Origin of the sequence: Klebsiella sp. GG_Kp146, from assembly GCF_040061975.1 — a bacterium.
GTDB lineage: Bacteria > Pseudomonadota > Gammaproteobacteria > Enterobacterales > Enterobacteriaceae > Klebsiella > Klebsiella quasipneumoniae.
Window position 1 is genome coordinate 1 of record NZ_JBEAHA010000046.1, and the last position, 57671, is coordinate 57671.

General features: G+C 57.7%; 52 protein-coding genes and 2 pseudogenes (1 of these 54 running past the window's edge). 33 read left to right on the top strand and 21 right to left on the bottom strand.

The genetic code is table 11. The features are described 5' to 3' along the window. From ABLU95_RS25800 to ABLU95_RS25880, 17 genes are all read left to right on the top strand, one after another. On the top strand, positions 1-122 hold a 122-nt coding region (locus tag ABLU95_RS25800), incomplete at its 5' end, for a hypothetical protein (protein ID WP_348880523.1). Positions 123-131: 9 nt separating this feature from the next. Beyond that, a complete protein-coding gene (gene tssK, locus ABLU95_RS25805; protein WP_072420330.1) occupies positions 132-1475 on the top strand; it encodes a type VI secretion system baseplate subunit TssK in 1344 nt (447 codons plus the stop codon). Beyond that, complete coding sequence (tssL, locus tag ABLU95_RS25810) at positions 1472-2161, top strand: type VI secretion system protein TssL, short form (RefSeq protein WP_023289391.1); 690 nt, start codon at positions 1472-1474, stop codon at positions 2159-2161. Before tssK ends, tssL begins: the two co-directional genes overlap by 4 nt. Then, on the top strand, positions 2158-3864 hold the full coding sequence (locus ABLU95_RS25815) for an OmpA family protein (RefSeq protein WP_348880507.1): 1707 nt from the start codon (positions 2158-2160) through the stop codon (positions 3862-3864). The genes tssL and ABLU95_RS25815 overlap by 4 nt, the downstream gene beginning before the upstream one ends. Before the next feature lie 4 nt (positions 3865-3868). After that, positions 3869-4360, top strand: coding sequence for a type VI secretion system effector Hcp (gene hcp / locus ABLU95_RS25820; RefSeq protein ID WP_023289393.1), 492 nt, complete (start codon positions 3869-3871; stop codon positions 4358-4360). Positions 4361-4625: 265 nt separating this feature from the next. Then, positions 4626-7280, top strand: coding sequence for a type VI secretion system ATPase TssH (tssH, locus tag ABLU95_RS25825; protein ID WP_348880508.1), 2655 nt, complete (start codon positions 4626-4628; stop codon positions 7278-7280). A 1-nt stretch (position 7281) separates the two neighbouring features. Beyond that, on the top strand, positions 7282-9768 hold the full coding sequence (gene vgrG, locus ABLU95_RS25830) for a type VI secretion system tip protein VgrG (RefSeq protein ID WP_348880524.1): 2487 nt from the start codon (positions 7282-7284) through the stop codon (positions 9766-9768). Position 9769: 1 nt separating this feature from the next. Next, entirely contained in the window at positions 9770-10819 is a 1050-nt protein-coding gene (locus ABLU95_RS25835; protein WP_064157526.1) for a hypothetical protein, read from the top strand. Further along, on the top strand, positions 10809-12743 hold the full coding sequence (locus ABLU95_RS25840; RefSeq protein WP_023289397.1) for a hypothetical protein: 1935 nt from the start codon (positions 10809-10811) through the stop codon (positions 12741-12743). Before ABLU95_RS25835 ends, ABLU95_RS25840 begins: the two co-directional genes overlap by 11 nt. An 89-nt stretch (positions 12744-12832) precedes the next feature. Then, on the top strand, positions 12833-13096 hold the full coding sequence (locus tag ABLU95_RS25845) for a PAAR domain-containing protein (protein WP_044522532.1): 264 nt from the start codon (positions 12833-12835) through the stop codon (positions 13094-13096). Beyond that, entirely contained in the window at positions 13096-14535 is a 1440-nt protein-coding gene (locus ABLU95_RS25850; RefSeq protein ID WP_241515684.1) for a hypothetical protein, read from the top strand. Before ABLU95_RS25845 ends, ABLU95_RS25850 begins: the two co-directional genes overlap by 1 nt. After that, entirely contained in the window at positions 14532-17927 is a 3396-nt protein-coding gene (locus ABLU95_RS25855; RefSeq protein ID WP_348880509.1) for an ImcF-related family protein, read from the top strand. Before ABLU95_RS25850 ends, ABLU95_RS25855 begins: the two co-directional genes overlap by 4 nt. Then, positions 17924-19516, top strand: a complete 1593-nt coding sequence (tssA, locus tag ABLU95_RS25860) for a type VI secretion system protein TssA (RefSeq protein WP_348880510.1) — start codon at positions 17924-17926, stop codon at positions 19514-19516. Before ABLU95_RS25855 ends, tssA begins: the two co-directional genes overlap by 4 nt. Before the next feature lie 79 nt (positions 19517-19595). Next, entirely contained in the window at positions 19596-21350 is a 1755-nt protein-coding gene (tssF, locus tag ABLU95_RS25865) for a type VI secretion system baseplate subunit TssF (protein WP_243805608.1), read from the top strand. Next, on the top strand, positions 21314-22399 hold the full coding sequence (gene tssG / locus ABLU95_RS25870; protein ID WP_348880511.1) for a type VI secretion system baseplate subunit TssG: 1086 nt from the start codon (positions 21314-21316) through the stop codon (positions 22397-22399). The genes tssF and tssG overlap by 37 nt, the downstream gene beginning before the upstream one ends. Then, the gene (tssJ, locus tag ABLU95_RS25875; protein ID WP_065882168.1) at positions 22377-22919 is read left to right on the top strand and encodes a type VI secretion system lipoprotein TssJ; all 543 of its coding nucleotides are present in this window, start codon (positions 22377-22379) and stop codon (positions 22917-22919) included. Before tssG ends, tssJ begins: the two co-directional genes overlap by 23 nt. 126 nt (positions 22920-23045) lie before the next feature. Continuing rightward, positions 23046-23540: a hypothetical protein gene (locus ABLU95_RS25880; protein ID WP_065805945.1), complete on the top strand. Its 495-nt coding sequence runs from the start codon at positions 23046-23048 to the stop codon at positions 23538-23540. A gap of 4 nt (positions 23541-23544) precedes the next feature. Here ABLU95_RS25880 and ABLU95_RS25885 read toward each other — a convergent pair whose 3' ends face one another. Beyond that, complete coding sequence (locus tag ABLU95_RS25885; RefSeq protein ID WP_032452600.1) at positions 23545-24300, bottom strand: SDR family oxidoreductase; 756 nt, start codon at positions 24298-24300, stop codon at positions 23545-23547. A 158-nt stretch (positions 24301-24458) separates the two neighbouring features. Between ABLU95_RS25885 and ABLU95_RS25890 the strand changes: the two genes are divergently transcribed. Next, positions 24459-25337 (top strand): AraC family transcriptional regulator, encoded by an 879-nt coding sequence (locus ABLU95_RS25890; protein ID WP_064154719.1) that lies wholly within the window; start codon positions 24459-24461, stop codon positions 25335-25337. Positions 25338-25387: 50 nt separating this feature from the next. Here the strand turns inward: ABLU95_RS25890 and ABLU95_RS25895 are convergent, their stop codons facing one another. Together ABLU95_RS25895 and ABLU95_RS25900 are read right to left on the bottom strand one after the other, a co-directional pair. Then, a complete protein-coding gene (locus tag ABLU95_RS25895) occupies positions 25388-25594 on the bottom strand; it encodes a DUF1471 domain-containing protein (RefSeq protein ID WP_032452602.1) in 207 nt (68 codons plus the stop codon). A 25-nt stretch (positions 25595-25619) separates the two neighbouring features. Continuing rightward, positions 25620-26549, bottom strand: coding sequence for an aromatic alcohol reductase (locus ABLU95_RS25900; protein ID WP_243805613.1), 930 nt, complete (start codon positions 26547-26549; stop codon positions 25620-25622). A 138-nt stretch (positions 26550-26687) separates the two neighbouring features. Between ABLU95_RS25900 and ABLU95_RS25905 the strand changes: the two genes are divergently transcribed. Further along, complete coding sequence (locus ABLU95_RS25905) at positions 26688-27593, top strand: LysR family transcriptional regulator (protein WP_065882180.1); 906 nt, start codon at positions 26688-26690, stop codon at positions 27591-27593. 21 nt (positions 27594-27614) lie between these two features. On the opposite strand, the gene ABLU95_RS25910 is transcribed toward ABLU95_RS25905, so the two are convergent. Next, a complete protein-coding gene (locus ABLU95_RS25910) occupies positions 27615-28538 on the bottom strand; it encodes a LysR family transcriptional regulator (RefSeq protein WP_087827675.1) in 924 nt (307 codons plus the stop codon). A gap of 87 nt (positions 28539-28625) precedes the next feature. On the opposite strand from ABLU95_RS25910, the gene ABLU95_RS25915 reads away from it, so the two are divergent. The 3 genes from ABLU95_RS25915 to ABLU95_RS25925 all read left to right on the top strand — a co-directional run bounded on the left by ABLU95_RS25915 (position 28626) and on the right by ABLU95_RS25925 (position 30965). Further along, the gene (locus tag ABLU95_RS25915; RefSeq protein WP_348880512.1) at positions 28626-29489 is read left to right on the top strand and encodes an MBL fold metallo-hydrolase; all 864 of its coding nucleotides are present in this window, start codon (positions 28626-28628) and stop codon (positions 29487-29489) included. Further along, entirely contained in the window at positions 29489-30400 is a 912-nt protein-coding gene (locus ABLU95_RS25920; RefSeq protein ID WP_348880513.1) for an NmrA/HSCARG family protein, read from the top strand. Before ABLU95_RS25915 ends, ABLU95_RS25920 begins: the two co-directional genes overlap by 1 nt. Positions 30401-30575: 175 nt before the next feature. Then, positions 30576-30965: a hypothetical protein gene (locus tag ABLU95_RS25925; RefSeq protein WP_348880514.1), complete on the top strand. Its 390-nt coding sequence runs from the start codon at positions 30576-30578 to the stop codon at positions 30963-30965. A 19-nt stretch (positions 30966-30984) separates the two neighbouring features. Here ABLU95_RS25925 and ABLU95_RS25930 read toward each other — a convergent pair whose 3' ends face one another. Further along, the gene (locus ABLU95_RS25930; RefSeq protein ID WP_348880515.1) at positions 30985-32160 is read right to left on the bottom strand and encodes an aminotransferase class I/II-fold pyridoxal phosphate-dependent enzyme; all 1176 of its coding nucleotides are present in this window, start codon (positions 32158-32160) and stop codon (positions 30985-30987) included. Between the two features lie 220 nt (positions 32161-32380). Between ABLU95_RS25930 and ABLU95_RS25935 the strand changes: the two genes are divergently transcribed. The 3 genes from ABLU95_RS25935 to ABLU95_RS25945 are packed head-to-tail and all read left to right on the top strand — an operon-like array spanning position 32381 to position 34867. Further along, positions 32381-33184, top strand: a complete 804-nt coding sequence (locus ABLU95_RS25935; protein WP_048334944.1) for a MetQ/NlpA family ABC transporter substrate-binding protein — start codon at positions 32381-32383, stop codon at positions 33182-33184. Positions 33185-33192: 8 nt separating this feature from the next. Beyond that, the gene (locus ABLU95_RS25940) at positions 33193-34206 is read left to right on the top strand and encodes an ATP-binding cassette domain-containing protein (RefSeq protein WP_243805617.1); all 1014 of its coding nucleotides are present in this window, start codon (positions 33193-33195) and stop codon (positions 34204-34206) included. Beyond that, positions 34199-34867 carry a methionine ABC transporter permease gene (locus ABLU95_RS25945; protein WP_044522560.1) on the top strand — a complete coding sequence of 223 codons (669 nt, stop codon included), beginning with the start codon at positions 34199-34201 and terminating at the stop codon, positions 34865-34867. The genes ABLU95_RS25940 and ABLU95_RS25945 overlap by 8 nt, the downstream gene beginning before the upstream one ends. A 44-nt stretch (positions 34868-34911) precedes the next feature. On the opposite strand, the gene ABLU95_RS25950 is transcribed toward ABLU95_RS25945, so the two are convergent. The 3 genes from ABLU95_RS25950 to ABLU95_RS25960 all read right to left on the bottom strand — a co-directional run bounded on the left by ABLU95_RS25950 (position 34912) and on the right by ABLU95_RS25960 (position 37495). Next, the gene (locus ABLU95_RS25950; protein WP_065882194.1) at positions 34912-36111 is read right to left on the bottom strand and encodes an amino acid aminotransferase; all 1200 of its coding nucleotides are present in this window, start codon (positions 36109-36111) and stop codon (positions 34912-34914) included. A 38-nt stretch (positions 36112-36149) separates the two neighbouring features. Beyond that, entirely contained in the window at positions 36150-36764 is a 615-nt protein-coding gene (locus tag ABLU95_RS25955) for a YitT family protein (protein WP_004176405.1), read from the bottom strand. Positions 36765-37015: 251 nt separating this feature from the next. Further along, positions 37016-37495, bottom strand: coding sequence for an Lrp/AsnC family transcriptional regulator (locus tag ABLU95_RS25960; protein ID WP_023289419.1), 480 nt, complete (start codon positions 37493-37495; stop codon positions 37016-37018). Positions 37496-37829: 334 nt separating this feature from the next. Here ABLU95_RS25960 and ABLU95_RS25965 point away from each other — a divergent pair, with 334 nt between their 5' ends. Next, positions 37830-39209, top strand: coding sequence for an amino acid permease (locus ABLU95_RS25965; RefSeq protein WP_348880516.1), 1380 nt, complete (start codon positions 37830-37832; stop codon positions 39207-39209). 273 nt (positions 39210-39482) lie between these two features. Here ABLU95_RS25965 and ABLU95_RS25970 read toward each other — a convergent pair whose 3' ends face one another. From ABLU95_RS25970 to ABLU95_RS25980, 3 genes are all read right to left on the bottom strand, one after another. Then, positions 39483-39677, bottom strand: coding sequence for a hypothetical protein (locus ABLU95_RS25970; RefSeq protein WP_004203980.1), 195 nt, complete (start codon positions 39675-39677; stop codon positions 39483-39485). Between the two features lie 236 nt (positions 39678-39913). Beyond that, entirely contained in the window at positions 39914-41032 is a 1119-nt protein-coding gene (locus ABLU95_RS25975; protein ID WP_348880517.1) for an oxidoreductase, read from the bottom strand. Beyond that, entirely contained in the window at positions 40995-41738 is a 744-nt protein-coding gene (locus ABLU95_RS25980; protein WP_348880518.1) for a DeoR/GlpR family DNA-binding transcription regulator, read from the bottom strand. The genes ABLU95_RS25975 and ABLU95_RS25980 overlap by 38 nt, the downstream gene beginning before the upstream one ends. 278 nt (positions 41739-42016) lie before the next feature. On the opposite strand from ABLU95_RS25980, the gene zntB reads away from it, so the two are divergent. The 3 genes from zntB to dbpA all read left to right on the top strand — a co-directional run bounded on the left by zntB (position 42017) and on the right by dbpA (position 44900). Beyond that, positions 42017-43000: a zinc transporter ZntB gene (gene zntB, locus ABLU95_RS25985; protein WP_032436262.1), complete on the top strand. Its 984-nt coding sequence runs from the start codon at positions 42017-42019 to the stop codon at positions 42998-43000. A 317-nt stretch (positions 43001-43317) separates the two neighbouring features. After that, a complete protein-coding gene (locus ABLU95_RS25990; protein ID WP_071592553.1) occupies positions 43318-43512 on the top strand; it encodes a hypothetical protein in 195 nt (64 codons plus the stop codon). A 14-nt stretch (positions 43513-43526) separates the two neighbouring features. Next, positions 43527-44900, top strand: coding sequence for an ATP-dependent RNA helicase DbpA (gene dbpA / locus ABLU95_RS25995; RefSeq protein ID WP_348880519.1), 1374 nt, complete (start codon positions 43527-43529; stop codon positions 44898-44900). Positions 44901-44945: 45 nt separating this feature from the next. Here dbpA and ttcA read toward each other — a convergent pair whose 3' ends face one another. Further along, on the bottom strand, positions 44946-45881 hold the full coding sequence (gene ttcA, locus ABLU95_RS26000) for a tRNA 2-thiocytidine(32) synthetase TtcA (RefSeq protein ID WP_348880520.1): 936 nt from the start codon (positions 45879-45881) through the stop codon (positions 44946-44948). A 48-nt stretch (positions 45882-45929) separates the two neighbouring features. Beyond that, positions 45930-46364: pseudogene (locus ABLU95_RS26005) on the bottom strand (tyrosine-type recombinase/integrase); the annotation flags it as partial. 446 nt (positions 46365-46810) lie between these two features. Here ABLU95_RS26005 and ABLU95_RS26010 point away from each other — a divergent pair. Next, positions 46811-47131, top strand: a complete 321-nt coding sequence (locus tag ABLU95_RS26010) for a TonB family protein (protein ID WP_139620395.1) — start codon at positions 46811-46813, stop codon at positions 47129-47131. 498 nt (positions 47132-47629) lie between these two features. Beyond that, on the top strand, positions 47630-47887 hold the full coding sequence (locus ABLU95_RS26015; protein ID WP_032429143.1) for a bacteriocin immunity protein: 258 nt from the start codon (positions 47630-47632) through the stop codon (positions 47885-47887). Between the two features lie 291 nt (positions 47888-48178). Here ABLU95_RS26015 and ABLU95_RS26020 read toward each other — a convergent pair. From ABLU95_RS26020 to nifJ, 5 genes and pseudogenes are all read right to left on the bottom strand, one after another. Further along, positions 48179-48346 (bottom strand): annotated as a pseudogene (locus ABLU95_RS26020) (SOS response-associated peptidase); the annotation flags it as partial. A 327-nt stretch (positions 48347-48673) separates the two neighbouring features. Next, positions 48674-49108: a universal stress protein UspF gene (gene uspF / locus ABLU95_RS26025; protein WP_065882201.1), complete on the bottom strand. Its 435-nt coding sequence runs from the start codon at positions 49106-49108 to the stop codon at positions 48674-48676. 81 nt (positions 49109-49189) lie between these two features. Beyond that, a complete protein-coding gene (locus ABLU95_RS26030) occupies positions 49190-49402 on the bottom strand; it encodes a KTSC domain-containing protein (protein ID WP_023289427.1) in 213 nt (70 codons plus the stop codon). A 144-nt stretch (positions 49403-49546) separates the two neighbouring features. Continuing rightward, complete coding sequence (gene ompK37 / locus ABLU95_RS26035; protein WP_044522574.1) at positions 49547-50671, bottom strand: porin OmpK37; 1125 nt, start codon at positions 50669-50671, stop codon at positions 49547-49549. Between the two features lie 357 nt (positions 50672-51028). Beyond that, on the bottom strand, positions 51029-54556 hold the full coding sequence (gene nifJ, locus ABLU95_RS26040) for a pyruvate:ferredoxin (flavodoxin) oxidoreductase (RefSeq protein ID WP_348880521.1): 3528 nt from the start codon (positions 54554-54556) through the stop codon (positions 51029-51031). Positions 54557-54917: 361 nt separating this feature from the next. Between nifJ and ABLU95_RS26045 the strand changes: the two genes are divergently transcribed. Next, on the top strand, positions 54918-55181 hold the full coding sequence (locus ABLU95_RS26045) for a DUF333 domain-containing protein (RefSeq protein ID WP_008805145.1): 264 nt from the start codon (positions 54918-54920) through the stop codon (positions 55179-55181). A 31-nt stretch (positions 55182-55212) separates the two neighbouring features. Here the strand turns inward: ABLU95_RS26045 and hslJ are convergent, their stop codons facing one another. The 3 genes from hslJ to ABLU95_RS26060 form a co-directional block, all read right to left on the bottom strand. Further along, a complete protein-coding gene (hslJ, locus tag ABLU95_RS26050) occupies positions 55213-55653 on the bottom strand; it encodes a heat shock protein HslJ (RefSeq protein WP_023289430.1) in 441 nt (146 codons plus the stop codon). Between the two features lie 122 nt (positions 55654-55775). Beyond that, complete coding sequence (locus ABLU95_RS26055) at positions 55776-56765, bottom strand: 2-hydroxyacid dehydrogenase (protein WP_032452619.1); 990 nt, start codon at positions 56763-56765, stop codon at positions 55776-55778. 147 nt (positions 56766-56912) lie between these two features. Beyond that, positions 56913-57413, bottom strand: a complete 501-nt coding sequence (locus ABLU95_RS26060) for a DedA family protein (RefSeq protein WP_023289432.1) — start codon at positions 57411-57413, stop codon at positions 56913-56915. A gap of 206 nt (positions 57414-57619) precedes the next feature. Between ABLU95_RS26060 and ABLU95_RS26065 the strand changes: the two genes are divergently transcribed. After that, positions 57620-57671, top strand: partial view of a YdbH family protein gene (locus ABLU95_RS26065; RefSeq protein WP_065882209.1) — the 5' end (the start) only. Its footprint extends 2588 nt past the window's final position; only the first 52 of its 2640 coding nucleotides appear in the window; its start codon is at positions 57620-57622; its stop codon lies beyond the right edge, outside the window.

A 57671-nucleotide genomic window follows, 5' to 3' on the forward strand; every position in this document is an offset into this window, starting at 1 on the left:
AAGATATCGAGGACAACCCGGGCTTCTTCCGCGTGAAGCTGTACGCCGTGCCGCATTTCCAGGTCGAGGGGCTGGACGTCAATCTGTCGCTGGTCAGCCAGATGCCGAAGGCGAAGGCGTAGGGTCGGACGATGATGAAAACCGAACGTCCGTTATGGGGCCGGGGCATTATGGTGTCGCCCCAGCATTTTCAACAGCAGGCTGCGTATGCCGCCTGGGCTGCGGAAGCGATTGCCCGGATGGGCCTCAACCACCCCTGGGGAGTGGTTGAGGCGACCTTCGAACCAGAGATGCTCAAACTGGGCCGCCTGCAGGCTCACAGGCTGCAGGTCCGGTTCCAGGATGGCACGATGATTGATACGGACAATGCCGATGCGCTGCCGCCGGCTTTGTCGCTGGAGGGCGAATCCCGCACGGGAGTGGTGATGCTGGCGCTGCCTCTGATGAAGGCCAATGGCGGCAACTGCCTGAAGCCTGACGATGTGGCCGACAGGCCGGTGCGCTTCCGGCAGCGCTGGCGCGATGTCCGCAACCAGTTCGGGGATGATACCCGGCAGATTGCCGTCATGCAGCCGGAGCTGTCCCTCCGTTTCGCCCATCAGGATAACAGCGATTACCTGACCTGTCCGGTGGTACGCCTGCTGCGGGATTCGCAGGGGGCCTGGCTCATCGACGAGACGTTTCTCCCGCCTCTGCTGCAGATTCAGGGCAGCCGCTGGCTGGCGACGCAGCTTGAACTGCTGCTTACTCAGCTCCGGGCTCGTCTGACGCGCCTGATGGCCATGCGTCGCGAGAGCAATGAACGGATGGCTGATTTTGCCGTGGCCGATGTCTCTCTGTTCTGGTTGCTGAACGCGCTGAACAGCGCTGAGCCGGTGCTGGGTTATTTTCTGCGTTACCGGCAAAGCCCGCCGGAACGCCTCTATCCGGAGCTGGCGCGCCTGGCTGGCAGCCTGCTGACCTTTTCGCTGACCCATCAGGCGAATGCCGTCCCTATCTATCAACATGACCAGCTGAACGCGGTTTTTCCGCCGCTGTTTGATTTACTCAGCGACCTGCTGGAGGCGAGCCTGCCGTCGCGGGTGGTAGCGATTGCCCTGGAGCATGATGCCCGGCTGCACTTCTGGCAGGCGCGTCTGCACGATGCCCGGCTGCGGGAAGGGGCGGATTACTATCTGTCGGTTCGTTCGTCGGTACCGGTCGCTCAGCTGCAGGAACAGTTTCCGCGGCAGTGCAAAGTGGGCAGTCCGGATCATGTCAAAGCCATCGTCAACTCCTCGCGGACAGGGGTGCCCCTGACGCCATTGCGTCATGTGCCGGCGGCGATCCCGCTGCGTCTGGAAAACCAGTATTTCAGCCTCGATGTGTCCCATCCTCTGGCGACGGAAATGCTGCAGAGCGGTACCTGTATGTTCTACGTCCCGGGGATGCTTGGCGAGCCAGAACTTGAACTTTTTGCGGTGCTACGAACGTGAATGAACGTCAACGCGGCAACGCCGCGTCCATTGATATCGATGCGCTGCTGCAAAACACCTGGCTGCAGGTTATCAGCCTGCGTCATGGCCCGCAGTTCCGCGATGAGGAGGGGTACACGCTTTGGCAGCGCTGTATTGCTGATGTCGAGCGCGTGCAAACTGAGCTGAAGGCGAGCGGGCTTGATGACGTCAGCTGTCAGCATATTCTCACCGCCCAGTGCGCGCTGCTCGATGAAGTCGTGAAAGGGCGCGGCGTGGAGGATGATGCCTGCCTGCAGTGGTATGACATTCCGTTGCAGGGGCATTTTCTCGGCACCATGGACGCCGGCGACACCCTGTGCGAGCGGATGCGCGAGGTTCTGCATGATCCGACGCCCGACCTGGCTGTGGTCACCTGTTTTCAGCGGGTGATGCTGCTGGGTTTTGTTGGCAGCTTTCGCTCCCTCCACGACCCGGAGCGCCTGAAGCTGGTCAACGCGCTCAGTGAACATGTCCCGCCTTTCCGTTGTCCGCAGGGCGCTCCGGTGCTGATAGAGAGCCGCGCCGGACTGGGGATAAGCGGCTGGCTGGCCTCCTGGCCGGTACGTGCAGGGCTGAGCGTGGCGGTGGTCGTGGCCCTGTGGTGGGGATTGAACCACTGGCTCGATCATCTGCTGCTGACCCTGCTGCCGGGGGAGGTGAAATGAGCCCCGCCCAGCAGCGCGGGCTGGCGCTGTGGGCAGGCTTGCTGAGCGTGCTGGTGTGCCTGCTATTTTTGCCGGTTCCCCGCTGGGGGGCGTGGCTCATTCTGCTGGTCACGCTGGCCCTGATTATCGCGATCTGGCGTATTGCCCGTCGTGGTGCCGAACGTCACGTCTCGTCAACCCTGCACGAACTTCCGGCGATCGCTTATCGCCAGCCGGTAGTCCTCGTTTGCGGCGATCTGCCGTGTGTCTGGCCGCAGCCGTCCCCGGTGCGGGTCGTCAAACAGGGCTGCTGGATCCGGGTGGAAAAGACGGAGGAGCTGCCGCAGGTTGCGCGCCAGATATTAAGCCAGCGACCGGAGTGGGGGCCTCAGCTGTCGGTGCTGTTCTGCGTCTGCCCGCAGCGGCACGCGCAAAGCGATGCGCTGACCAGCGCCCTGCTGGCCCTGCGCTGGCAAATCAGCCAGCTGCGTCAGCAGACGGGGTATGCCGTACCGCTGGCGCTGCAGGGGCAGGTGGGCAGCGCGATGAGCCCCAGTCTGCTCTGGCAGGCGGCGATCCCGGGTGAGGCGGTGAAAGTCTGGCAGCCCTCCTGCGCCCCCTGTTCCGTGTCGACCTGGTTGAGCGTCGGCGGCGCGGCGGCGCTGCAGCAGCAGGTGTATATGAACAGCCTGATGGGCTGGTTCGCACGGCACGTCCTTGCCGTGTTAACGGAGAAGAATGCCGACCTGCCACCCCTGACCCCAGCGGCCGTACTTTGGGGGATCGGACCCACCCATGCCGGGAGCCTGGCGTCGTCGGCATGGACGAGGTGGTTATCCCGGCATACCGGCCTGACGCGGGTAGCTGGCTGGCAGCCAGGCGAGACCGACACCCCGGATGCGTCATCCTTGCCGGATTTCATCCTGTCGCAGTTACCGGCGGGACGGGGGCTCACGCCATGGGGCAGGGCCGGGCGCGCGGCGCTCGCTATTTTCACTCTTGCGGCTGTCGCCGCGCTGCTCAGCAGTGGCTGGAACAATCGACAACTGCTGCAGCGCGTGGGCGTTGATATTGCCCGTTATGAGCGGATCGCGATGAATGATTATGGGGCAAAAGCCAGCGCCGTTAGGGTGCTGCGTGAAGATGCCGCGCTGCTGGATAGCTGGGCGCGTAACGGCGTCCCGCTGCGCCTGAGTCTTGGCTTATATCGCGGGGAGCGGATTCGCCTGCCGTTGCTGGAGGCTATTCGCCGCTACGTGCCGCCGCCACCGCCCCCCAGGCCGGTGCAGCGCGTCGCGCAGCACGTCATCCGCCTTGACAGCATGTCGCTGTTCGATACCGGGAAATGGGTACTGAAACCCGGTTCGACAAAGCGGCTTGTCCACTCGCTGGTGGACATTAAGGCCAGGCCCGGGTGGCTGATCGTGGTGGCGGGCCACACCGACAGCGTCGGTGAGGAAAAAGCCAACCAGTTATTGTCGCTGAAACGCGCGGAATCGGTCCGCGACTGGATGCGCGATACCGGCGACGTGCCGGACAGCTGCTTTGCCGTTCAGGGCTATGGCGAAAGCCGCCCAATTGCAACAAACGACACGCCGGAAGGCCGGGCGCTGAACCGACGTGTCGAAATCAGTCTGGTGCCGCAGGTCGACGCCTGCCGGTTACCGGACAAACCCTCTGCGTCATCCCAGGATGATGGCGCTTCACTACACAATGGAGAGTAATTCCATGGCAATTCCTGTTTATCTTTGGCTGAAAGACGACGGCGGCGCGGACATTAAAGGGTCTGTCGACGTTCAGGATCGTGAAGGCAGTATCGAAGTGGTGGCCCAGGAGCATAACCTGTACATCCCGACCGATAACAACACCGGCAAACTGACCGGCACGCGGATCCATACGCCTTTCCTGTTCACCAAGGAGATCGACTCCTCCAGCCCCTACCTGTACAAGGCGGTGACCACCGGTCAGACCCTGAAATCCGCCGAGTTCAAGTGGTATCGGATCAACGATGCTGGCCAGGAAGTGGAGTATTTCAACACCACGCTTGAGAACGTCAAGGTGGTGAAAGTGAATCCCCTGATGCACGACATCAAAGACCCTGCCTACGAGAAGCACAACCATCTGGAACAGATCGAGCTGCGCTACGAGAAGATCATCTGGACCTATAAAGACGGCAACATCATTCATTCCGATAGCTGGAACGAACGCGCTACCGCGTAATTGCCCGTCATTCTTCGCGCCGGAGGTGCGTTGGCGGCGTTCGCTCACCCCGGTCGCATCGTTATCTATGCGACCGGGGAGTAAGGAGGGGCATCGCCTGATGCGGACAGCGTTTCTCTGTCCGCCGTTTTTTGCTGAATGCCTGAGATGCGGGTACTCAGCAAAGAAAAACACAATCTGCCTGCCTGACCCTGTGCGCTATGGGTTCCTGTTGGGGAACAGCGACGGGCGGTAGCGTGTCCGGAACCAATAAAGAGAGGATCTCATGGAAAATCCAGCCAGCCTGTTACGCCGTCTTAATCCCTGCTGTGCCCGCGCGATGGAGGGGGCGGCCTCGCTGTGCCAGTCCCGGGCGCACGCTGAGATCCTGCCCGAGCACTGGCTGCTCAAGCTGCTGGAACAGGGGGAAGGCGATCTGACGGTGCTGGCGCGGCGCTATGAATGGGATATGAATGCGCTATGGCAGGATCTGCTTAGCTGGCTGGATAAACAGCCGCGCTCGGTACGTCATCGTCCTCAGCTATCTGGCGCTATCCTGAAGCTGATGCAGGAGGCCTGGCTGATTGCCTCGCTCAGCGGCGAAGCGCAGATCCGCAGTGTTCACCTGTTGATGGCGCTGGTAGCAAAACAGAATCTGATCCAGTGCGATGGCCTGTGGCCGCTGTTAACCCTGGGCCAGAGCCAGCTGGAACGCCTGCGCCCCCTGCTGGATACCCAGTCCGACGAACGTCCGCAAGCGCAGCAGGAGGCGGCGCTGGCGCAACGTCATGGCGGGGACGTGGAGTTTGTGGGGCGTCCTGCGGACGGGGTACCGAACGCGGATGGGCCCAACCCGGCGCTGCAGAATGCCCTCGACAAATTTACTCTCGACGTCACTGCCAAAGCCAGAGACGGGCAGATTGACCCGGTGTTCGGACGTGATACGGAAATCCGCCAGATGGTGGATATTCTCTCCCGGCGTCGTAAAAACAACCCGATCCTCGTCGGTGAGCCGGGCGTGGGCAAGACCGCCCTGGTGGAAGGCCTGGCGCTGCGCATTGCTGAAGGCAACGTCCCCGACGCGCTGAAGCCGGTGTCGGTGCGTACCCTGGACCTCGGATTGCTGCAGGCCGGCGCCGGGGTCAAAGGCGAGTTCGAGCAGCGGCTGAAAAATATCATTGAGGCGGTGCAGCAGTCGCCTGGGCCGGTGCTGCTGTTTATCGACGAGGCGCACACGATTATCGGCGCGGGCAATCAGGCCGGCGGGGCGGATGCCGCCAACCTGTTGAAGCCGGCGCTGGCCCGGGGGGAACTACGGACCATCGCCGCCACCACCTGGCGTGAATACAAGCAGTACTTCGAGCGCGATGCCGCGCTGGAGCGCCGTTTTCAGATGGTCAAGGTGGATGAGCCGGACGACGACACCGCCTGCCTGATGCTGCGCGGCCTGAAGCCCCGGTATGCCCACCACCACGGGGTGCATATCACGGATGACGCGGTGCGTGCCGCCGTGACGCTGTCACGACGCTATCTCACCGGCCGCCAGCTGCCGGACAAGGCGGTGGATTTACTCGACACCGCCTCCGCCCGCCTGCGCATGAGCCTTGATACCGTGCCAGAGCCGCTGACCCGCCTGAAGGCGCAGCTCACCGCGCTGGCGATGGAGAAGCAGGCGCTGCTGGAGGATATCGCGCTGGGCAACAGCGCCCGCGGCGAACGGCTGGCGTTCATTGAGCAGGAGGAGAACCGCCTTATCCTGGCGCTGGATACCCTCGAAACCCAATATGGTCAGGAGCTGCAGCTGACGGAGGCGCTGCGGGCTTGTCGTCGCGATATCTCCCGCCAGGGGGAAATCAACGACCTGCAAAACGCGCTTACTGCCGCCCAGCACGGCAATCCGCTGCTCGGGCTGGACGTCGACGTCCGCACCGTGGCGACGGTGATTGCCGACTGGACCGGCGTGCCGCTCTCCTCGCTGATGAAAGATGAGCAGACGGAGCTGCTGAGCCTGGAAGAGAGCCTCGGCAAACGGGTGGTTGGCCAGGAGGCGGCCCTGAGCGCTATTGCCCGGCGCCTGCGCGCCGCGAAAACCGGCCTGACGCCGGAGAACGGTCCGCAGGGGGTGTTCCTGCTGGTCGGGCCGAGCGGCACCGGCAAAACGGAAACGGCGCTCGCCCTCGCCGATGCGCTGTTCGGCGGCGAGAAAGCGCTGATCACCATCAATCTCTCCGAGTACCAGGAACCGCACACCGTCAGCCAGCTGAAGGGTTCTCCGCCGGGCTACGTCGGCTACGGCCAGGGCGGGATCCTGACCGAGGCGGTGCGCAAACGCCCCTACAGCGTGGTGCTGCTCGATGAGGTGGAGAAGGCCCATCGCGATGTGATGAACCTGTTCTACCAGGTCTTCGATCGGGGGGTAATGCGCGACGGCGAGGGGCGTGAAATCGACTTCCGCAACACCGTGATCCTGATGACCGCCAACCTTGGCAGTGACCTGCTAATGCAGCTGCTGGATGAACAGCCTGAGGCCAGCGAATCAGACCTGCACGAGCTGCTGCGCCCGGTGCTGCGCGGCCACTTCCAGCCGGCGCTGCTGGCCCGCTTCCAGACGGTGATTTACCGTCCGCTGCCGGCGGCAGCGCTGCGCGCCATTGTCGGCATGAAGCTCGGGCAGGTGAGTCAGCGTCTGGCTTGCCATTACGGGATGACCGCCACCCTCAGCGAGAGCCTGTTCGACGCGCTGACCGAGGCCTGCCTGCTGCCGGACACCGGCGCCCGCAACGTCGACATTCTGCTCAATCAGCAGATCCTGCCGGCGCTGAGTCAGCAGCTATTGAGCCATATGGCGGCGGGGCATAAACCGAACCATGTGACGCTGGGGTATCACGAAGAAGAAGGCATCGTGATGGCGTTTGACGTGGGGGCAATCGCCGATGAGTAGCGTGAAATCGTTGTTGTTCAGCCACAACCACCATCTGCTTTCGGTGAAGGGATGTGAAGCCGGGCTTGATGTGCTGGCGTTTGAGGGCGATGAAGCCCTGAGCCAGCCGTTCCGCTATCGTATCGAATTCACCAGCGCAGACCATGCCATCAGCAAAGAGATGATGCTGATGAAGGCAGCCTCCCTGACGCTGCAGGCGCCGGTGGCTCAGGGCTTCGGCATCAATGTTCAGCAACCCGTGCGGGTGATCCAGGGCGTGGTGACGGGGTTCGAACGGCTCGGCACCTCCAGGGATGAAACGCACTACGCGCTGACCCTCCAGCCGCGCCTGGCGCTGCTTAACCGCTCGCACCAGAACGCCATTTATCAGGACCAGTCCGTTCCGCAGATTGTGGAAAAAATCCTCCGCGAGCGCCACGGCCTGCGCGGTCAGGATTTTCTGTTCTCGCTGACAAAAATGTATCCGCGCCGCGAGCAGGTGATGCAGTACGGTGAGGATGACCTGCGCTTTATCACCCGGCTGCTGGGTGAGGTGGGGATCTGGTTTCGCTTTACCGCCGATACGCGGCTGCACATCGACGTCGCGGAGTTCTGCGACAGTCAGCAGGGCTATGAGAAGGGGCTGACGTTACCTTCGGTCCCGCCGTCCGGGCAGCAGTCGGCCGGGGTGGACGCGGTGTGGGAGATGGCATGCCGCCACCGCGTCGTGGAGCAGCAGGTCAGTACCCGCGACTACAACTACCGCGAGGCGACGGCGGACATGAACGCGCAGGTGGATGTCACCCGCGGGGAGACCACTACCTTTGGTGAGGCTTACCACTGGGGAGATAACTACCTGACCGCCGGGAATGTCCATGACCGCCATCCGGCGCCGGAGACCGGGGCGTTTTACGCCCGGCTTCGCCATGAGCGTTATCTGAACGGCCAGACCCGGATGCAGGGCACCACCAGCTGCCCGACGCTCTGCCCGGGTCAGGTGCTGAAGGTGACCGGCGGAGAGGAGGTGGCTGGAGAGTTTGCTGATGGCGTGCTTATCACGGCGATGCACAGCCACGCCCGGCGCGATGCCGACTTTGCGGTGGAGTTTGCCGGCATACCGGACAGCCCGGACGTCGGCTACCGGCCCGAGCCCGGCGCGCGCCCGGTGATGGCCGGGACGCTGCCGGCCCGCGTAACCAGTACCCGGGAAAACGACACCTACGGGCATATCGACAAACACGGGCGCTACCGGGTGAATATGCTGTTTGACCGGGCGTGCTGGGAAACCGGGTTCGAGAGCCTGTGGGTCCGCCAGTCGCGGCCGTATGCCGGAGACACTTACGGCCTGCACCTGCCGCTGCTGGCGGGGACGGAGGTGGCGATTGGCTTTGAGGACGGTAACCCGGACCGGCCGTATATCGCGGGCGTGCTCCACGATTCGGCGCACGGCGATCACGTCACCATCCGCAATGACAAACGTAACGTCCTGCGCACCCCGGCCAACAACAAAATCCGCCTCGACGATGAGCGTGGGAAAGAGCATATCAAGGTGTCGACGGAGTATGGCGGCAAGAGCCAGCTGAATCTGGGGCACCTGGTGAACAGCGACAGGCAGCCGCGCGGCGAAGGCTTTGAGCTGAGAACCGACAGCTGGGGGGCCATCAGGGCGCAGAAGGGTATTTTTATCAGCGCGGACGGACAGGCGCAGGCCCAGGGGCAGGCGCTGGATATGGAGCCGGCCCTTGCCCGGCTTTCAGCGGCATTACTGGAGATGGAATCCCTTGCCGCCAGCGCACTTCAGGCTCAGGCCCTGGCTGCTGATGTCAGTCGTCAGCAAAAACTCCTGAAGCAGAAAATTGAACAACTGCATGGGGAGGTGATCCTTGGCAGTGCGCCGAATGGAATTGCCCTTGTGAGCGGTGAAGATATGCAGTTTTCGGCCAGCGATAACCTGACTCTTACTGCAGGTAAACAGCTCGATGTTGGTGCACATAAGGACTTTACCATGGCGGTAGGTAAGCAACTGAGTCTGTATAGTCATGGAGGTGTCAAACTATTCAGCTCGCAAAATGATATTGATATTCAGGCTCAGGGAGGGAATATCACTACCTGGTCGACGGAGGATACGCATATTTCAAGTGGCAGAAAAATGGTCATTACAGCACAGGATGAACTGACGCTGATATGCGGTGGCGGCTATATCAAAATCACTGGTGGGAATGTTGAAATTGGCGGATCGGGCAAACTGCTGATTAAGAATTCGGGGATAAAGAAAGCAGGCGCTGGCAGTATGCAGGGTGTTATAAGGTCGTTTGAACCCTCAACATTTGATGAAAAATTTATAATCAGAAATGCGCTGACTAAAGAACCACTGCCAGGGAGAGCGTACAAAATTACCATGCCAGATGGTTCTGTTGTTTCCGGTGTTACAGATGCTTCTGGCGCAACATCACTCAATTCATCTGATGTTATCGATAATATGATTATCAGCTTAGTTAAGGCGAATTAAGATGAGATGGAATCAGTCAGACAAGAAAGTCCTCACAATTATAGCCATTATTGGTGTACTCCTGTATGCCATTTATAAAGGGTTACAGTTCCTGGCAGGAGCCAGTATGGGGGCAAGCTTTGGGGTGGGGCTGGGAGGAATGAGCGGTTCTCAAAAGCTAGAAGAGTCACGAAAAGTTGAAACAGATGCACCGGCTCAAATTATTTATCGCATAGATAAAAATCGATACCTGACCCTGGAAAACTATATATCCTGTGATGAGGGTGGACAGGTTTATTACAATGACTCTCTGCGGGGAATAAAAACCCAGCTGGGATGGGATGACGATTTTTATGATTTCGCATATCGCCGGGGGAATAACTTAGCAGCTTATAGAGGCTCTATTATAAATGGGGCGGATAATGGTTATCTGGCATTTCCCGGCGCATCTACCAGACAATATTGTGGTGGCGGTAATTCCACAACAGGTTGTCCTGTATTTTTCTTCTTTTCAGCCGACTATGGGAAAACATTTATATATAAAATTGTAGCTGAAGAATACAGCACCCCTGAGCGTTTCAATAAGCTTAAGGTAGTAGTAGCTAATGATGGGGTTTACTTAAGGGATGAGTCTCAAATAGAGAATGTATATTCTCACCCTATAGGTCTTCGCGATCTTCGATCAGTAAATAAATTAAGATTTTCAGACGGCAATTTAATCAGTATTTATGATGACTGGCAGAAAAAAGTTCATGAGTTAGTAAAAGAAGAACTGATAAGAAAAAAAATGCCCTATGCAGACGAGTATGGGCCAAAGTTTCGTATATTCGACTATATCAGAACATTAACACCTCCGAAAAATCATGAGGAAAGTAATTTAATGGCAAATGAATTATCAGATATTCGAATCAGGATTGAGGATGAGGTTTATAGTCACAGGGTTGAGTTCCCGAAACTTTCCACGAAAAGTATTGATGCTAAATATCTGTGTGATAAAAGTATTGAAGCTAAAACCATCACGTATACACTTGAATCAAGTGGAAAAAAGAAGGTAGAGAAAAATGAACACTAACCCTGAACCTGTCCGGGAACTTGAATGTAAATTTGATGATAATGGGCATCCTTCCTGGCGTTCATTCCCCTCTCATAAAAATTGCCAAATCAGAGGCGGGTGTGATTTACCTCCACATTTGCCTGGTATTATTATCCTTGTACATGGTGTTAACTCGACAGGAGAATGGTTTTCAATTGCGGAGGAGAAACTTTGCGAAGGGCTGAATAAGAGGCTTGGATTAAACGAGACAGATTATGAATTGGTGGCCAATAAATATCTTTCTGACGAGAAAATAGATTCTGAACCTCTGGTATCCCGAGATTTACCTGAAGTTGATAAAAATAAATCTCCAGTCATTCGCTTTTACTGGGGGTATGCTTCACCTAAAGGTAATGAAGATAAATATGTTATACCGCTAGCCAATAGAAAAGGCGTTGATTACCATCAGTTAAAAAGACAAGGCCTACCTCAGGAAAATATTATGGCGCAGAGCCCATTTTTCTGGGGCGGCGGGCCATTCCAGAACGGCACAAATAATCTGCACTCTTTATGGAGTGAAAAAGGGTTTAAAGAGAGAGTCGCAGGTATCAAAGTCCAGTGGTTTAATGAAGACAAAGATCGCCTGTTAACCAATGCCCCACCGCGAAAATACTATGCCCATGCAGCAAAACGCCTTGCAGACTTGGTTGACAGTATTCGTAATAAATATCCCAAAGATACAGTAACCATTATTTCTCACAGCCAGGGAACCATGGTTGCAATGGCAGCGGTAGCGTTAGCGAAGAATGCACCTGATGCATTATTTGTACTTAACTCACCCTATGCACTGGATCATAACGATCTTAATGGCGCTTCGCTTCCAGCAGAGGAATGCATCTCTCCTGAAGGGAGACAAAGCACCTTATCTGCCATTGTTGACAAGGTGGCTTCCAGAAAAAATCACCTGTCATCACTTGGATATGAAGGACTTTGCGTAGGCCAGACAGCGGATAAAAAGAATTGGCGACCTGATGTCACTCTTGCCAGTGAAAGTGGCAGCAGTCTTGCCGAACGAGATAACCACGGCCGCACCTATATTTACTTTTGTCCTCATGACCGTGTTATGGGGTCACGCCCGCTACGCTCAATTGGCTGGCAGGGATTACCCAACAATTCTCAGGGACAGCCTCATCCTCTGCTGAAAAAGCATCAAGGCCATTTATTTCAGCGAATGCTGGCTCGCAGTACCCCATGTGGCGAAGCCCCAAATCCCGCAACACCTTTTGCAAAATTGCCGGATGGTAAACCGTTCTGGGATGATAAAGGCGACAAGTATCAAAGCAGCAGCTTCACCTATCCGGATCCTCCAGAAGGGCAAACGGTTTTTATTAATGCCGAAAAGGTACCTGAACCTATAGATGCTGCAAAATTAGCTGGTTTTGATGCATCACGCGTTGGAGCTGAACACGATGACAGACAGATAGATGGTTGGGGGGAATTTAATCTGGATAAAAAACGAAAAAACGACAATACCTATGACAACTATATCAACCTATATCCTAATCAGGACATTGTGACTGGATTTAAAAATGTGGGTACTGAATCTGAGCCCCGATTGGTACCTGTGAACCGTAAGGAGACATTTGAAGAAAAGGATCTTCGCATAAGAACTTATGTTTCTCAGCCTACGGATCATAGTACTCTTCCAATGCGTGCTGATTTCATGTCTCAGGTGGTGGCCTATGATTTGCCAATAGGATATTGCGATGCAACCTGGGATAAAGAATTTATGGCTGATTTACGGCGAAAAGCGGATTGGACACAAGGTGAGGATCCTTATCTCTTCAGCGGAATACCTGACAATGTGCCTGAGCCTGATATAATTAGTCGTGAAACTATTACTGATAAATTTAATAAGGAGAAATATAAATTACCCATGTACAGGTCTGTCAATAAGGCATAAACAAGTGTTAATAAGCCATTCAGTTTAATAAACATGATGAATATCAAAATAAATATTTAAGGTCTTAATTTTAACCAAAGGAATGGCAAGTGGGTAAATATATCGTTGTTATAGGGGATGCTACTTCACATGGTGGTATAGTAACTTCAGCCTCGTCCAGTTTTGAGATATCGGGAAAAAATGTTGCCCTCCTGAACGATACTGTATCCTGCCCGTATCACGGTACAAATAACATCATTGAGTGTGATTTTTCTGCCTATGAAGAAAACGGCCGTGGAGTTGTTATCCACCATTGTAAAACACAGTGCGGAGCTGTGGTTATTGCCAGTTTACAGGATATGGAGATCGGATAATGGGATGGTCTCTACCGGTTATTCCAAAGAAAAACAGCGCCCAACAGTGGTCGCCTTGGTTATGCCTCTTGATTGTTTTATTAGGTTTTGTTCTGTCGCTAATTATTGCAGTATTGGACTCTCCGGAAAACAGATTTCTTTCTTTTAGTAGCGGTTATTGGCTGCCAATGATACTACAAACTACTATCGGATGTTTTACTGTAGTTACCTTCTACACGTTCTGGTGGGAGGTTCAAGCTTTTGCTGTATGGCGCTGGAATTCCTGGAGACATAATACGAATCTTCTGTGGTTCAGAAGAGCACACAAGCACCACTTTGTAAGCTTCCATTGTATAATACCAGCCAACTCTCAATTGCTCCCTAAAATCGCTGGTGTATCGTCGGAAGGCATTGATGAAGAACCGCCGCTGACACTGCTTCCTGACGAGCCACTAACGCCGGGTATTTCGCGTTTTGAACAACTATGTCGATTACTGTTTGTCAGTATCCCACAGAGGCTTCTTGATAAGCATTCGGGTAATTTAACGGTGATATTACTTACCTCTTCTAGCGAAAAAGAAGCGGAACAGCGGGCATTTCGACGACTCTGGGATAGCGAAAAACTCTCTGGTTTACCTTATACATTGGTGCTCCCGAAAGAGTTCGCCTTTAAAGACTGGAACCAGTGTGTATCTACTACATGCGGCAACATTCTGGTGCTGGCGATGCATTATCGGCAGCCTAATGAGTCATTACCAGAGTTTGCAAGCATTTTACTGCTTAAACCATCATCTTTAGTTAAGCAAGGTGAATATAATTTTATCCCCAAAATTTTCCATGCAATGCCCCTTCGTGGTAATGCCATGGAGAATGAATTAATTGAGTGGCATGATATGGGGCAACAACCATCAGATCAAAGATATTTAGTCTGGCATAGTGGATTAAACATTACGGCCCAACAAGAATTGGGTAGAGTTTTAAATACACTACCATTACCACTGGTTGATAATATCGGAGCTGGGGGGGTAATTGATTTTGACAAGGAATTTGGTGTTTATAAAAGGCTTGCTGGATGGCTGATGATTGCGTCAGCTTGCGAAATGACACGTTATGGCCCGGCAACTCATTTACTTTTGTGCGAAAATGAGAATGAGGGTTGGGCTGTGACAATAGGAAAGAGTTGTCCGGTGATTTCTCCCCAATTAAGAAAATTTTATTTATCCCCATTTCCTGCTGGAACAGTTATGATGGCGTTGTTGTTTAGCGTTAGTATTTTCGGTTTGATAGCAAATTGCTCACCCTCGATTGCATTTTCATGGTCTGGCATGATGATATTTTCATTTCTTCTTGTAGTATCTTTTTCTTTTATAGCCATTCTTACGCGCAATGTAATTTCAAAACTGCTGTATCCTCGTTTTGTTAAGGCTGTCAGACAGCCCAAAAAGGAAAGGTTGGAATGAGAAAAAATATACGATTGGTAGGTTTCGGTCTCCTGATTTTGGTTATCTTGCGCCTGATTGTTTTATTAATTTCTCAGATAAATAAAACCCCTGCTGATATTGAGGGATATTCCACTTGGTTAAAGATAGTCGCGATTATAGGAATATCTTGCATTTCCTGCATAACAGCTCAGTTCGTCTTATCTGAGAGGCATATTGAAACACCATTTACCCCTGATGATGAGAACTATGTCAACGAGATATATTATGTGACGGCAGAGAACAACAATGAATTAAAAAAATATCTTCAGCACCGCTATAGTTTCTTTTGGCACCGCAAAGTCCGCCTGCTTTTAGTCACCGGCGACGATGCAGCAATCGAACAACTGGCGCCTGGTCTGCGCCAGCAGCGCTGGCTGGAGGGCCAGCGTACCGTTCTGATTTACGGCGGCAGTCTGCTCTCCGAACCCGACAGTCAGCAATACGCCGCGCTACGCAAGCTGCGCCGCGGCCGTCCTCTGGACGGGATTGTGCGGGTGATGCCATCGTCTCTCACCCTGACGCCGCAGATAAGCGAAAACGACCTGCGCGGGCTGGAAAAAATTAGCGAACTACTGGGCTATGCCGCCCCGGTTTGGCTGTGGAAACTGTGCGGCAGTGAGTGGTCGCAGGCTGACCGCGCGGTGCAGGCGGTAGGGGTTAGCTTCCCGTTACGCGCTACCGAGGACGATGTCGCCCGTCAGCTTGCGCAAATGCTGCCCATGCTGCGGGAGCAGGGGATGCGCCAGATCGCGGAGGAGACCCGCCACGACTTCCTGCTGCGTCTGGGGCAGCAGCTTCTCGACGGGGGGATCGCGCAATGGCGCTGGCAGCTGGCGCCATGGCTGACCGCCTCGCGACAGCGGTTTGCGCTGCGAGGCCTGATGTTTAGCCTGCCGGCGCCTCGCGCCAAGGATCCTTATCAGGAGGCTGATGCCTCGCCTGCGGGCCAGCCTCATCTCCTGACGCTGCCCGCCACCTGGCAGGGAATCGTCGATGACTGCCGCCGTTTACGCGGGCATCACGTGGGAATGGCGTGGGAGCGGGGCCTGGCGTGCGGTCTGATGGCCATCCTCGGCCTGTGGGCGGCGGGACTGCTGCTCTCCTTTACCCTTAATTACAGCCAGATTGTTTCGGTAGCGGGAAAAGCCCGTGACCTGCTGACCCACCCCTCTGTTTCTGACTATCAACTGACGGCCCTCCATGCCCTGCGCAATGAGGCCGGCCGTCTCGTGCATGATGGGCAGAAGGGCGCTCCCTGGTATCGGCGCTTTGGCCTGGACCATCATCAGCAACTATTAGACGCCGTCCTGCCCTGGTACGGTGTGGTAAACAACCGCCTGATACGTGACCCGGCCAATGTCGCGCTGCAGCAGGCGCTCAGCGCGCTGGTCAACTCCGCACCCAATAGCGACCAGCGAGCCCTGCTGGCGAAACCGGGCTATGACCAGCTGAAAGCCTGGCTGATGATGGCTCGTCCGGATAAAGCCGATGGCGCCTTTTTCGCGCAGACCATGAAAACGGTCCAGCCAACGCGAAAGGGGATCTCGACCGGACTGTGGCAAAGTCTGGCGCCGGATCTGTGGGCCTTTTATCTCTCCCTGCTACCCGAGCGGCCAGAGTGGAAGATAATCCCGGATGCGCAACGAGTCAGTCAGAGCCGTCAGGTTCTGTTGCAGCAGATAGGTCGCCGCAATGCCGAAAGCACCTTGTATGAGAACATGCTCAAATCCGTGCGTCGTAATTTTGCCGATGTATCGCTGGAAGACATGACCAGTGGCACCGATGCGCGCCGCCTGTTTACCACCGATGAAGTGGTCCCGGGGATGTTTACCCGCCAGGCATGGGAAGGCGGCATTCAGCAGGCCATTGATAAGGCAGCCAGCTCGCGCCGGGAGGAAATCGACTGGGTGCTGAGCGATTCGCGCAAAACGGTGTCGACAGACCTGTCGCCGGAGGCGCTGAAAGCGCGTCTGACCCGACGCTACTTCACCGATTTCGCCGGCAGCTGGCTGAATTTTCTCAACAGTCTGCGACTTAATCCGGCGACCACCATTGCTGATGTTACCGACCAGCTCACGCTGATAAGCGATGTCCGCCAGTCGCCGCTGATTGCCCTGATGAATACCCTTGCCTGGCAGGGGCAGGCGGGGCAACAAAGGGAGGGGCTGTCGGACAGCCTTATTAAATCGGCCAAAGATCTGGTGGGCGGAAAAGACAAGCCGGTCATCGACCAGTCGGCAGCCGGGCCGCAGGGGCCTCTGGATGACACGTTCGGCCCACTGCTCCAGTTAATGGGGAAAAACACGGGCAACAACGTCATGTCGGCCGACAGCACCCTGAGCCTGCAAACCTATCTGACCCGCATCACCCGCGTGCGCCTGCGTCTGCAGCAGGTTGCGAATGCCTCCGATCCGCAGGAGATGATGCAGACCCTGGCGCAGACCGTCTTCCAGGGGAAAAGCGTCGACCTGACCGACACGCAACAATATGGCAGTCTGATTTCGGCAAGCCTTGGCGAAGAGTGGAGTGGCTTCGGTAACACTCTGTTTGTGCAGCCGCTGACTCAGGCCTGGGAAACCGTGCTTCTGCCGTCGGCGGCCAGTCTGAATGATAAATGGCGCCGATCGGTAGTCGCCAACTGGCACACTGCCTTTGATGGCCGCTTTCCGTTTGCCGCCAGCAAAAGCGACGCCTCTCTGCCGATGCTGGCGGAGTTTGTGCGCAAAGACAGCGGGCGAATCGAACGTTTTCTTACGACGGAGCTGAACGGTGTCCTGCATAAAGAAGGCAGTCAGTGGGTGCCGGATAAGGTCAACAGTCACGGCCTGGTCTTTAATCCGGCCTTCCTGCGCGCCATCAACCAGCTAAGCCAGCTGTCCGACATTCTTTTCACCGATGGCAGCCAAGGCATCAGCTTCGAATTGCAGGCCAGGCCTGTTGCACAGGTCGTGGAGACACAGCTGACGATAGACGGCCAAAAGCTGCGCTATTTCAATCAGATGGCCGACTGGCAGACTTTTCGCTGGCCGGGGGAAACGTATAAACCCGGCGCTCTGCTGACCTGGACCACCGTCAATGCGGGCACGCGTCTGTTTGGTGACTACAGCGGAACCTGGGGTTTTATTCGCTGGCTGGAGCAGGGTAAACGCCAGCAGCTCGAACGCAGCCAGTGGATGATGAGCTTCACCGCTCCGGATGGCCGCACCCTGCAGTGGGTACTGCGCTCCCAGCTTGGGAGCGGCCCGCTGGTGCTTCTGGCGCTGCGCGGATTGACCCTGCCGGATCAGATTTTCACAGTCGATGCGGCTGAGAGCGCACAGGCCCTGACGGCGGGGGTAGGGAATAGTGACATGGATGAGATGGAAAAATGAGTATTTTACAAAATCTAGTTGCCGCCAGTCAGTTGGATGAAAGCGTACTGCGCCAGCAGGCCCGGTCACGCCAGGAAAACTGGCAGTCATGGCTTGCGCCAATCAGTGATAGCCAGCCCACCGGCAGCGATCCGGGCTATGACGATGATTTTCAGCGTATCCGCGAGGAGGTCAATAAGATCTCCGGCGTCGATACCGAACTGATTTGCCAGCTGGCAGAAAAACTGCTGACTCATACCTGCAAGGATCTGCGCGTGATCACCTTTTACGTGTGGGCGCGTCTGCAGCAGGATGGCGAAACCGGTCTGGCCGAGGGCGTTACGCTGCTTGCGGCAATGCTTGAGCGGTTTGGGGATATGCTCCATCCCCAACGTGAACGTAGCTGCAAATCGGCGCTGGAATGGCTTGGCAGTCGCCGGATGTCGGACAGTCTGTCTCTTTATCCGGAAGTCGACATGACCACTATGCAGGTCATTATCGGGGCGTTATTGCTGACGGAAACCTCTTTTGCCGTATTGGCTGAGGCCTCTCGCCCCGATCTTTCCGGGCTATATCAGCTCCTGGAGAACCGACTGGTGCAAAGCGGCGGCGCCCGCAGCCTGGTGCCGCAGACCAGCCGCGAAGAACACGATCTGCTGCCCCAACATGCAGACACCGCACCGGTAATGCATACCGTCACGTCAGGACGTGATTTGCTCGACCAGGTTAAAGTGCTGGCGAAATATCTGCGTGAGTGTCCCGGCGGATGGCTGGCAGGTCATCATCTGATGAAGAGTGTGCGTTGGGATACTTTAACGGAATTACCGCCGCTGGATGCCTCCGGCCGGACTCGGCTATTGCCTCCAAAGCCGGAGAGTAAAGCCCATCTTAAGCGGTTGTATTTACAGAAAAGCTGGTCAGAACTGCTGGAGCATACGGACACGCTGTTGGCGCAAGGCGTCAATCATCTGTGGCTGGACGTGCAGTGGTACGCCTGGCAGGCGCTGCTGAAACTGGATGCTGACACTGTACGGGCCGATATCCTGTGCCGGGATATGAAAGGGCTACTGGCTCGTCTACCGGGGCTGGAAACCCTGGCGTTTAACGATGGTACGCCATTCGCCGATGAAGTGACGCTCAACTGGCTTAACGAACATGTTCTGGATGAGATGGCCGGATGGCAAGGTGAGCCGGTGATGGCGGCGACCAGCACTGATGAGGTGCTGTCGCTGGAGTCAGAAGTGCTCGCCCGCGCGGACGATGAAGGTATTGAGTCGGCGCTGAACTGGTTACAGGCGCAACCGGGCTATACCACCAGCCGCAATCGGTGGATGATGCGCTTATTGATGGCGCGGGTCAGCGAGCAGTACGGCAAAAATGAAATAGCGCTGCATCTGCTGGCGGAACTCGACAGCCGTGCCCGGGAGATGACGCTCGAACAATGGACGCCGGAGCTTATCTTTGAGATCAAAGCCCGCCGACTCCGGCTGCTAAGAGGCAAGGCCGGGCGCAGTGAGGCAGAAAAAATTCGCTTGCAGCCAGAGATGGAGTCTTTGCTTGCCGGGCTTATCGCACTGGATCCCGCTCGCGCTGCGGTGCTGTGCGCATAATTTACGCGTCAACCGCACCTCATTACTTGCATCTGCTGTCTTCTGCATATCTGAAAGCTATTACTTCTTCTGGTGACTTATGGACGATTTAACCCTGCGTTATTACGACGCTGAAATGCGCTACCTGCTGGAAGCGGGTGAAGAGTTTGCCCGCGCTCATCCTGAGCAGGCGGCAATGCTCAATCTTGACAAAGCGGGCGCCCGCGACCCCTTTGTCGAGCGTCTGTTTGAAGGTTTTGCCTTCCTGATGGGCCGCATGCGCCAGAAGCTTGATGACGACCTGCCCGAACTCACCGAAGGCGTGGTCAGTCTGCTGTGGCCACATTATTTACGTACCATTCCTTCCCTGTCGGTCGTGGAATTCACCCCCGACTGGCAGGAAATGAAAGAGCCGATGACGATGGCCAAAGGCTTTGAAGTGCTTTCCCGGCCGATCGGTGAAAAGGGCACGCGCTGTCGGTACACCACCACCAAAGCGATCGCTCTGCAGCCGTTGTCCCTGGAGCGCGCTCAGCTGACCACCGATACGGATGGCCGGTCGGTGATCACGCTGCGCTTTAACTGCAGCAGCCTGACGGACTGGCGCCGGATCGATCTCAGCCATATCCCGCTCTACTGCAACGCCGATGCGCCGCTGGCCTGCGCCATGCACGAGGCTTTTACCCTCAATGTGGCCAGGATGTGGCTGCGCGTACCCGGTGAGGAGGACAGAAAGCCGCTGGACGGGTATTTCAGCGCGCTGGGATTTGGCGAGGATGACGGCCTCTGGCCCGAAGATGGCCGCAGTTTTCGCGGCTACCAGCTGCTGCTGGAGTATTTTACCTTCCGTGAAAAGTTCATGTTCATCGACCTGCGCGGGCTGGAGACGGTGGCTTTCCCGGCCGGGATGGCGTGGTTTGAGATCGACGTCGTGCTGGCGGAACGCTGGGAACATGACTTCCGCTTCAGCGAAAAGCAGCTGCGCCTGCACTGCGTACCGGCGATAAACCTGTTCCCGCTGGAGTCCGATCCGCTGACCATCAATTCCCTGCAGACAGAATACCTGCTGCGCCCACTGCGCGTGCAGGACGGCCACACTGAAATTTACACCGTCGATTCCGTGATCTCCTCGAGCCAACAGGCTTACGCGCCGTTCTCAAGCTTTCGTCACAAAGGCGGCATGATGCGTCATGACGCGCCTGATTATTACTATCATACCCGGGTGCGCCGTGGCCCCTCCGGGTTGCATAACACCTGGCTTATCGTCGGCGGGGAAGCCTTTGACAATCATACCGTACCGGAAGATGAAAGCCTGTCGCTCACCCTCACCGGAACCAACGGCCAGCTTCCGCGTCGTGCGCTGCAGAGCACCGTGCTCGATACGGTGATGAAAACCACCTCGGCCAGCGTCGCGGTTCGTAACCTCTGCGCGCCGACGCTCCCGTGCTATCCCCCTGCCCAGGATCGTTTTCACTGGCGGGTGCTGAGCCATCTGGGCAGCAGTTTTCTTTCCCTGATGGACAACGCTGAAGTCCTGCGCGGCACCCTGGCGCTGTATGAATGGACCGACAGCGAGATGAATCGTCGGCGTCTGGAAGCCATCCTCGACGTGAAGCACCGCGCAACAGAGCGCTTTGCACAGGGCCATCTGGTGCGCGGCGTGCAGATTGAAGTCACCCTCGACAGCCACGGCTTTGCCGGACGAGGCGATATATGCCTGTTTGGCGAGATGCTCAGCCGCTTCTTTGCGCTCTACACCGATATCTACTTGTTCAACCGCCTGATTATCATTCTGCAACCAACCGGAGAACGACTGGAATGGGAAGAGAAGCACAGCCGACGCATTCCCGGCTGATGCCGCGTCTGGAGGCCGACCTGCCGCGGATCAATTTTTACCGCTTTTGTCAGCTTCTGGAACGACAGCACCCCGATAAACCGCTGATGGGGGCGACCAGCCATCCGGCTGACGATCCGGTACGTTTTTATCCGCATCCGGGGATGGGATTCCCCGCCAGCGAACTCAGAGCCGTGGAATACGATGAGGCCAATGACAGCGGGCCGCCGGTCATTCGCACCACCTTTATGGGCTTGTACGGTGTCGATTCGCCGCTCCCGACGGCCTGGCTCGATGATATCGCCCAGCGCAGGGAAGGGCATGAAGCGCTGCAGGGGTTGCTGGATATCTTCAGTCACCGGATTATCACGCAGTATTACCGCCTCTGGCGGAAATACTGCTGGCCCGCCACCTTTGAGCCCGGCGGTACCGACCGCCTGTCACAGTCGTTGCTGGGTCTGGCGGGGCTGGGCATCCCCGGCACGACGCGGCATATCGCCTCGCCAGCGTCGCGCTTTCTGGCGCTGACTGGCGTGCTGCGTCAGCCGGGCAAAACTCAGCAGGGGATCCAGGCGCTGGTCACGCTGCTGGCCCCGAAGACCACCGTCAGGGTGAGCCCTTACTGCCTGCGTCCGGTGGCGGTCAGCCAGCCGCTGGGCTTTTACGGCGATGACGACTTCTTACTGGACGGAAATACCCCGCTGGGTGACGAAGCGATGGACAGCAGTAGCCAGCTCCTCGTCGCCCTTATCACCGATAATCCCGAGGAGGCGCAGGGCTGGAAGCCTGATGGCCCGCTGTTTCGGGACTTTCTCATCCTGCTGCGGGTGTATCTGGGCTGGCGATTCCGGGCCAGAATCACCCTGACCGCGCCGACCCGACTGCTGACTGTCCCGCCGCTGGGGGACGGACCGTTCTGGCTTGGTATGAACGGCGTGCTGGGCGCTGGAGAGGGTGAGAGTCAGGATGATATCCCACAGACATTTACCACCGAACTGGGCACCTATACCGGCCTGCAGCCTGCCACCTCATCGCAAGGAAACCGACGTGTTACGTATAAGTTTAATTAAAACCGCCTGCCTGCTGTCCCTGCTAGCGCTTTGCCTGAGCGGATGCGGGCTCACCCAGCGCGTCACGGAGGGAACAAAATCCGCCTTCAACGCCGTTTTTTATAAGCAAATTAATACGCTGCATCTGGATTTTACGGCGCGCGAAGCGCTCAACACCGATGCCAGAGAGAATCACTCGCTCTCCGAACCGGTGGTGGTGCGCATCTATCAGCTTAAAGATCGCCGGACCTTTGACCGGCTGGTTTACCAGCAGCTGCTGGAGGAGGGGGATATTCTGCTCGCCGCCGATCTCCTCGCCAGTCGCGACGTAGTGATCAACCCCGGAGGGGACGCCAGTCTCAATATGCCGCTGGAAACGCAGGCGAAGTTCGTGGCGGTTGTCGGCCTGTTCCGCCATCCGGATACAGAAAGAAATACCTGGAAGCAGGTGCTGGCGCGTGAGGAACTGGATCCTGACAAGCCACGCATTTTTACCGCCGAAACTAACCAGCTAAGGCTCAGGCCTGAAGCGGCGAAGTAACGTCGAAAACAAATTTCTGCGGCGGGTCCATCGTGGCGATTGGCCCGTAATCTTCGTTAACCAGCGAACTGGCGGTAACCATCCTCATCCAGCCTCACCGGTTTCATCACAGCACAGGGAGATAACGTGACAGCGAGGGAGCGTTTTTTTAAGAAACTACAGCACCAGCAAAATCCGCCGCGGACAACCACCTTCGATGGGGCGGCCGCCGCGGATATCGCCATGTTTCGCCAGCAGATGGCGGCGCTCGCCCGGCAGGTGAATCAGTGGTTTGACGGAACGGGCATCGAGGTGGTGGTTTCGACCCGCCACCTCCACGATCTGAGCACCCTTGGCTACAGCCTCAATAGCGGCATCTGCCGCTACGATATCCCCACTCTCCGCCTGCAAAACGGCGAGCGCAGCGTCAATATCGTGCCGCAGCAGCTGTGGGATGGCGTGGAAAAGGGGGTCGTGACCCTGAGCCTTGAGACACCTGGCGGGGCGGGCTCCCGGGAGGTGTTTTATCTGAGCCTGGCCCCGGACGGCGGCTGGTTGATCCGTCAGGCGCGCCAGTCCCCGGAGGCGCGACAGATTCTCACCGAAGACCGCTTTTTTATGGCGATCGACAGCCTGGCCTGACTGGTCAGATGGTCTGTCCGCCCGATACCTCGATCCGCTGGGCGGTCACCCAGCGGTTATCGTCGCGCAGCAGGCTGGCGATCATCGGCCCAATATCCTCGGGAACGCCCACCCGTCCCAGCGCCGTCATCGCGGCAAACTGCGCGTTAACCCCCGCGTCGTCCCGCACCAGTCCGCCGCCAAAGTCGGTGGCGATAGCGCCGGGGGCGACGGTATTGACGGTGATGCCGCGCCCGCCCAGCTCGCGGGCCATGTATACGCTCAGCATCTCCACAGCCGCTTTGGCCGCGGCGTAGGCGGAGAAGCCAGGATAAGAGACGCGGGTCAGTCCGGAGGAGAAGTTAACGATCCGTCCGCCGTCAGCCAGCAGCGGCAGCAGGGTTTGAACGAGGAAAAACACCCCCTTAACGTGGACGTTAAACAGCCCGTCGAACTGCGCCTCGCGCGTTTCGGCCAGCGGGGCAAATTCGCCGTGTCCCGCGTTATTGATCAGATGGTCGAAGGTGTCCCGTCCCCAGACGCTGCCCAGCGCAGCGCGCAGGCTGTCGGCGAAGGCCGGAAAGCTGGCGGTCTGCGCCATATCCAGCGGCAGGGCGATGGCCTTGCGGCCGAGAGCGTGAATGTCGGCCACCACCGCTTCCGCCTGTTCAATATTGCCGCGGCAGGTGACGATGACGTCCCCACCCTGGCGGGCGATATCCAGTGCGGTCTGACGGCCAAGGCCGCGGTTAGCGCCGGTGATAAGTGCAATCTTAGTCATGTTCGATCCTCTCTGGTGTGTGGAGTCCTTACAATAGGGGGTGCCTACCAGACCGGGTTGCCCAATCCTTGTTATTTTTTGCCCATTCCTCTCAATACCCTCTCTTCTGGTGGGAAATAGCGCATACTGAGGCTTTAAAACTTGCCTGAAAGGATCTTATGCGCGACGAACTCTTCGCTCTCTGCCGCCGGTATGCCGATGCTCATGTCGATAGCAGCGGGGTGGCGGTTACCCCGGTTCCCGGCATCACTCTGGTGCGGGCCCTGCACCCCGGCGATCTGCAGGCGGCCATCGCCAGGCCGCTGGTGGCCATGCTGCTGCAGGGGCGCAAAAGCGTGACCACCGGCCTGGCAAGTTTCGACTATGGTCCGGGGGAGGCGATGGTGATCGCCGCGGATGTCCCCACCACCAGCCAGATCACCGAGGCCAGTCAGCGTTTTCCCTATTACGCGCTGGTGCTGGAGCTGGATCTGGCTATCCTGCGCGAGCTGCAGGAGGTGGGACCGTCAGGGGCGGATGAGGCGCCCCGCGTCGGTATCGAACCGATGAATGCCGACGTGACGGACGCCGCTTATCGGCTGGCAAGACTGTTTGATCAACCGGGGGCGCTGGCGGTGTTAGGCGAAGGGCTGCGGCGGGAACTGCATTACTGGCTATTGCAGAGTGTTCACGGGGCGGCCATCCGGGCGCTGGGCGTCGCAGACAGCCATTCTGCTCGGATCCGCCGGGCGGTGGCGGTGCTGCGCCGGGATTTTATGCAGCCAGTCAGCGTCGACGCGCTGGCCGACGCTGCCGGGATGAGCGTTTCGGTCTTTCACCGTCATTTCCGCGCCATGACCACCTTGTCGCCGCTGCAGTTTCAGAAGCAGTTGCGCCTGATCCACGCCCGCCGCCTGATGCTGGCGGAAGGGATGAGCATTGCGCAGGCGGCCGGCGAAGTGGGCTATATCAGCGTGTCGCAGTTCACCCGGGAATACGCTCGCCTGTACGGCGCGCCGCCGGGCCGCGACCGTCGACGGGAAAGAATGAGCGCCTGATCTGGCGCGCGGGCTGGCGGCGGCTCCTCCCTGAGCTGGATAGCGGTGGTTCAGTTATCGAGTGTCGCCGTGATGTGCACTTTGTTACCCATTCGCGCCTCAATGATCCGATAGGCGGTTGCGCCCTCGCGGGCGGCCTGCTGGCGAATTTTGCTTTCCGCGTGATCCAGGGTATCGCCGGTGGCGGTGAGGGTCCTGGCGTTGACCGCCAGCGGCAGCAGGCAACTCAATACGATCAGTGGAATCAGCTTGTTCATCGTCATTCTGTCCTGTGAGAGAAAATCAGCGCGCGGCCTGCAGCCAGCCGGCAATGTCCTGGGTCGGCAGATGGTGGCGGGTATTCCAGGTGTCGCCCATCGGCCACCACACGCCATCCCCCCGGGCGAAGGCGGCGCGATAGCGCAGCATGGCGTTATCCGGGTCTGTCCGCAGCTGGTCCAGCAGGGCGGGCAGGGTGTGAACGGCTTTGCTGAACGTCTGCTGCGTCACGCGCTCCACGGTGTCCGCCAGCTGCCGGTAAGAGGTCGTTTCGCCGGCAACAAACGTCACCTCGTTGACGATCCGCGGCTGATGCAGATAAATCGCGGTGGTCAGGCGGCCAATATCCGCCGGCGAGGTGACGGTCACCTGGGTGTCCCAGCTGCCAAGGGCGTGAAGGGTTCGGCTGGATAAATTCACCACATCGAAGTCTGGCTCGAAGAGAAAGCTGGTAAACATGCCGGTGGAGACAATGACCCACTCCGTGGCCTGCTGCGCGCGCAGCAGGGTCCGGACATCATACTGCTCGTCCCAGACCGGCTGGCCGCTGTCTTTGCCGACCACATCGTAATTGACGCCAAACTGCCAGGGAAAATAGCGGGGCACTCCGGCGGCCAGCACCGCGCGGGTAATTTTCAGCTGCGTCCCCGGACCGGCGACAAAGCCCATGCAGTTAATCACGGTGCTGTACCCGCGAAAAGCCCTGGTCAGGGTCTCCAGTGAACGACCGGCGATGTCGACGGCGATAAAGTCGGCCCCGGCGTCGGCCAGCGCCCGGTGGCTTGCCGAACGCAGCTGGCCGGTTTCATCCCAGGCCGCCGGCGAGACGATCACCGAGACCGCGCCCTGGCGCTGGATCACCGCTGGCACCAGCGCATCCAGTACGGCGGCTCCCAGTTGTCCCGCTCCCAGAACTAATACCTTTTCCTCAAGATTAATATCATCAGTTTTCATTTTAACTCCTTGCTCAGTTAAGCCTTATATTCACTGGCTACATGCTCAGTGTAGGGGGGAGGGCATCATTCGATAAGAACAGGATTTCGGGTTAGACTGTTCGTCATAATGGGATAATAACCACCGGGGGAGCACAAAATGGACAGACTGGATGCCATGCAGTTGTATGTTGCGGTTGTGGATGCCCACAGCTTCGCCCGGGCGGCGGAGGCGCTGGGGCAGCCGCGCTCAACGGTGTCGCGGGTAGTGAAGGAGCTGGAAGCCTGGCTTGGGGCGCAGCTTCTTCAGCGCACCACCCGCAAGCTCAGCGTGACGGCGGAGGGGCGTCGGTATTACGAGGAGTGTAAACGGCTGCTGGCCGAAATGACGGCGATGGAAGCCTCCTTTCCCGGCCGCTCGGCCCAGCCCGCCGGGCGGTTCAAGGTGGGGATGCCGCAATCTCTCGCCCGGCACTGCGTTTTGCCGAGGATCGGCGAGTTTCTGCAGCAGTATCCCGACCTGGAGCTGATCCTCTGCTCAAGCGACAACGTGGAAGATATCATCCAGGAGGGATTCGACTGCGTGATCCGTACCGGGCAAATCGAAGATTCCACCACCCTGGTGGCGCGCCCTCTGGCCCGCTACCGCTGGATGGTCCTCGCCTCGCCGGCCTGGATAGCGGCCCACGGCCGGCCGCAGAGCATTGACGATCTGCACCAGCACCGGGCGGTGGGATACCTGAACCACCGTACCGGGCGGACCATCGACTGGCTTTTCTCCCTCGATGACGGCGACTGCGCGATCCGCATGCAGGAGACGCTGGTGGTCGACGATACCGATGCCTATATCCAGGCCGGCGTTCAGGGGCTGGGCCTGATCCGCGTCGCCAGCTATCTGGCGCAACCCTGGCTGCAGAGCGGCGCGCTGGTCGCCTGTCTGGAGCAGGCCGCGGCTGATCTTCCCCTGTCGCTGGTCTATCCGCAAAACCGCTATCTGCCGCCGGCGGTGCGCGCGTTTTACGACTGGAGCAGGCGCGTTCTGCAACCCCCGCTCAGCGAGGCCTGATGACGGTGGTATTCGCTACCGCTATGGTCCGCGCATGGCCTGTTTTATCCTCTCTATCAGCCAGTTCAGCGCCGGATCCTGCGCCCGGCGTTTGTGGCGCAGTATACACAGGGTAAATTCCGGGTAGGCCACCGGCGGAGCGTCCGCGCGCAGCGCATACTGCGCCTGCCAGCGTTGCGCCAGCCCCTGGGGGACGGTGGCGAAGAGCGGCAGGGTGGTCAGCAGGAGGGGAAAGGTGGAGAAATTCTGCGTGGCGAAGCGCACGCGCCGCGCGAGTCCCTGACTGGCGAGCTGGCGATCTATTTCCCCGTGGCCGGTTTCGCGATAGGCCACCATCACATGTTCCCAGGCGACGAAATCGCCCACCGACAACGGCCCGCGGCAGGGGATCTGCTGCGGCGACCACAGGGTGGTCACCCCCATGCTCATCACCGGTTCGCTGACGATCTCCCCGCGGCTCTGCTTGTTGAGGGACACCGCGACATCAATGCGATCCGCCTCCAGCAGCTGGCGTACCTGGAAGGGGTCGGCGGCGAGTGTCTGGAGCGACACCCCGGGCGCCTCCTGCATCAGTCCGGGTAACAGCTGGGGCATCAGCCAGTGTTCGCTCCAGTCGCTGAGACCGACGCGGAAAAGCTGCTGCGCGCTGGCGGGGGAAAACTCCCCGGCGCCAAACATTGCCGAATGCAGGTGTTCCATCAGCGGCTGCAGCTCGGTCATCAGCGCTTGCGCCCGCGGGGTCGGCAGCATGCCTCTGGCGCTGCGCACGAACAGCGGATCGTCAAACATCTCGCGCAGCCGTTTCAGCGCCCCGCTGATGGCGGGTTGGCCAAGATGCAGCGCCTCTGCGGTGCGGGTAACGCTGGCTTCGCGGTACAGCACCATCAAGACCGTCAACAAATTCAGATCGATACGACTAAAATCATTTTCAATGATTTTCTTCATTATGATAATCAATTTGAATGTGGGTTATCCCGGCAGCATAGTGAATATCACCCCGGTAAATCAACCAGCGCAATGCGCGCGGAGGGAGTGATGCAAACTTACCAGACAGGCGACAGCCTGATATTCAAAGTGCCGGAGCGCGAGATTAGCCTGCAGTCGGCGGCGCTCTATCCCGCGGCGTTCCCTGTGACGGAGGCGGACGCCGATAATCAGCCAATCGCGCTGTCAATCCACAGCTGGGTGGTACAGACTCCCCACGATCTGAGCGTTATCGATACCGCCACCGGCAATGGTCGGGAGCGCGGCGGCAATCCGCTCTATCATCAACTTAATACGCCCTATCTGGAGAATCTCCGCGCCGCGGGAGTGAACCCGGAGGAGGTGACCCTGGTGCTACTGACCCACCTGCACACCGACCATGTCGGATGGAATACCGTCTGGCGGGACGATCGCTGGGCGCCGCTGTTTCCCAACGCGCGCTACCTGTGTTCGGCAAAAGAGCTCACGCGGGTGAAGAACAGCGAACGCTACCGGGCGCTGTGGCTCGACAGCCTGCTGCCGGTGATCGAGGCTGGCCAGCTGGAGACCGTGGATGTGGCGGCCAGGCCGCTGGTCGGCGGACGGATCGCCTTTATCCCTACCCCCGGCCACAGTGCGGACCATGCCGCGCTGATCCTCTCCTCTGGCGATGACTACGCCTGTTTCTCCGGCGATCTTCTTCATTCCCCGCGCCAGTTTACCCATCCGCACTGGAGCTCGGCGTTCTGCGGCGATCCCCGGCAGGCGGAACGCTCGCGACGCGAGATGATGGCGTGGTGCGCAAGCCATCATGCCCAATGGTTCACCGGGCATTTCGCCGGACCCTCCTGCGGTTGGCTGGAGGAGGACAGGCCAGGGGAGTATCGCTGGCGAGACGCCGGACAACGATCTGCTGACAAGGGGGAACGCTGATGAATAATGCCAAGAGCGTATTGGTTTTTGGCGCCACCGGCCAGCAGGGCGGCTCGGTGGCGCGGGCGCTGCTGCACCGCGGCTGGCGGGTGCGGGCGCTGGTCAGGGATCCTTTCTCCGCCGGGGCCGCTGCGCTGGCGGCGCGGGGAGCGGAGCTGGTCGTGGGCGCCTTTGAAGACCGGGCGGCAATGCGGGCGGCGATGGCCGGGGTCGACGGCGTCTTCAGCGTGCAGCCCAGCTCGCCGGGCGGGACGGTAACCGATGAGCAGGAGGTGCGCTACGGGATAACCATCGCCGACCTTGCCGTCGAGTGCGGGGTGAAGCATCTGGTGTACAGCTCCGGCAGCGCGGCGGGGGAGACGCCGACCGGCGTAGCGCATTATGACACCAAAGCGGCGATTGAGCGGCATATCCACCGCCTGCCGCTGGCGGCGACCATCGTGCGGCCCGCCACCTTTATGGAGCTGCTGGTGATGCCCGGTTTTGGCCTTGATGAAGGTCATTTTCACTTTTTTATGCTGCCGGAGGGGAGGATGCAGGTGCTGGCAGTGGAGGATATCGGCCAGCTTGTCGCAGCGATTTTTGCCGCGCCGGCGCGGTTTGCCGGCAAGACGTTCGAGATCGCCAGCGACAGCGTGACTGGTCGTCAGCTGGAGGCGTTATTCTCCGCGGCGGCGGGACGGCCGATCCCCTATTCGCGATTTTCCGACGAGGTGCTGGCCGCCAGCCCTTTTCTGCACAAGCTGACCGGGCTGGTGGACGACGGGCGGCTGGCGGGGCACGCCGACCTCGACGCCCTGCGCCAGCTGCACCCGCAGCTGCACACCTTCGCCGGCTGGCTGGCGGGCCCCGGCCGTCCCGCCTTCGAGCGGGCGCTGGCCAGCGGGACCCGCTGGGCGTTTAATCGTTAAAGACGACTATATCCTTCCCGCCGGCGTCTCGGTATCAGGCCCGGCGGATGAGCTGCGCAGGGAAGGCCTGCAGGTCGTTAAGACAACGCACGAGGAGTCTGAGTGTAAATTATTTTGCGGATTTTGCTGGCAACGATAGGTGAAAGTGAACGTCCAGAATTTTCAGCCGCTTAGAATGGAGGAAACTCTCTGGGATCGCCTGAATAATGACAATTTACCTATGGGCTTCGGCCTGCCTGTTAAGCATGACCTGTGCCGTACGGCGGCGGAATTTAAAACCATCGAGGCCGATCTGCTGGCCTCCAACCGGCTGTTCTGTATGACCGGCTATGACCATAAGCCGATCGGCGTGGCCTGGGAGAGCGTCAAATCCAGCCGCTATCAGCCGCAGTCGGATGGCGACCGTATTTTCAGCGACACCGTCTCCCGGCGCTTTCTGGAAGAGGAGAATAAGACCGCCTTTTACAATGGCGCCAAATATCGCGTACTGGGTAAACCCGCCAGCGCCTGCTATGACTATTCCGCCGCGCGTATTCAACGCATGGCGGGCTACCTGAAGGTGTAACGACTCCGCGAGGCAGGCGCTAAAACAGCGCCAGCCGGGCGAGACGGTCCAGCGCCTTGCTCAGCCCGTCGTCCCCAGCCGTCAGACTGATGCGAATAAACCCTTCCCCCCCATCGCCAAAACCAGTGCCTGGCGCCACCAGAATATGCGCCTCCTGCAGCAGCAGGCGGGCAAACTCCTGTGAACGGTACCCGGGCGGCACGCTCAGCCAGAGGAAGAAAGTACCTTGTGCGGCACGAACCGGCCAGCGCAGTGCGGCCAGTCGACGCAGAACCCACTCCCGGCGCTGATGATACACCGCCGTCAGCTGCGCAATCCGTTCTGCCGGCAGGCTGAGCGCGGCGATCGCCGCATCCTGAATGGCGCCAAACACCGTGCTGTAGCTGTGGGTGTGCAGTTTTTTAAACGCCCGGATAATCGAGGCGTTGCCGACCGCGAAGCCGAAGCGCCAGCCGGCCATATTAAAGGTCTTGGAGAAGGTGTAGGTCTCCACTCCCCACGCTTTCGCGTCGGGCTGGGAGAAAAGGCTCAGCGGCGCATCGCTGGCCGCGCTGCCGATGGCCGCATAGGCAAAATCATGCAGGATCGGCACCTGGTGACGGCGGGCAAACTGCAGGGCGCTGGCGAACAGCGCCGGCGTGGCGAGCGCGCCGGTGGGGTTATGTGGATAGTTAAGCACCACCAGCCCGGCCTTGTCAGCCACCTCCCGAGGGAGGTCGTTAAAATCCGGCAGGAACTGATTCTCAGCCCTGAGCGGCAGGCCATAAAACGCCGCCTGGGACTGCAGCGCCGCTGAGCGGTAAATGGGATAGCAGGGATCGGTGGAGATGAGGTATTGTCCGGGACGGAGCAGCGCCCGCGGGATGCCGCCAATACCGATATGCGAGCCCTGAAATACCGCGACTTCGCTGTGCGGATCGATTTCCACATCATACTGGCGGCGATAAAAAAGGGCGATCGCTTCGCGGACCTGCGGCTTGCCCCAGAACGACGGGTAGCCATGGTTTTCACGACGATGAATGGCGCTCTGCAGCGAGTCAATCACTTCCGGCGGAGTGGGCTGATCCGGACTGCCGCTGGAGAGGTCGATCAACGGCAGCGCGTCGGTGTTGACCTCCGCGGCCAGTTTTTCCAGCAGGCTGAACAGATTCTCTTCCAGGGCGTTCACCAGCGGTGAAGCAGCGAAATCAGGCATAATTTTCCCGGTTTACGTTATCAATAATCTGCCATCTTTAAGGGATTTATTGCGCCTGGCTAAATAACAATATATGCAAAGGATTATTGTTTTTAGGATATGTCGGGATGGCAAAAGTTTATGAGGAATAAGCAAAAGGAAATCCGGCGTTCTGGCTTACAACCCGCTTTCGGCTGTGATTTAATCGCTCAATATCGCCAACCTTCCTGGAAAATACCTTATGAACAAGTCAGTTGCGCTCGGAATGACGCTCGCCCTGTTATCCGCTACCTCCTTTTACGCCACCGCCGATCAAATTATTCGTATCGGCTTTAACCCCGGGCCGTATAAAGAGCAGTTTGAAAAAGGGGTCGCCCCCTATTTATTGAGTAAAGGATATAAAATCGAATATAAAGATTTCAGCGACGGTATTCAGGTCAATGACGCGGTAGCTCGCGGCGATATCGAAGCGAATATTATGCAGCATCCGGTATACCTGAAAGCGATCAATGAGCGACTGGGGATCGATAACGTCGGCATTGTGCAGGTACCCACGCCGCCGATGGGTCTGTACGGCGGCAAGCTGACGACCTTGGGCACCCCGGCAGCTGGCACGGTGGTGTCGGTGCCAAACCAGCCGTCGAACGAATATCGCGCGGTTCTGGTGCTGGAAAGTCTCGGCTGGGTGAAGATTAAACCGGACAGCGATCCCGCCACCTTTTCGCAGCGTAATATCGTTGCCAACCCCTATAACATCGTGCTTAAGGAGATGGACAATGCCCAGCAGGTTCGCGCGCTGCCGGACGTCGACTATGGCCTGATTCAGGGCAATTTCGCCGTCTCCAGCGGCATGGCGCTTACCTCGGCATTAAAGCTGGAAGCCGCCACCAGCCATTTTATTAACGTTGTGACCGTTGCCGGTAAAAATCAGAAGGCGCAGTTTGCCAAAGATATCATCGACGGCTATCACTCTGCCGATTTCAAAAAATATATTCTCAGCCATCCGCAGTATGATGGTTACCTGCTGCCTGATTATTTAAAATGAATAACGCGATGATAGAATTTCGCCATGTCAGTAAAACCTTTAACAGAAAAGGGCATCCGGTTCTGGCCCTGCAGGATATTAATCTCAGTATCGGCCGGGGCGATATTTTCGGCATTATTGGCTATAGCGGCGCAGGAAAAAGCACCTTATTGCGGCTGATTAATCGTCTGGAAACGCCGGGTGAGGGCGAGGTGGTGTTGAACGGTGAGTCGCTCCAGGACTGCAGCGGCCAGCGCCTGCAGGCGATCAAAAAAGATATCGGCATGATCTTTCAGAATTTTAATCTGCTGAATTCGAAAACGGTATTTCATAACATCGCTATCCCGCTTATTTTGCAGGGACGCGACAAGGCCTTTATCCAGGCGCGGGTTGCGGAGCTGCTGGCGTTTGTCGACCTGAGCGACAAAATGCACAGTTACCCGAATGAGCTGTCGGGAGGGCAAAAGCAGCGGGTCGGTATCGCCCGGGCGCTGGCCACCAACCCGTCGGTGCTGCTGTGCGATGAAGCCACCTCGGCGCTCGACCCCCATACTACGGTACAGATCTTATTGCTGCTGCAGGAGATTAATCGCCGCTATGGCATCACCATTGTGCTGATTACGCATGAAATGTCAGTGATCCAGACAATCTGTCACAAGGTGGCGGTGATGCAGGCCGGGCGCATTGTTGAGCAGGGGACGGTTTTCGATCTCTTTGCCCAGCCGCAGCATCCGGTCACCGCCAGTTTTGTGCAGTCGGTGGTGCACGATCGTCTGCCGCAGCGGGTGGCGTCGCTCCTGCAACGCGACAACGGCGCCCGGGCTTTACGCCTCGAATTTATCGGCGCGACGGCCCGGCAGCCGATCATTAACCGCCTGATCCGCGAGTATGCTGTCGAGGTGAATATCCTGTTTGCCAGCATGTCCGAAGTTCAGGGCCGGATACTGGGATTTATGATTGTGCAACTCCTCGGCGAGCCTGACGAAACCGAACGCGCCATCACCCATCTGGCCGACGCAGGAGTGAAAATCATCCATGTTTGATCTAATTGATACCGCCATTACCGGCGAGCAGTTTCTGCTGGCGCTGCATGATACCCTGATTATGGTCGCCATCTCACTGGGCTTTGGCGCGCTGCTTGGCGTCCCGCTGGGAATTGTGTTGGTGGTTTGCCGTCCTGGCGGCATCGTGGCCAACCCGGTGGTGCATCAGGCGCTGAATCCGCTGATTAACGTGCTGCGCTCGCTGCCGTTTATCATTTTGCTGATTGTGATCCTGCCCTTCACCAGGCTGCTGGTGGGCACGACTATCGGCACCGCGGGGGCCATCGTGCCGCTGATCGTTTTTGTCGCCCCCTATATTGCCCGGCTGGTGGAGAGCTCGCTGCTGGAGGTGGATGAGGGGATCCTTGAGGCCGCAGACGCCATGGGCGCTACCCCTCTGCAGACCGTCTGGCATTTCATGCTGCCGGAGGCGGCGGCGTCGTTGATTCTGGCCCTTACCACCGCGACCATCGGTCTGCTTGGCGCGACCGCCATGGCGGGAACGGTGGGCGGCGGCGGGATCGGCGACCTGGCGATCACCTACGGCTATCAGCGTTTCGACGCCTTTGCCACCCTCACCACCGCCCTGGTGCTGATTGTTATTGTCCAGCTTATTCAGACGCTGGGCACCCGCCTGGCTCGCCGACTGCGTCGCGAATAACTGCTATACCGCGCCGGGGTTGCCCCGGCCAGCGGGAAAGCGGATCAGCGTGCGCAGACCGCGGCGAAGGCGCTGGCTACCCGCGCAATATTGCCGTGGTTGAGCCCGGCCACGCAGACGCGACCGCTGGCAATCAGATAGATGCCATGCTCTTCACGCAGAACGTCTACCTGATCGACGCTAAAGCCGGTGTAACTGAACATGCCGCGCTGGGTCAGCAGATAGGAAAAATCCACCGCCGGCAGGGCTGCCTGCAGAGCCTTCACCAGCGCGACGCGCATGGCGCTGATGCGGGTGCGCATGGCCTCCACTTCCCCCTGCCACAGGGCATTCAGCTCGGGATCGTTGAGCACCTGCGACACCACCTGGGCGCCAAACCCCGGCGGGCTGGAGTAGTTGCGGCGCACGGTGGCTTTCAACTGGCCCAGCACGCGCCCGGCGGCATCGGCGTTGTCACAGACCACCGACAGGCCGCCGACACGCTCGCCGTACAGTGAAAAAATCTTCGAGAACGAGTTGCTGACCAGCGCCGTCAGTCCGGCGCTGGCGATGGCGCGTATGGCATAGGCATCTTCATCCAGCCCGCGGCCAAAACCCTGGTAGGCAATATCGAGGAACGGGATCAGCTCCCGGGCGATCAACACCTCAATCACCCGATCCCACTGCTCGGGGGCGAGATCGGCCCCGGTCGGATTATGGCAGCAAGGATGGAGCAGCACGATGCTGCGCGGCGGGAGCTGCTGGAGGGCGGCAAGCATAGCGGGGAAATTGACCCCACGGGTGGCGCTGTCGAACCAGGGATAGGTATGCACCTCGAAACCCGCCCCGGCAAAGATGGCCACATGGTTCTCCCAGGTTGGATCGCTGACCCAGACCGCGGAGTCGGGGAAGTAGCGCTTGAGGAAATCAGCACCCACCTTCAGCGCGCCGGAACCGCCCAGCGTCTGGATGGTGGCGATGCGTCCGGCACGCAACGCCGGATGATGTTCGCCAAACAGCAGCGTCTGGACCGCGCGGCGATAGGGAGCCAGTCCCTCCATCGGCAGATAGAGGCTGGCCTTGTGCAACTGGCTCTGCAGCCGGTCAGCGGCCTGACGGACCGCCTCCAGCTGAGGAATGATGGCCTGCTCGTTATAGTACAGCCCGATGCTAAGGTTAACTTTGTCTGCCCGGGGATCCTGTTGAAAGGCCTCCATCAGCGACAGGATAGGATCGCCCGCGTAGGCGTCAACGTTCTGGAACACAGTGGTTACTCCTGAAATGACCGTTAAAGGTGAAGCCATTACACCGCGTAGCGTCCTGGGCGGTGGTTCATGGCGATAATCGAATTCAAAATCACGGCGCCGAGGACAGAGACCAGCAGCATCGGCAGGCTAACCACCCACAGCGAGGCGGTGACGATGCAGGCGTCCACCACCATCTGGAATTTACCGGCGCGGATGCCGCTTTTATCCTGCAGATAGAGGGCCAGAATATTGACGCCGCCGAGGCTCGCTTTATGGCGGAACAGCACCACAAAGCCGATACCAACCATGATGTTGCCGAAGAGGGTGGCGTAATAGGGGTTCAGGCGATCGACATGGATAAAGTAGCCGTGCAGGTCGGAGAACAGCGACACCAGTCCGACCGCGCAGAAGGTTTTCAGCGTGAAGGCGGCGCCCATCCGCCGGACGGAGAGCCAGTAGAAGGGCAGGTTAATGGCGAAGAAAACCACGCCGAACGGCAGGTGGGTGGCGTAGTGGATCAGAAAGGCCATGCCTGCCGTCCCGCCGGTCAGGGCGCCGGCCTGGCGAAACAGGATAATGCCAAAGGAGATCATCAGCGTGCCGAACAGCAGCGCCAGGGCATCCTCCAGCCAGGTGTGGGTCAGTTTTTCAGGGGAAAGGACGTTATCCATAAATAAGCACTATCTTTTCGTTAACAAGGATAAGCTCTTGTTTGCAAAAATCGCACCAGAGGAGCGTGCCCGGGCGATTGGTTGCGGAAAAAATAGCCGTGGTTTAGCCTAACCTGTTGTTCTGTCGGAAAGAGAAAATCGCACGGGTCGTGCGCATAATGGTTATGAAATGCGTAAGTTGTGCGAATTTACTGCTTATCACGCATTGACTGGCCCCGCATCTGCACCAGCGCAGGGCACTGTGCTCCGGTTCAGCGCAGCGAGGGCGTGCCCGGCATCAGCTGGCCGTTCTCCTTCAGGCGGTTGAGCACGACGGCGGTTTTCAGATGAGCCACCCCTTTATTTTGCGCCAGAATATGGCTGATCAAATGGCTCAGTCCGGGCAGGTCCGGGACCGTTACCCGCAGCAGATAATCGGCGTCGCCGGTGGTTTTCCAGGCGTCCAGAATGGCGTCCACTTCACTGAGCATCTGATGAAAGCTCTCCACGCATTGTGGGGTGTGATTCAGCAGGCGCACCTCAATCAGGCCAAGCATCTCCTGCCCGGCGGCATCCGGCGCCAGACGCGCATGGTAGCCGAGGATAAGCTGCGCCTGTTCAAGGGCGATACGGCGGCGCGAACACTGGGAAGCGGACAGGCCGATAAGCTCGCTAAGCTCCTGATTGGTCAAACGGCCATTGGCCTGCAGCAGGGTAAGAATTTTCAGATCATAGTCGTCGATGTTGTACATAGTGGCCACTAGCGGAACGTAAAAGTGGCTACCAGCCTAACAGTTTTTTGCCTGGCGTGAAGCCTGACCCGACGGCGGCAAACCGGATGCACCAAAACGGGTCAGCATCATGCATTAAGCCACTTGTTTTCTCATGATCTGTGCGTCATCTGGCCAATTTTCGCGCGTTATGCGCCAGGTCAGCGGCGCGATGACCAGCTTTCAGAACGAACTGGAAAATAATATTTCAATATCATTCAATGGATTAGTTTTGGTCTGACGCTCCGCGACGATCCACTGGCCTGAAAGTTGCTACCGGCGAAAGTGACTTTTTACAGACAGGGGCAGGTCAGAGATGACAACGCAGCAAGAGCATCAGTTAAAGCGCGGGTTGAAAAACCGCCATATCCAGTTGATCGCCCTCGGGGGGGCGGTCGGCACCGGACTGTTTTTAGGTATCGCGCAAACGATCCGTATGGCAGGCCCCTCGGTCCTGCTGGGGTACGCCATCGCCGGGGTTATCGCCTTCTTTATCATGCGTCAGCTTGGCGAAATGGTGGTAGAGGAGCCGGTGGCGGGGTCGTTCAGCCATTTCGCCAACCGCTACTGGGGGCCCTTCGCCGGGTTTATGTCCGGCTGGAATTACTGGGTGTTGTACGTGCTGGTAAGCATGGCGGAGCTGACGGCGGTGGGGATCTATATTCAGTACTGGTGGCCGGAGGTACCCACCTGGCTGTCGGCGGCAATCTTCTTCGTGGCGATCAACGCCATCAACCTGACGCACGTCAAAGTGTATGGCGAGCTGGAGTTCTGGTTCTCGATTGTCAAAGTGGCCGCCATCATCAGCATGATCGCCTTTGGCTGCTATCTGTTATTTAGCGGTCACGGCGGGCCGGCGGCGACGGTGGCCAACCTGTGGCAGGACGGGGGATTTTTCCCTAACGGTATCACGGGCTTAGTGATGGCCATGGCGGTGATCATGTTCTCCTTCGGCGGGCTTGAGCTGGTGGGGATCACCGCGGCGGAAGCCGACGAACCGCATAAAACCATTCCCAAAGCCACCAACCAGGTGATCTACCGTATTCTGCTTTTTTATGTGGGGTCGCTGGCGGTCTTGCTGTCACTCTACCCGTGGCGGAACGTCGTGGAAGGGGGAAGCCCCTTTGTGCTGATCTTTCACGCCATTGACAGCAATATTGTGGCCAACGCCCTCAATCTGGTGGTGCTTACCGCCGCGCTGTCGGTCTACAACAGCTGCGTCTATTGCAACAGCCGGATGCTGTTCGGCCTGGCTCAGCAGGGCAACGCCCCGCGCGCGCTGCTGCGGGTGAACCACCGCGGGATCCCGTTGACCGCCCTGGCGGTGTCCGCCGTCGCCACGGCGCTTTGCGTGGTGATTAACTATGTGATGCCCGGGAAAGCCTTTGCCCTGCTGATGGCCCTGGTGGTGGCCGCCCTGGTCATCAACTGGGCGATGATCTGCATCACTCATCTTAAGTTCCGCCGCGCCATGCAGCGGGCCGGGAAGGTAACGGCTTTCCAGAGTTTCGCCTATCCCCTGACAAACTGGCTGTGTCTGCTGTTTCTCGCCGGGATCCTCGTGGTGATGTATCTGACCCCGGACATCCGCATCTCCGTCTGCCTGATCCCGGTATGGCTGCTGATCCTTGCCGCAGGCTATCTGCTGCGCAGGAAAAGCGCGCCGGAGCCGGTGGCGGCGCTGGAGGAGCGGTAGTCGCCGACGCCCTGCCTGGCGGCAGGGCGATATTGTTTCGACTAAAAATCACGGGGAAATAGATAATTACGATAAATGACATCTCACGTTATCGGTCTGGAAATTGACAAAAGCGTGGGGCAGACAGCCTGGGGTTCTGGCTGGTCGTTATCCTGTTTATCGCCGGTGGGGAAGGAGAGCCGCCAGCGGGAATGAGGGCCGTGGCGGCGGAAGGGGGGAGATCAACGGCAGGCGCGTCGGCCTGGCCTTCGGTATACCGCAACAGGCTGCCTGTTAATCCACGTTAGTAAAATAATCGCGCGCGGCGGTCTCGACGCGCTTCGCGTCCAGCCCGGTCTTCTCAGTGATCTGCTCGATAAACGGTTTAAATTTTTCGTCCATCACGTTCCCTCCTTCCCAGTGGGCGACGTAGAATTTGCACTGATAGCGATAAAAATGGAGAGTGGTATCTCCTAACGTGTAGTACATGAGCTTCTCCTGTCCGGTATTGCGGTCACCGCGTCCACAGCGTCAGCAACCTTGTTCTCATCACGATCGATCTGTTCTCTATCCTCCTCCCAATTGGCTGAAATTTCCAGCGGTGCTTTAGGCAAAAACGCAGGATAAAGAAAGGATAATCTGCTGACAGGCAGTGATTATTTCTACAGTCGGGGTGGCGATCCGGTTACCTGCGGGCCGCGCAGATAACCGGAGTAGCGACAGGCTTAGCGCAGCGCGTTGCGCTCGTCGTCGGTCAGGTCGAGGGTCTGCGCCACGCCGCTTTCTGCAGAGCGCGCCGCCGCTTCCAGGACGGCCATCACCGCCAGCGCCTGCACCGGCGGCACCGGATTGGCGATCAGGCCCTTCAGCGCGTCGCGGATCTGCATATAGTACAGGCGCTGATCGCCCGGCGGGGTAGGCTGGGTTTGGGTCTGCAGCGAGGCGTCATAGATAACCAGCCCATCCTCATCCTCGCCCCAGCCGGCGCTTCCCGGCACCACACCCGCCAGCAGCTGGCTCTCCTGCTGGTCGGCCCGCGCTTTGACAACGCTGCCTTTATCGCCATGCACCGTGAAGCGCGAGGAGCCCCCCGCGACCAGCATGCTGCAGTGGAGGATCGCTTTATGCGCCGGGTAGTTTAAGACCACATGCGCCCAGTCGTTGACCTCCGCGCCGTCGCGCAGGGTGGCGATATTGCCCTGTACCGACTGCGGCAGACCAAACAGCTGCAGCGCCTGATCGATCAGGTGCGGCCCCAGATCGAACCATAAGCCGCTGCCGGGGACGTTCTGCTCGCGCCAGCGGACGCGGACTTCCGGGCGGAACCGGTCGAAATGGGACTCAAAATGTTTCACCGTGCCGATGGCGCCCTGCTCAATAACCTGACGGATACCGAGATAGTCGCTGTCCCAACGGCGGTTATGGAAGACGGAAAGCAGCCGCTGTTTAACCTGCGCCAGGGCGATCAGCTCCCGGGCCTCCTGCATATCAAGGGTAAAGGGTTTGTCCACCACCACATGCTTGCCGGCGTTCAGCGCCAGGCGGGCCAGCGGCGCGTGCGTGGCGTTGGGGGAGGCGATAACCACCAGATCGACATCCGGGTGCTGGACCGCCGCTTCCGGGGAAGCGATCACCGTGACGTCCGGCAGGTCGCGTTTGACTTTCTCTTCATCGCGCGAGGCGACGAAGGCCAGGTTCAGGCCCGGCACCGAACGGATAAGCGGCGCGTGGAAAGTCTTACCGACGAAGCCATAGCCAATCAGGGCGATATTTATCGTGTTGTTACTCATCAGGTTCTCCACGTTGTTAAGCGTCAGCAATATGTACAGAGAGGACAGGGTCATCCCCCAGCTCAGGCCAGGGACGATCGAGAAAAAGATGGTGAATGTCGCTGAGACCAGCCACCAGCCAGGGTTCGCAATGGTTGACTTTGGTATGGTCCGCCACCAGCCAGTGTTCCGCGCTGGCGGCGAGCATGGCGCGTTTTACGTCCGCATCGGCCTCCTGGCTGGCGCTCAGGCCCAGTTCGGCATGCAACGCGCAGGCGCCGAGAATCGCGATATCGGCGCGGTAGCGCGCCACCAGCGACAGCGTGGCGCTGCCGGCGAACAGCCGCTGTTCACTGTCCCACTGGCCGCCAAGCAGGATAAGCTGGATATCGGCGCGGTCGCTGAACAGCTGGGCGATATCCAGCGAAGCGGTGATCACGGTCATGGGGCCTTTCAGCTGGGTAGCGACGGCCAGCAGTGTGCTGCCGGCGTCGAGAAACAGCGTCGAGCCGGAGGGGATGCGCGCGGCGACCTTCTGGCCCAGACGCTGTTTCGTTCCGGGGAGCAGGGCGTTTCTTCCCTGGCGCGTCATCGCCGGGACGTTAAGCGCGATGGCGCCGCCGTGGCTTTTCTGCAGTACCCCCTGGTTTTCCAGCTCACTGAGATCCCGGCGTATGGTATCGGCCGACACCTGCAGCGCATCAACCAGTTCGCTGATGCTCAGCTGACCGGTTTCACTCAGCCGGTCAAGGATGTGTTTTTGTCGCGCGAGCTTATGCATGGCGAGGGACTCCGCAAATTGACGCAATAAGCGGCATAATACAGCAAAAAGCCGCAAAATAAACCGCAAAAGGTCGCAGTGAACCGCGCAAAACCTGAAGAACTTGATTTCACTACACTTTAACGTTAAATGAGGAAAGCGGGCGCGGCCCGGGGGAAAGCGCTTTTTAATGAAGCGATTAGCCTCATTCACCGGGCAATAAACAGCAAAAAAGCGCGCTTTCGCGTACCTTATACAGAGTGCGCGCAATGCGACAGGCATGGATTAACGGAGGTTGAGTGGACGCGATTAAAGGCTCGGAGTTGCAGATACCGGACGCGATCTTCGCGTGGGTGCTCGACGGGCAGGGGGGCGTGAAGCCGCTCGCCGATGACGATATTATCGACAAAGAGAAGCCCTGCTGGCTGCATCTCAACTATACCCATAGCGACAGCGCCGACTGGCTGGCGGCCACCCCGTTGCTGCCCAATAACGTGCGCGATGCCCTGGCGGGCGAGAGCACCCGACCGCGGGTGACGCGGATCGGCGACGGGGCGTTGATTACCCTGCGCTGCATCAACGGCAGCACCGATGAACGGCCAGACCAGCTGGTGGCGATGCGTCTGTATATGGATGAGCGGCTGATCGTCTCCACTCGTCAGCGCAAAGTGCTGGCGCTGGACGATGTGCTGGGAGACCTGAAGGAGGGCAATGGGCCGACGGATGGCGGCAGCTGGCTGGTGGAAGTCTGCGACGCGCTGACCGATCATGCCAGTGAGTTTATTGAACAACTGCACGACCGAATTATCGACCTCGAAGACGACCTGCTTGATCAGCAGGTGCCGCCGCGCGGTTTTCTCGCGCTACTGCGTAAGCAGCTGATTGTGATGCGCCGGTATATGGCGCCGCAGCGCGATGTTTACGCCCGGCTGGCCAGCGAACGCCTGCCGTGGATGAGCGACGATCAGCGGCGGCGGATGCAGGATATCGCCGAGCGGCTGGGGCGCGGGCTGGACGAGATCGACAGCTGCATTGCCCGGACGGCGATCATGAGCGATGAGATCGCCCAGATTATGCAGGAGTCGCTGGCGCGGCGGACCTATACGATGTCATTGATGGCGATGGTGTTTCTGCCCAGCACCTTTTTAACCGGCCTGTTCGGCGTCAACCTCGGAGGGATCCCAGGTAACAGCTGGCATCTGGGCTTTAGCCTCTTCTGCCTGATGTTAGTCGTTGTCATCGGTGGTGTTGCGTGGTGGTTACATCGCAGTAAATGGTTGTAAAGAATCGCCTTTTAGCGGTGACGATGCCGGGAAAACCCGGCAATGTTTGAGCGAAATCAATAAACCCTCTACCCATTCAGGGCAATATCTCTCTCGCAGGTGAATGCAACGTCAAGCGATGGGCGTTGCGCTCCATATTGTCTTACTTCCTTTTTTGAATTACTGCATAGCACAATTGATTCGTACGACGCCGACTTTGTTGAGTCGGCTTTTTTTTTGCGCTCTCCGGACCAGCTTCTACGCTTACTAAGACACCCGACGGTCTTCAGGCCGTTTACGCCTGCGGGTACGCCCGTATCACTTTCCGGGAGGCCACTATGCATTACGCTTCAGGGCTGACAGCCCAGTCCATCCCCATCTCGCCCGAGCCGAACGATCCGGTTCCTTTACCCGATCCGCGACCGCGCCCGCAGCCTCAGCCCGATCCGCCGCCTGATGAAGAGCCGATTAAATTGTCGCATCAGGCGCGGAGATCTGCGAGGATACGCGCCTGCAGATCGTCTGTCCTTTAATACGAGAATACATTGTGACCGCTTTTTCTACCCTGACTGTTTTACCTGCCGCCCAATTAGCCAACCTTAACGAGCTGGGTTATCTGTCGATGACGCCGGTTCAGGCCGCCGCCCTGCCGGCGATCCTCGCGGGGAAAGATGTGCGCGTGCAGGCAAAAACCGGCAGCGGAAAAACGGCCGCCTTCGGGCTGGGCCTGCTGCAGCATATCGATCCGTCGCGCTTTGAGACCCAGTCGCTGGTGCTGTGTCCGACCCGCGAACTGGCCGATCAGGTTGCCGGCGAGCTGCGCCGTCTGGCGCGCTGCCTGCCGAACATCAAGATTTTGATGCTCTGCGGCGGGCAGCCGTTTGGCGCTCAGCGCGATTCACTGCAGCACGCCCCGCATATTATCGTCGCCACCCCGGGCCGTCTGCTCGATCATCTGCAGAAGGGGACGGTTTCTCTCGACGCGCTGCAGACCCTGGTGATGGATGAAGCGGACCGCATGCTCGATATGGGCTTCAGCGACGCCATCGACGAGGTGATCCGCTTCGCGCCGGCTGACCGGCAGACGCTGCTGTTTTCCGCCACCTGGCCTGCGGCGATCGCGGCGATCAGCGGCCGGGTGCAGCGTCATCCGGAAACGATTGAGATTGACAGCGTCAATGCGTTACCGGCTATCGAACAGCAGTTCTTTGAAGTTTCCCGCCACGGCAAGATTGCGCTGCTCCAGCGTCTGCTCAGCCAGCATCAGCCGGCGTCCTGCGTGGTGTTCTGCAATACCAAGCGCGATTGCCAGGCGGTCTGCGATGCGCTCAACGCCGCCGGGCAGAGCGCATTATCGCTGCACGGTGACCTCGAGCAACGCGACCGCGATCAAACGCTGGTGCGCTTCGCGAACGGCAGCGTCCGGGTTCTGGTGGCGACCGACGTCGCCGCCCGCGGCCTGGACATCAAATCTCTCGCGCTGGTGGTGAACTTCGAGCTGGCCTGGGATCCGGAGGTGCATGTTCACCGCATCGGCCGTACCGCACGCGCCGGCGAACAAGGTCTGGCTATCAGCTTCTGCGCGCCGGAAGAGGCGCAGCGCGCCACCATTCTGGCCGACATGCTGCAATTATCCCTTAACTGGCTGCCGGCGCCGACGGGCAACGCTATCACGCCGCTGACGGCGGAGATGGCGACGCTGTGCATCGACGGCGGAAAAAAGGCGAAAATGCGCCCGGGAGATGTGCTGGGAGCGTTGACCGGAGATATGGGGTTTGATGGCGCCGATATCGGCAAAATTACCGTCCACCCGGCCCACGTCTATGTGGCGATCCGCCAGAATATGGCGCAGAAAGCGTATAAGCAGTTACAAAACGGTAAGATCAAAGGCAAAGCCTGCCGCGTACGACTGCTGAAGTAAGGGCAGAATAGCGCGTCTCAGGCGGCGGCCTGAGACGCTTTCGGGTTACTTCACTTCCACTACGTTCAGACGCAGCTCAGCTAACCGGGCGTCCTCTTCCTCCGGCTGCCAGCCGGCAGGCTGCAGGGGAATCTCTTCCCGGTCAAACGCCAGATCGCCGCCGTCCACCACCTCAGAACCGTGGGTGATGCCTTTAAAATCAAACAGATTAACGTCGCTCAGGTGCGAAGGCACCACGTTCTGCATCGCGCTAAACATGGTTTCAATGCGTCCCGGATAACGCTTATCCCAGTCGCGAAGCATATCGGCGATCACCTGGCGCTGCAGGTTAGGCTGCGACCCGCACAGGTTGCATGGAATAATCGGGAAGCCCTTGGCCTGGGAGAAGCGCTCGATGTCCTTTTCACGGCAGTAGGCCAGCGGGCGGATGACGATGTGTTTGCCGTCATCGCTCATCAGCTTCGGCGGCATTCCTTTCATTTTGCCGCCGTAGAACATATTCAGGAACAGCGTCTGCAGGATGTCGTCGCGATGATGGCCGAGGGCAATCTTGGTGGCGCCGAGTTCGCTGGCGGTGCGGTAGAGAATGCCGCGACGCAGGCGAGAGCAGAGCGAGCAGGTGGTTTTCCCTTCCGGGATCTTCTCTTTGACGATGCCGTAGGTATTCTCTTCGACAATCTTGTATTCAACTCCCAGCTGCTCAAGATAAGCCGGCAGAATATGCTCCGGGAACCCGGGCTGTTTCTGGTCGAGGTTCACCGCCACCAGCGAGAAGGAGATGGGCGCGCTTTTCTGCAGGTTACGCAGGATCTCCAGCATGGTATAGCTGTCCTTGCCGCCTGACAGACAAACCATAATGCGGTCGCCTTCTTCAATCATATTGAAGTCGGCGATCGCCTCACCGACGTTGCGGCGCAGACGTTTCTGCAGCTTATCGATGTTGTATTTCTCTTTCTTTGTAAGTTCTTGATTTTCTTGCATTATTAACATTCTCAAAATCTTAAAGGGGCATATAGGGGGCAAAATGTGTTAAAGCCCAAGCCGGGAATTCAACATAGAAACCTGGTCGCCGTTCATTTCTTCTATCCATGTACTATAAACGTCGTACACCATTTGCGCGTTTTCATGCCCCATCTGATTGGCTATAAAAGACGGGTTTGCGCCAGCCGTCAGGAGCCAGCAGGCAAAAGTATGCCGCGTATGGTACGGATTCCTGCGGCGAATGCCAGCGCGTTTTACTGCAGCTTCCCATCTGCTGCCTATACTGCTGTGCGAGTAGCAGGGTTTTTGCTCGCCTTTCCGTCTCCGCGGCATGACAACAAGTCGCAAATTCTGTTCCTCGCTTGAGCCGTATTCCCTGTGGTGAAACGTGATAGTGGCGACCGGATGTCCAGCTGTCAGTTCATGCTGCGCTTTGAGCGCGTCCAGGGCAGGGCCGAGCAATTGTATCGTCCGGTTTCCTGCTGCTAATGCCATACCGAGGCCTTTTGCTGAGGCGCTGGTGAGAGGTAACTCGCCGGAGATGTGCCGGGCGTGAGAAACCGTAAAAGCACCTGGGAAGCAATAAAATACCCGGCAATCAGTGCCGGGTTTTGGGGCTCACATAAGATTGGAAATCTGGCTGTAAGAGAGGTGTTTACTTTACTTGACCCTAAATGATAAGTCGAAACTCCTCATTTTTTAATGGAATATAGGTGAATGGAAGCGTTATAGGGAAGGAGTAGCCCCGCGGAAGAATGGCGATGCCTCAATCCCCCGCAGTACGCAAAGCGCGCAGCTAACCCGGCTGTGATATATAATTCCCTCCATACCAGCGGGGATGAAGAAGTGGAGCCGCATCCTCCGGCGTTGCATGAAAAAGGCGTATTAGGGATCTATAGACATAAGGAAAACAACAATTGGTATCGGTTATGAAAAAAACATTACTTCTGGTTTGCGCTGTTCTTATATCAAACTTGGCACTTGCTGCAGGAAATAAAGAAGAAGTGGTGCCTGTGCGGATAAGTTGCCCTAATCCTTATTATCCAGCTTCTGCCATGGCTAATCGGATTAGTGGCACTGTAAAATACGCTGCCTCAGTAAATGAAAAAGGGGAAGTGACTTCTGTTGAGACAACTGGTGCTGAGCTCTTTTTTAGAGAAACAAGATCAGCAATGAGAAAATGTAAGTATGAGCCCGGAAAGCCAGGCATTGCGCGTGGAACCATAAGATTTCGTCCATCTCAACCGTAAATACTGCTAGCCTACCTGGATTTTGTGTACTGAGAGATCTAGCAGCCTGATGCTCTTGCAATGGGAGTCGAGCCAAGTGATGTTATGTTGGCAAGCTCTAGAGATTTACCTGGCAAAATCACTGGTTAAGGGGAGCAGGTTAGTCATGGTTGGCTGAAAAAAAGCGGAGACGAGTTAGGCTCTCCTGTTCCCGGTGTGATTGCTGATAAATTTCGTGGCTGTGAGTTTTCGAACTTTCATTCATTCGGGAGAGCTTTCTGGAAGGCGGTTTCTGATACCACTGAGCTAACTGAGCGGTTTGAACAAGCTAGCTTAGGGAGTATCAAGTTAGAAAGATGGTCGTTCATTCGTAAAATGAGCATGTCGGGGGGAGGCTTAAACATGAATTAGAACACGCAAAAGCTATTAAAATACCGGTGATGTGTATGGTGTTGAGAATTGGCGAGTTATGATGCACAAAAAGCCATGTCGAAGTTCACTAAGCAATGGTGGTAAATGATGGACAATAAAAAAAGCATTTCTGATTACACCGAATCTGAGTTTTTAGCTTTTGTGGAAAAGATATTTAAACCGGATAATACAACCGAAGATGAAGATGTGCAAAATGTTTTAGAGTTTGAACGTATCACTGAACACCCTGATGGTTCTGATGTAATTTTCTATCCTCCAAAGGGCCGAGAGGATAGTCCGGAAAGGGTTGTTAAGGAAGTGAAAGAATGGCGGGCCAGAAATGGCAAACCTGGTTTCAAAGAGTAGCTGATCGGTACAGTTGCGTTATCTTACCTATCTTAACGTGATAATAGATGACTTCTGATTGAAACTCGCGCCGGCGGTTTTTTATTACGTTGAATTTATTATCGGTGAAAGTAGTTCACAATTTTGATTTTTTATCAACCAGCCCTAAAGATGCCGTCGGAGCCTGAGCAACTTCCTTAACTTATGCGCTTTGAGGGCATTCCCGAAGCAAAAGGCAATCAGAACACCAAGGTCTGCTTTCAGCATAGTGCGGGTATTATCAGGTTATTGGATTTTAATAGCCTCAATCAATTACGCCCCCTGATTCCTAACGTTGTCCACCGCTCGGAAAACGGGGTGCCATGTGAAATGATCAGCAGGTACCGCACCATCTGCAATTATCTCATTCACCTCTTTTCCTCGAATAGCCTGCCTCATCCATTCCCGGGTGGATTCAGGTACCAGGACCAGCGGCCGGCGCTGTGGGGGCTGGCTGTATGGAAAAATAAAATAAATTCAGTTGGTTGGAGGGGGCACAACTTATTGGTGTTGTACATTTTTACTGATTTCTTGATTTTGCAGCATGTAATAGTGGCTCAATTCATAGTGTGGCATCAGAAGAGCACGCGTTCTGCCAGCCGCTGGACAACGTGGCGCTGGCGCGTAGCAATTAATGAGGTCTGACAGACAACCGTGGCGTGTATGGTACGGATTCAGGGGCGGAATGTCAGCATCTTTCCGGCACTTTCCGCTGCGGGCAGGGGGAGAAGTAAAAATAAAAAGCCCGCCGGGCGGCGGGCTGAGGCGTTAGCGAACGACCAGCACCGAGCACTCGGCGTGGCGGACCACCGCGGCGGCGTTGGAGCCCAGCAGATAGGTGGTCATATCCGGCCGGTGCGAAGCGATGATCACCAGGTCGGCGGGTAGCGACCTGGCGAGGGCCAGGATCTTATCCTTCGGCGATCCTTCGGCAACGTGAAAATGTTTCCGATCTTCCGGGATAGAGAACTGCTTCGCGAGCTCTTTAAGCTGCGTTTCCGTCCCTTCGCGCAGCTCATCCATACCAGGCAGTTCGGCGGTATAGGCCATTCCCAGTGAGGCATAATAAGGCAGGGAAGGGATAACGGAGAGGAAATGGACCTCAGCGTCGTCAATCCGCGCTTCCGATTCAACGTGACTGATAATGCGTTCAGTAAATTCTTTATCAGAGATATCGATGGGGACAAGAATCATTCTGCTCATAAAACCTCCTGTTTAAGTATCCCCTCATATTGTACGGCATTATGGCACGTTTTGTATCATGACCGCAGTCACACTTTGACATTAACGTGGCTTGCGTTCGGGGAATTTTCCCTTTATCACGCCGTCATAAAATCGGCCTTTTGACACCACCTGTAAAAAGTCACGAAAAATACGCGGTGGAACCCCGGTATATTGCAACGGCGGCTGGTGATAAAAACAGATTTCCAGCGTGGCGGAGGCGTCATCATAGGCGACAGAGATAATTCGGGAAGATTTTACCGGGTGATGATGCATGATGGACGTCCTCGGGCAGGCACTGACTGAGCACGACTATATCACTAAACGGACGGCTATTTTAAGCTGTGGGATATATTGTTTTGTTTTAGCTGCTGCGATGCAGAGAGAGAGAAAGCCCACCGGAACCGGCGGGCTGGCGCATCAGAACTGGTAAACCAGACCCAGCGCGACGATGTTGTCGGTAGAAATACCGTTGTCTTTATAGAAGCTGTCGTTGTCATCCAGCAGGTTGATTTTGTAATCAACGTAGGTGGACATATTACGGTTGAAGTAATAGGTGGCGCCGACGTCCATATATTTGACCAGATCTTTATCGGCGTAGCTGCCGGTATTATAGAGATCTTTGCCTTTGGACTGCAGGTAGGAGATAGCCGGACGCAGACCGAAGTCGAACTGATACTGAGCGGTGACTTCGAAGTTTTGCGTCTTGTTGGCCACGCCGTCATTGCCGTACGGGGTCATGTTGCGGGTTTCAGAGTACATGGTCGCCAGGTAGATATCGTTGGCGTCGTACTTCAGACCGGCAGTCCAGGCTTCGGCTTTATCGCCGCGGGCGTTGGTCTGGGTCATCTGGTCGTTGGTACGATCAGAAGAGGTATAGGCCGCAGCCGCGCTGATGCCCATGCCGAAGTTATAGGAGGTGGAGAGACCGAAACCGTCGCCGTTGTCAAAGCGAACATCGCTGTCGCTGCTGCGGTTGTTGGTGCCGACGTTGATATCCTGGGCGTTCTGGCCTTCGTTTTTACCCTGATACTGCAGGGCGAAGTTCAGACCATCCACCAGACCGAAGAAATCGCTGTTGCGGTAGGTCGCGACGCCGTTGGCGCGGCCTGCCATAAAGTTATCCGCATAGGTGTAAGAGTCGCCGCCGAACTCCGGCAGCATATCGGTCCAGCCTTCGACGTCGTACAGCACGCCGTAGTTACGACCGTAGTCGAAAGAACCGTAATCGCCCACTTTGATACCGGCGAAGGCCAGACGGGTCCACGCCTGATCGCCGGCGCTTTCGGTATTGTTGGCCTGAACGTTGTATTCCCACTGGCCGTAACCGGTGAGCATATCGTTGATCTGGGTTTCGCCTTTAAAGCCAAAGCGAACGTAAGTTTGGTCGCCGTCTTTTTTCGAGTCGCTGGAGAAATAGTGCAGACCGTCTACCTTGCCATAGACATCTAATTTATTTCCGTCTTTATTATAAATTTCCGCCGCGTGCGCAGCGCCAGCGGCTAATAAAGCCGGAATAACGAGGGCCAGTACTTTTCTTTTCATGAAGTAATTCCTTTAACTGTTTTTATGTTCTAGCTTCCGGGAAGGAAGTGAACTCATGCTAAAGGAGCGGTCTGAGATATGGTAAGACTCAATTGTTACGATATAAGTAAAATCTAAATAAAATACGTCTGAAGTAATGGTGATAATTATGGTGAATATATCTACAAATAATATACAAAATAAAAATTATACATATTCAGTTTGATCGCGTATTATTCGGGTGTTATATGCCTTTATTGTCATGCCAAGCATTTTTATTTGCCGTCTCATTCTGCGGAATGATTTTGTTTATCGGTAAAACGACAAGCCCGAACTTTATGTTCGGGCTTTTTTTATGGCTGCGGGAGGAAAATAATCTTAGCTCTCGCTCGGTGATTTCTCCGCTTTGCCCGCCAGCTGGGCGAGGAAGTCGTAGCGCTTCTGCAGGTCGGCGGCAGCGTCTTTCCACAGTTGCTCCGCCACTTCCGGCTGCTGCGCATTCAGGCGACGGAAGCGTTGCTCATTGAGCAGCGTTTCAGCCAGGGCATCTGACGGTGGGCGGGAGTCCAGCGCCAGCGGGATCTTACCTTCTTCCGCCCGACGCGGGTCGAAGCGGTAGAGCGGCCAGAAGCCGGTAGCGGTCAGCTGACGCATCTGATCGTGGCTGAGCGCCAGATCGTAGCCATGCTCTTCGCAAGGACTGTAGGCGATGATCAGCGACGGCCCCGGATAGGCTTCCGCTTCCTGAATCGCTTTCACCGTCTGGTTCAGCTGCGCGCCCAGCGAAATCTGCGCCACATAGACATGACCGTACATCATCATGCTGACGCCAAGATCTTTGCGCGCCTTACGTTTACCATGCTCGCCAAACTTAGTGACCGCCCCCAGCGGGGTGGCTTTTGACGCCTGGCCGCCGGTGTTGGAGTAACACTGGGTATCCAGCACCAGAATGTTGACATTTTCCGTCAGGCTCAGCACATGGTCCAGACCGCCGAAGCCGATATCGTAGGCCCAGCCGTCGCCGCCGATCAGCCAGACGGATTTCTCCACCAGCGCGTCGGCATCGGTCAGCAGCTCTTCAGCGCCTTGCACGCCGTCCAGCGCCTGACGCAGGGCTGCCACCTGTTCGCGGCGCGCTTCCGGCGTCGCCTCGGCATGCAGCGCCGCATTCAGTTCTGCCGGCAGCTGGTCGGCGAATTCACTCAGCAGGCGCATCACGCGCTGGCGATGCTGGTCGACGGTTAAGCGGAAGCCGAGCCCGAATTCAGCGTTATCCTCAAACAGCGAGTTGGCCCACGCCGGGCCGCGGCCGTTGGCGTCGGTCGTGTACGGGGTCGAGGGCAGGTTGCCGCCGTAAATGGATGAGCAGCCGGTGGCATTGGCAATCAGCATCCGGTCGCCATACAGCTGGGTCAGCAGTTTGATATACGGCGTTTCGCCACAGCCCGAGCAGGCGCCGGAGTATTCAAACAGCGGGCTGATCAGCTGCGAAGTGCGGATATCAATACGCTCCAGTTTGCTGCGGTCAATTTCCGGCAGGTTGAGGAAGTAATCGTAATTCACTTTCTCCTCTTCCACATGCTCCAGGCGCGACATCATATTGATGGCCTTGATCTCCGGGTTCTGGCGATCTTTTGCCGGGCACACTTCCACGCACAGGTTGCAGCCGGTGCAGTCTTCCGGGGCGACCTGCAGAACGTATTTCTGCCCGCGCATATCGCGGGATTTAACGTCCAGCGAGTGCAGACTGGCAGGGGCGTTCTCCATGTCCTCCGGCGCGACCACTTTGGCGCGGATTGCCGAGTGCGGGCAGGCGGCAACGCAGTGGTTACACTGGGTGCAAAGCGCTTCCTTCCAGATCGGGATCTCTTCGGCGATGTTGCGTTTCTCCCAGCGGGTGGTGCCCATGGGCCAGGTGCCGTCCGGCGGCAGGGCGGAGACAGGCAGCGCATCGCCGAGGCCGGCCAGCATGGCGGCAGTGACCGTTTTGACGAAATCCGGCGCGGCGTCGGAGACCACCGGCGGGCGGTTCGGACTGCTGGCATTCACCGGCTGCAGCGGCACTTCCGCCAGGGACTCGCGGGCCAGGGCCAGCGCCTGCCAGTTGCGTTCCACCAGCTCCTGACCTTTGCTGCTGTAGCTTTTGGCGATGGCCGCCTGCAGTTCCGCCAGCGCGCTGTCGCCAGGCAGGATGTGAGTCAGATGGAAGAAGGCCATCTGCATCACGGTATTAATGCGCGCCCCGAGGCTACATTCGCGGGCGATCTTCGCCGCGTTGACCACGTAAAAACGCGCTTTTTTCTGATTCAGGGTGGCCTGCACTTCCTGCGGCAGGCGGGACCAGACTTCATCGGCGCTGTACGGCGTGTTGAGCAGGAAAATGCCGCCGGGCTTCAGCCGCTCGGCCATCTGGTACTTATCGATAAACTGCAGCTGGTGGCAGCCAACGAAATCGGCCTGCGAAATCAGATACGAAGAACGAATCGGCTTTTCGCTGACCCGCAGATGGGAGACGGTCAGGCCGCCCGCCTTCTTCGAGTCATAGACAAAGTACCCCTGGGAGAACCACGGGGTGGAGTTGCCGATGATTTTGATATTGTTTTTGGTGGCCGACACGCTGCCGTCGCTGCCGAGGCCGTAGAACAGCGCTTCGAGCTTGGCCTCTGCCGGCAGGGTATTTTCGCCCAGCGGTAGCGACAGGTTGGTCACGTCGTCATAGATGCCGACGGTAAAGCGCGGCTTCGGCTGGGCGGCCTGCAGCTCATGGAATATCGCCAGCACGCATTCCGGACCGAACTCCTTGGAAGAGAGACCGTAGCGGCCGCCGATGGTCCGCGGCAGCGTCTCGCGCTCGCCGCAGTTAAAGGCTTCCGCCAGGGCGGTCATCACGTCGAGATACAGCGGCTCCGCGTGCGCGCCAGGTTCTTTGGTGCGATCCAGCACCGCCACCGCCCGGGCGCTCTCCGGCAGCGCTGCCAACAGGTGGGCGGCGGAGAACGGACGATAGAGGCGGACCTTCAGTACGCCGACTTTCTCGCCGCGGCTCAGCAGTTCATCGACCACCTCTTCGCAGGTGCCGATGGCCGAGCCCATAATGACGATGACGCGCTCCGCCTGCGGATGGCCGTAAAACTCAAACGGTTTGTACTGGCGGCCGGTGGCGGCGGCGAAGTCATCCATCGCTTTCTCGACATGATCATAAACCGCGTCGTACCACGGGTTGGTGGCCTCCCGCGACTGGAAGTAGGTGTCAGGGTTGGCCGAGGTCCCGCGGATCACCGGGTGTTCCGGATTGAGCGCGCGCTGGCGATGCTCAGCGATTTTTTCCTGCGGCAGCAGGGCGCGAATCGTGTCATCCGCTAGCGGGGCGATTTTGTTGATTTCGTGCGAGGTGCGGAAACCATCAAAGAAATGAATAAACGGCACCCGGCTTTGCAGAGTGGCGATATGCGAGATCAGCGCGAAATCCTGCGCTTCCTGAACGCTGCTGGCGCACAGCATGGCGCACCCGGTCTGGCGGACCGCCATCACATCGGAATGGTCGCCGAAGATCGACAGCGCGTGGGTGGCGACGGTGCGGGCGGCGACGTGCAGGACAAACGGCATCAGCTGGCCGGCCAGTTTGTACAGCGTGGGGATCATCAGCAGCAGGCCCTGCGATGAGGTAAAGGAGGTGGAGAGGGCGCCGGTCTGCAGCGCGCCATGTACGGCGCCAATGGCGCCTGCCTCCGACTGCATTTCGACCACGCGGGGCACATCGCCCCAGACGTTTTTCAGCCCATTGCCGGCCCAGGCGTCGGCCTGTTCCGCCATCGTTGAACTGGGCGTGATCGGGTAGATGGCGATAACTTCACTGGTGCGAAACGCGACGGAAGCGACCGCGCCATTACCATCAATAGTAATCATAGGAAGACACCCTTACATTGCGCAAAAGAATGGACGCGTAAAACCGCGACGCGCCCTGTAATTATATAAGAGGTAGTTTAGCAAACCGTTGATGCCGCCATTTTTGCATTTGTGTCCTCAATGCGGCGGCCACCCGTGACCAGATCAATATTTTGCGCGGTTCGCGGAGAAAGTAGCTTTCCAGAGCATGAAGGCCAGCGATTGTCCGGTGGCGAACCCGGGGGAGATCAACCTTTAGGCAGAAATTTGCTAGAAAATGTTAATGAGACGCATAAATACGTACTTCCCCTCTCGACGCCGCGCGCCACGCTGCCTATTATTCTTGGGTTTGCTTTTTAAGACGTTTCCGAGGGGAGAGAAAATGCGAGCTGCGATATTAGTGGGATGTGCGGCGCTGTTGCTGTCGGCGTGCAGTAGTGAACCCGTCCAGCAGGCCACGGCGGCGCACGTCACGCCAGGAATGCGGGCGGCGATGAGCGACGCCGGTCAGGCCAACTGCGCCATGATAGGCGGCTCGTTATCGGTGGCTCGTCAGCTCGATGGTTCGGCGATCGGCATGTGCGCGTTGCCGAACGGTAAACGCTGCAGCGAGCAGGCGCTGGCGGGCGGAAGCTGCGGCTATTAATGGCAGCCCCGCAGCGGGTTCACCACGCCGGCTAGTGCATCAGGTCGGCGAGCTTATAGACCAGCGTCTGGTCGGCGGTCGCCAGCGTCAACTGGTTTTCCGTCAGATCGACCTGCGCGCCCTCGCGCAGCATCTTACCAATGGTCGCGTCAAGGGTATTGAGCTGGGCATCGTGGCACAGCATCCGGGTCATCGCCAGCGATTTAACCTTCAGCTCGCCGTCCGACACCTTACCTTCCCCGCTGAAGCCGTTGCACATATTGCCCGAAACATACATATTGCCCGTAAGAGCCGTCTTCTCGCCGAAGCTCAGCTCCAGTGGCCGGTCGCCCGCGTTCACCGCCTGGCCGTTGACGCTGGTCAACACGAAACGATGATGCTGTAGCTGTTCCGCGCCGGTGGACACCTTACTGTTATAGACACAGCCGGACAGCAGCAACCCTGCCGCCAGTAATGCCGCAAATTTGTTCATTTTTACTCCAAAACATTCACATTACTAATAAAACAAAGCCAGTGTAACGGTATCGCAGCGGGGATCTGTGGGGATTATCTGAATGTGCTCCCCCGGGGAGAGGAGCACAAAAGGGAAAGGAATCAGACGATAGCGTTCGGGCAGGTTTCACCGTTGGCGACCTGCTGCAGATTGCCCAGGGTGGTCTCCGAAATGCTGATCAGCGCCTCGGCGGTGAGGAACGCCTGATGGCCGGTGAACAGCACGTTGTGGCAGGCGGAGAGGCGACGGAAGACGTCGTCCTGGATCACGTCGTTGGATTTGTCTTCGAAGAACAGATCGCGTTCGTTCTCATAAACGTCCAGCCCCAGCGCGCCGATTTTCTGGTGCTTCAGGGCATCGATGGCCGCCTGGGAATCGATCAGCGCGCCGCGGCTGGTGTTAATCACCATCACCCCGTCCTTCATCTGATCGAAGGCCTCGCGATTGAGCAGATGGTAGTTTTCGTCGGTGAGCGGGCAGTGCAGGGAGATCACGTCCGACTCCTTGTACAGCGTGGCCAGGTCAACATATTCCACCCCCAGCTCCAGCGCGGCGGCGCTTGGGTACGGATCAAAAGCCAGCAGACGCATGCCGAAGCCTTTAAGGATCCGTAGCATCGCCACACCAATTTTCCCGGTGCCGATCACCCCGGCGGTTTTGCCGTACATGGTGAAACCGGTGAGGCCTTCGAGGGAGAAATTGGCATCACGGGTACGCTGGTAGGCGCGGTGGATGCGGCGGTTAAGCGACATCATCATGCCGATCGCATGTTCAGCGACCGCTTCCGGCGAGTAGGCCGGGACGCGCACGACGCGCAGGCCAAGCGCTTTCGCCGCCTCGAGGTCGACGTTGTTAAACCCGGCGCAGCGCAGGGCGATATACTTCACGCCGTGGGCCTTCAGCTCCTCCAGCACCGGACGGCTGCCGTCGTCATTGACGAAGATGCATACCGCTTCGCAACCGTGGGCGGTTTTGGCGGTTTTCTCTGTCAGCAGGAAGTCGAAGAATTCCAGTTCAAAGCCGTAGGTATCATTAACGTGCTGCAGGTACTTTTTATCGTACTGCTTCGTACTGTAAACCGCGATTTTCATAAGACTTTTCTCCAGTGATTATAACGTCACGGTAGCATATTTAAAATAATCGTACAATTATTAAAAAATAGTTTAAATAGCAGGTGCTTATCCTAATTCTAGAGCATATCGCGGATTTGCGGAATCTCTTTGAAAGACAAAGTTTTTTCACCACAAACTCAGGCTTAAAGCGCCGGGGGAGAGCAGCAGAAACGGCCACAGCAGACCGGAGGTAACGTTAGCCAGCTGAAACGACCACAGCGGCAGGCCGCTGGCGCCGCTGACCAGGGGCAGGGTGGCGCGCAGGGGAGAGAGGAAGCGACTGAAAAAGACCGCCCACAGCCCGCGGCGCTGAAAAAAGAGTCGGCTGCGGGCCAGCCGCTCGGCGGTCAGCCAGCGCAACTGCGTGAGGCGGTGACGATAGCGAACGCCTAACCACCACGAGAGCCAGAATCCGCCGATGGCGCCGAGGCTGGCGCTGGACCACATTAACAGGAAATGACCGAGGCTGGCGGACGCGAATGTCCCCAGCAGCAGCAGGCCGGAGGTGCCCGGGATCGCCAGCGACACCAGCGCGCAGGATTTAGTGAAGGTGAGCAGGAAAACCATCAGTAATACCAATGGATAGTGGCCCTGTGCGCTCTCAATGAGCGAGATAATTAACGACACTGTCTCTCCCGCAAGCAAAACCGAACTGGCTGGAGTGTGGCAGGTAGCGCTTAAACAAAAGCTAAATAGTGACGAGCGATCGCCGCGCCGCGATACCGGCTGGCAACTATGCTTTAACAGGTCGCAAACTTTCACTCACTGGTCGAACGTGTCACAATGGGCGCCTTTCGGCTTTTACTTATGTTGAATCAGGATATTAACTGCCCATGAAGGGTAAATATAAAGCCGCCATCGCGCTGGTGCTAGCGCTGGTGTTAC

Bases quoted from the DNA above. Each gene is read 5' to 3' on its own strand.
- ABLU95_RS25980 (WP_348880518.1), bottom strand. From the start codon at position 41,738: ATGCATAAGCTCGCGCGACAAAAACACATCCTTGACCGGCTGAGTGAA.
- ABLU95_RS25840 (WP_023289397.1), top strand. From the start codon at position 10,809: ATGAACACTAACCCTGAACCTGTCCGGGAACTTGAATGTAAATTTGAT.
- hslJ (WP_023289430.1), bottom strand. From the start codon at position 55,653: ATGAACAAATTTGCGGCATTACTGGCGGCAGGGTTGCTGCTGTCCGGC.
- ABLU95_RS25855 (WP_348880509.1), top strand. From the start codon at position 14,532: ATGAGAAAAAATATACGATTGGTAGGTTTCGGTCTCCTGATTTTGGTT.
- nifJ (WP_348880521.1), bottom strand. From the start codon at position 54,556: ATGATTACTATTGATGGTAATGGCGCGGTCGCTTCCGTCGCGTTTCGC.
- ABLU95_RS25850 (WP_241515684.1), top strand. From the start codon at position 13,096: ATGGGATGGTCTCTACCGGTTATTCCAAAGAAAAACAGCGCCCAACAG.
- ABLU95_RS26010 (WP_139620395.1), top strand. From the start codon at position 46,811: ATGAAAAAAACATTACTTCTGGTTTGCGCTGTTCTTATATCAAACTTG.
- ABLU95_RS25960 (WP_023289419.1), bottom strand. From the start codon at position 37,495: ATGTACAACATCGACGACTATGATCTGAAAATTCTTACCCTGCTGCAG.
- ABLU95_RS25905 (WP_065882180.1), top strand. From the start codon at position 26,688: ATGGACAGACTGGATGCCATGCAGTTGTATGTTGCGGTTGTGGATGCC.
- ABLU95_RS25925 (WP_348880514.1), top strand. From the start codon at position 30,576: ATGGAGGAAACTCTCTGGGATCGCCTGAATAATGACAATTTACCTATG.
- ABLU95_RS25965 (WP_348880516.1), top strand. From the start codon at position 37,830: ATGACAACGCAGCAAGAGCATCAGTTAAAGCGCGGGTTGAAAAACCGC.
- ABLU95_RS26030 (WP_023289427.1), bottom strand. From the start codon at position 49,402: ATGCATCATCACCCGGTAAAATCTTCCCGAATTATCTCTGTCGCCTAT.
- ABLU95_RS26055 (WP_032452619.1), bottom strand. From the start codon at position 56,765: ATGAAAATCGCGGTTTACAGTACGAAGCAGTACGATAAAAAGTACCTG.
- ABLU95_RS25895 (WP_032452602.1), bottom strand. From the start codon at position 25,594: ATGAACAAGCTGATTCCACTGATCGTATTGAGTTGCCTGCTGCCGCTG.
- ABLU95_RS25920 (WP_348880513.1), top strand. From the start codon at position 29,489: ATGAATAATGCCAAGAGCGTATTGGTTTTTGGCGCCACCGGCCAGCAG.
- ABLU95_RS25945 (WP_044522560.1), top strand. From the start codon at position 34,199: ATGTTTGATCTAATTGATACCGCCATTACCGGCGAGCAGTTTCTGCTG.
- ABLU95_RS25900 (WP_243805613.1), bottom strand. From the start codon at position 26,549: ATGAAAACTGATGATATTAATCTTGAGGAAAAGGTATTAGTTCTGGGA.
- ABLU95_RS25940 (WP_243805617.1), top strand. From the start codon at position 33,193: ATGATAGAATTTCGCCATGTCAGTAAAACCTTTAACAGAAAAGGGCAT.
- ABLU95_RS25885 (WP_032452600.1), bottom strand. From the start codon at position 24,300: ATGACTAAGATTGCACTTATCACCGGCGCTAACCGCGGCCTTGGCCGT.
- uspF (WP_065882201.1), bottom strand. From the start codon at position 49,108: ATGAGCAGAATGATTCTTGTCCCCATCGATATCTCTGATAAAGAATTT.
- ABLU95_RS25930 (WP_348880515.1), bottom strand. From the start codon at position 32,160: ATGCCTGATTTCGCTGCTTCACCGCTGGTGAACGCCCTGGAAGAGAAT.
- ABLU95_RS25815 (WP_348880507.1), top strand. From the start codon at position 2,158: ATGAGCCCCGCCCAGCAGCGCGGGCTGGCGCTGTGGGCAGGCTTGCTG.
- tssH (WP_348880508.1), top strand. From the start codon at position 4,626: ATGGAAAATCCAGCCAGCCTGTTACGCCGTCTTAATCCCTGCTGTGCC.
- tssK (WP_072420330.1), top strand. From the start codon at position 132: ATGATGAAAACCGAACGTCCGTTATGGGGCCGGGGCATTATGGTGTCG.
- ABLU95_RS25910 (WP_087827675.1), bottom strand. From the start codon at position 28,538: ATGAAGAAAATCATTGAAAATGATTTTAGTCGTATCGATCTGAATTTG.
- ABLU95_RS25955 (WP_004176405.1), bottom strand. From the start codon at position 36,764: ATGGATAACGTCCTTTCCCCTGAAAAACTGACCCACACCTGGCTGGAG.
- ABLU95_RS25890 (WP_064154719.1), top strand. From the start codon at position 24,459: ATGCGCGACGAACTCTTCGCTCTCTGCCGCCGGTATGCCGATGCTCAT.
- ABLU95_RS26015 (WP_032429143.1), top strand. From the start codon at position 47,630: ATGGACAATAAAAAAAGCATTTCTGATTACACCGAATCTGAGTTTTTA.
- ompK37 (WP_044522574.1), bottom strand. From the start codon at position 50,671: ATGAAAAGAAAAGTACTGGCCCTCGTTATTCCGGCTTTATTAGCCGCT.
- ABLU95_RS25970 (WP_004203980.1), bottom strand. From the start codon at position 39,677: ATGTACTACACGTTAGGAGATACCACTCTCCATTTTTATCGCTATCAG.
- ttcA (WP_348880520.1), bottom strand. From the start codon at position 45,881: ATGCAAGAAAATCAAGAACTTACAAAGAAAGAGAAATACAACATCGAT.
- ABLU95_RS25990 (WP_071592553.1), top strand. From the start codon at position 43,318: ATGCATTACGCTTCAGGGCTGACAGCCCAGTCCATCCCCATCTCGCCC.
- ABLU95_RS25835 (WP_064157526.1), top strand. From the start codon at position 9,770: ATGAGATGGAATCAGTCAGACAAGAAAGTCCTCACAATTATAGCCATT.
- hcp (WP_023289393.1), top strand. From the start codon at position 3,869: ATGGCAATTCCTGTTTATCTTTGGCTGAAAGACGACGGCGGCGCGGAC.
- tssA (WP_348880510.1), top strand. From the start codon at position 17,924: ATGAGTATTTTACAAAATCTAGTTGCCGCCAGTCAGTTGGATGAAAGC.
- ABLU95_RS26045 (WP_008805145.1), top strand. From the start codon at position 54,918: ATGCGAGCTGCGATATTAGTGGGATGTGCGGCGCTGTTGCTGTCGGCG.
- tssG (WP_348880511.1), top strand. From the start codon at position 21,314: ATGGGAAGAGAAGCACAGCCGACGCATTCCCGGCTGATGCCGCGTCTG.
- ABLU95_RS25935 (WP_048334944.1), top strand. From the start codon at position 32,381: ATGAACAAGTCAGTTGCGCTCGGAATGACGCTCGCCCTGTTATCCGCT.
- tssF (WP_243805608.1), top strand. From the start codon at position 19,596: ATGGACGATTTAACCCTGCGTTATTACGACGCTGAAATGCGCTACCTG.
- ABLU95_RS25975 (WP_348880517.1), bottom strand. From the start codon at position 41,032: ATGACCCTGTCCTCTCTGTACATATTGCTGACGCTTAACAACGTGGAG.